Annotated in this window: 59 protein-coding genes and 1 tRNA gene (1 of these 60 only partly in view); 21 read left to right on the top strand and 39 right to left on the bottom strand. The window is 66.5% G+C overall.

The window, feature by feature from the left end:
* The 12 genes from APY03_RS22585 to APY03_RS22535 all read right to left on the bottom strand — a co-directional run.
* On the bottom strand, positions 1-187 hold the beginning of the coding sequence (locus APY03_RS22585; protein WP_162487170.1) for a phage tail protein. The gene continues 3,020 nt to the left of window position 1, outside the view; 187 of the gene's 3,207 nt are visible here — the first part of the coding sequence; it begins with the start codon at positions 185-187; its stop codon lies off the left edge, out of view.
* Positions 188-196: 9 nt separating this feature from the next.
* Complete coding sequence (locus tag APY03_RS22580; RefSeq protein ID WP_068680226.1) at positions 197-556, bottom strand: hypothetical protein; 360 nt, start codon at positions 554-556, stop codon at positions 197-199.
* A gap of 3 nt (positions 557-559) precedes the next feature.
* The gene (locus APY03_RS22575; RefSeq protein WP_102906091.1) at positions 560-1,291 is read right to left on the bottom strand and encodes a hypothetical protein; all 732 of its coding nucleotides are present in this window, start codon (positions 1,289-1,291) and stop codon (positions 560-562) included.
* Positions 1,292-1,294: 3 nt separating this feature from the next.
* Complete coding sequence (locus APY03_RS22570) at positions 1,295-1,540, bottom strand: hypothetical protein (RefSeq protein WP_068680222.1); 246 nt, start codon at positions 1,538-1,540, stop codon at positions 1,295-1,297.
* A 119-nt stretch (positions 1,541-1,659) separates the two neighbouring features.
* A complete protein-coding gene (locus tag APY03_RS22565; protein WP_068680220.1) occupies positions 1,660-2,124 on the bottom strand; it encodes a hypothetical protein in 465 nt (154 codons plus the stop codon).
* Entirely contained in the window at positions 2,125-2,454 is a 330-nt protein-coding gene (locus APY03_RS42625; protein ID WP_162487169.1) for a helix-turn-helix domain-containing protein, read from the bottom strand.
* Positions 2,451-2,714: a hypothetical protein gene (locus tag APY03_RS42620; protein WP_068680218.1), complete on the bottom strand. Its 264-nt coding sequence runs from the start codon at positions 2,712-2,714 to the stop codon at positions 2,451-2,453. The genes APY03_RS42625 and APY03_RS42620 overlap by 4 nt, the downstream gene beginning before the upstream one ends.
* A complete protein-coding gene (locus APY03_RS22550; RefSeq protein WP_068680216.1) occupies positions 2,711-2,914 on the bottom strand; it encodes a hypothetical protein in 204 nt (67 codons plus the stop codon). The genes APY03_RS42620 and APY03_RS22550 overlap by 4 nt, the downstream gene beginning before the upstream one ends.
* 325 nt (positions 2,915-3,239) lie before the next feature.
* The gene (locus APY03_RS41705) at positions 3,240-3,980 is read right to left on the bottom strand and encodes a hypothetical protein (RefSeq protein ID WP_146039660.1); all 741 of its coding nucleotides are present in this window, start codon (positions 3,978-3,980) and stop codon (positions 3,240-3,242) included.
* 441 nt (positions 3,981-4,421) lie between these two features.
* Entirely contained in the window at positions 4,422-4,649 is a 228-nt protein-coding gene (locus APY03_RS44315; RefSeq protein ID WP_232081239.1) for a hypothetical protein, read from the bottom strand.
* Positions 4,650-4,883: 234 nt separating this feature from the next.
* Positions 4,884-5,363, bottom strand: coding sequence for a hypothetical protein (locus APY03_RS42615; protein WP_146039659.1), 480 nt, complete (start codon positions 5,361-5,363; stop codon positions 4,884-4,886).
* A gap of 10 nt (positions 5,364-5,373) precedes the next feature.
* Positions 5,374-5,640, bottom strand: a complete 267-nt coding sequence (locus APY03_RS22535) for a hypothetical protein (RefSeq protein ID WP_068680210.1) — start codon at positions 5,638-5,640, stop codon at positions 5,374-5,376.
* Between the two features lie 334 nt (positions 5,641-5,974).
* Here APY03_RS22535 and APY03_RS22530 point away from each other — a divergent pair, with 334 nt between their 5' ends.
* Entirely contained in the window at positions 5,975-6,469 is a 495-nt protein-coding gene (locus APY03_RS22530; protein ID WP_068680208.1) for a hypothetical protein, read from the top strand.
* Between the two features lie 164 nt (positions 6,470-6,633).
* Positions 6,634-6,891, top strand: a complete 258-nt coding sequence (locus APY03_RS22525; RefSeq protein WP_068680207.1) for a hypothetical protein — start codon at positions 6,634-6,636, stop codon at positions 6,889-6,891.
* A 219-nt stretch (positions 6,892-7,110) separates the two neighbouring features.
* Here APY03_RS22525 and APY03_RS22520 read toward each other — a convergent pair whose 3' ends face one another.
* From APY03_RS22520 to serS, 3 genes are all read right to left on the bottom strand, one after another.
* Positions 7,111-8,331, bottom strand: coding sequence for a tyrosine-type recombinase/integrase (locus tag APY03_RS22520; RefSeq protein WP_068680205.1), 1,221 nt, complete (start codon positions 8,329-8,331; stop codon positions 7,111-7,113).
* 174 nt (positions 8,332-8,505) lie between these two features.
* Positions 8,506-8,596: transfer RNA gene (locus tag APY03_RS22515), tRNA-Ser, on the bottom strand.
* Positions 8,597-8,649: 53 nt separating this feature from the next.
* Positions 8,650-9,981: a serine--tRNA ligase gene (gene serS / locus APY03_RS22510; RefSeq protein ID WP_068680203.1), complete on the bottom strand. Its 1,332-nt coding sequence runs from the start codon at positions 9,979-9,981 to the stop codon at positions 8,650-8,652.
* Between the two features lie 58 nt (positions 9,982-10,039).
* On the opposite strand from serS, the gene APY03_RS22505 reads away from it, so the two are divergent.
* Positions 10,040-10,450: a VOC family protein gene (locus APY03_RS22505; protein ID WP_068680201.1), complete on the top strand. Its 411-nt coding sequence runs from the start codon at positions 10,040-10,042 to the stop codon at positions 10,448-10,450.
* Here the strand turns inward: APY03_RS22505 and APY03_RS22500 are convergent, their stop codons facing one another.
* From APY03_RS22500 to APY03_RS22490, 3 genes are read right to left on the bottom strand one after another with little or no spacing between them, the layout of a single operon-like run.
* A complete protein-coding gene (locus APY03_RS22500) occupies positions 10,451-11,413 on the bottom strand; it encodes a threonine/serine dehydratase (RefSeq protein WP_068680200.1) in 963 nt (320 codons plus the stop codon).
* Positions 11,413-12,375: a 4-hydroxy-3-methylbut-2-enyl diphosphate reductase gene (ispH, locus tag APY03_RS22495; RefSeq protein WP_068680198.1), complete on the bottom strand. Its 963-nt coding sequence runs from the start codon at positions 12,373-12,375 to the stop codon at positions 11,413-11,415. Before ispH ends, APY03_RS22500 begins: the two co-directional genes overlap by 1 nt.
* A gap of 2 nt (positions 12,376-12,377) precedes the next feature.
* Positions 12,378-12,836 carry an FKBP-type peptidyl-prolyl cis-trans isomerase gene (locus tag APY03_RS22490; protein WP_102906099.1) on the bottom strand — a complete coding sequence of 153 codons (459 nt, stop codon included), beginning with the start codon at positions 12,834-12,836 and terminating at the stop codon, positions 12,378-12,380.
* 63 nt (positions 12,837-12,899) lie between these two features.
* Between APY03_RS22490 and radC the strand changes: the two genes are divergently transcribed.
* A complete protein-coding gene (gene radC, locus APY03_RS22485; protein WP_068680196.1) occupies positions 12,900-13,577 on the top strand; it encodes a RadC family protein in 678 nt (225 codons plus the stop codon).
* A 41-nt stretch (positions 13,578-13,618) separates the two neighbouring features.
* Positions 13,619-14,269 carry a Smr/MutS family protein gene (locus tag APY03_RS22480; protein ID WP_068680349.1) on the top strand — a complete coding sequence of 217 codons (651 nt, stop codon included), beginning with the start codon at positions 13,619-13,621 and terminating at the stop codon, positions 14,267-14,269.
* A gap of 96 nt (positions 14,270-14,365) precedes the next feature.
* Here APY03_RS22480 and APY03_RS22475 read toward each other — a convergent pair whose 3' ends face one another.
* Entirely contained in the window at positions 14,366-14,785 is a 420-nt protein-coding gene (locus APY03_RS22475; RefSeq protein WP_068680348.1) for a group II truncated hemoglobin, read from the bottom strand.
* Between the two features lie 256 nt (positions 14,786-15,041).
* Here APY03_RS22475 and APY03_RS22470 point away from each other — a divergent pair, with 256 nt between their 5' ends.
* From APY03_RS22470 to APY03_RS22460, 3 genes are all read left to right on the top strand, one after another.
* Positions 15,042-15,464, top strand: coding sequence for a rubrerythrin family protein (locus tag APY03_RS22470; protein WP_068680194.1), 423 nt, complete (start codon positions 15,042-15,044; stop codon positions 15,462-15,464).
* Between the two features lie 82 nt (positions 15,465-15,546).
* Positions 15,547-16,899: a (Fe-S)-binding protein gene (locus APY03_RS22465; RefSeq protein WP_068680192.1), complete on the top strand. Its 1,353-nt coding sequence runs from the start codon at positions 15,547-15,549 to the stop codon at positions 16,897-16,899.
* A 5-nt stretch (positions 16,900-16,904) separates the two neighbouring features.
* Positions 16,905-17,486, top strand: coding sequence for a DUF3501 family protein (locus APY03_RS22460; protein WP_068680190.1), 582 nt, complete (start codon positions 16,905-16,907; stop codon positions 17,484-17,486).
* Between the two features lie 25 nt (positions 17,487-17,511).
* Here APY03_RS22460 and APY03_RS22455 read toward each other — a convergent pair whose 3' ends face one another.
* From APY03_RS22455 to APY03_RS22420, 8 genes are read right to left on the bottom strand one after another with little or no spacing between them, the layout of a single operon-like run.
* Complete coding sequence (locus APY03_RS22455) at positions 17,512-20,031, bottom strand: ABC transporter permease (RefSeq protein WP_068680188.1); 2,520 nt, start codon at positions 20,029-20,031, stop codon at positions 17,512-17,514.
* A gap of 58 nt (positions 20,032-20,089) precedes the next feature.
* Positions 20,090-20,959 carry a formate dehydrogenase accessory sulfurtransferase FdhD gene (locus tag APY03_RS22450; protein ID WP_068680186.1) on the bottom strand — a complete coding sequence of 290 codons (870 nt, stop codon included), beginning with the start codon at positions 20,957-20,959 and terminating at the stop codon, positions 20,090-20,092.
* Entirely contained in the window at positions 20,956-21,345 is a 390-nt protein-coding gene (locus APY03_RS22445; RefSeq protein ID WP_068680184.1) for a hypothetical protein, read from the bottom strand. Before APY03_RS22445 ends, APY03_RS22450 begins: the two co-directional genes overlap by 4 nt.
* Positions 21,342-22,571, bottom strand: coding sequence for a formate dehydrogenase subunit gamma (locus tag APY03_RS22440; protein ID WP_068680182.1), 1,230 nt, complete (start codon positions 22,569-22,571; stop codon positions 21,342-21,344). The genes APY03_RS22445 and APY03_RS22440 overlap by 4 nt, the downstream gene beginning before the upstream one ends.
* Before the next feature lie 31 nt (positions 22,572-22,602).
* Positions 22,603-22,866, bottom strand: coding sequence for a hypothetical protein (locus APY03_RS22435; protein ID WP_068680179.1), 264 nt, complete (start codon positions 22,864-22,866; stop codon positions 22,603-22,605).
* Positions 22,863-23,483, bottom strand: a complete 621-nt coding sequence (gene fdh3B, locus APY03_RS22430; RefSeq protein ID WP_068680177.1) for a formate dehydrogenase FDH3 subunit beta — start codon at positions 23,481-23,483, stop codon at positions 22,863-22,865. The genes APY03_RS22435 and fdh3B overlap by 4 nt, the downstream gene beginning before the upstream one ends.
* Positions 23,484-23,496: 13 nt before the next feature.
* On the bottom strand, positions 23,497-26,490 hold the full coding sequence (locus tag APY03_RS22425; RefSeq protein ID WP_068680175.1) for a formate dehydrogenase subunit alpha: 2,994 nt from the start codon (positions 26,488-26,490) through the stop codon (positions 23,497-23,499).
* Positions 26,491-26,503: 13 nt separating this feature from the next.
* Positions 26,504-26,728: a formate dehydrogenase gene (locus tag APY03_RS22420; RefSeq protein WP_068680173.1), complete on the bottom strand. Its 225-nt coding sequence runs from the start codon at positions 26,726-26,728 to the stop codon at positions 26,504-26,506.
* Between the two features lie 343 nt (positions 26,729-27,071).
* Between APY03_RS22420 and APY03_RS41700 the strand changes: the two genes are divergently transcribed.
* Entirely contained in the window at positions 27,072-27,332 is a 261-nt protein-coding gene (locus APY03_RS41700) for a hypothetical protein (RefSeq protein ID WP_146039658.1), read from the top strand.
* A gap of 144 nt (positions 27,333-27,476) precedes the next feature.
* On the opposite strand, the gene APY03_RS41695 is transcribed toward APY03_RS41700, so the two are convergent.
* The 8 genes from APY03_RS41695 to APY03_RS22370 all read right to left on the bottom strand — a co-directional run bounded on the left by APY03_RS41695 (position 27,477) and on the right by APY03_RS22370 (position 38,780).
* Positions 27,477-29,159 carry a hypothetical protein gene (locus tag APY03_RS41695; RefSeq protein ID WP_146039657.1) on the bottom strand — a complete coding sequence of 561 codons (1,683 nt, stop codon included), beginning with the start codon at positions 29,157-29,159 and terminating at the stop codon, positions 27,477-27,479.
* Between the two features lie 55 nt (positions 29,160-29,214).
* Positions 29,215-29,682 (bottom strand): type III secretion system chaperone, encoded by a 468-nt coding sequence (locus APY03_RS22400; protein ID WP_068680164.1) that lies wholly within the window; start codon positions 29,680-29,682, stop codon positions 29,215-29,217.
* Positions 29,683-30,066: 384 nt separating this feature from the next.
* Positions 30,067-30,684 (bottom strand): TorD/DmsD family molecular chaperone, encoded by a 618-nt coding sequence (locus tag APY03_RS22395; RefSeq protein ID WP_068680162.1) that lies wholly within the window; start codon positions 30,682-30,684, stop codon positions 30,067-30,069.
* A gap of 55 nt (positions 30,685-30,739) precedes the next feature.
* Positions 30,740-32,854 carry a 4Fe-4S dicluster domain-containing protein gene (locus tag APY03_RS22390; protein WP_232081238.1) on the bottom strand — a complete coding sequence of 705 codons (2,115 nt, stop codon included), beginning with the start codon at positions 32,852-32,854 and terminating at the stop codon, positions 30,740-30,742.
* Positions 32,778-33,374 carry a DUF3306 domain-containing protein gene (locus tag APY03_RS22385; protein ID WP_068680160.1) on the bottom strand — a complete coding sequence of 199 codons (597 nt, stop codon included), beginning with the start codon at positions 33,372-33,374 and terminating at the stop codon, positions 32,778-32,780. Before APY03_RS22385 ends, APY03_RS22390 begins: the two co-directional genes overlap by 77 nt.
* Positions 33,367-33,957, bottom strand: a complete 591-nt coding sequence (locus APY03_RS22380; protein ID WP_068680158.1) for a DUF3305 domain-containing protein — start codon at positions 33,955-33,957, stop codon at positions 33,367-33,369. Before APY03_RS22380 ends, APY03_RS22385 begins: the two co-directional genes overlap by 8 nt.
* Positions 33,958-34,080: 123 nt before the next feature.
* Positions 34,081-36,975, bottom strand: coding sequence for a formate dehydrogenase subunit alpha (gene fdhF, locus APY03_RS22375; protein ID WP_068680156.1), 2,895 nt, complete (start codon positions 36,973-36,975; stop codon positions 34,081-34,083).
* Positions 36,972-38,780: an NADH-ubiquinone oxidoreductase-F iron-sulfur binding region domain-containing protein gene (locus tag APY03_RS22370; RefSeq protein ID WP_068680154.1), complete on the bottom strand. Its 1,809-nt coding sequence runs from the start codon at positions 38,778-38,780 to the stop codon at positions 36,972-36,974. The genes fdhF and APY03_RS22370 overlap by 4 nt, the downstream gene beginning before the upstream one ends.
* Positions 38,781-38,966: 186 nt before the next feature.
* Here APY03_RS22370 and APY03_RS22365 point away from each other — a divergent pair, with 186 nt between their 5' ends.
* Positions 38,967-39,440 carry a DUF2501 domain-containing protein gene (locus APY03_RS22365; RefSeq protein ID WP_068680152.1) on the top strand — a complete coding sequence of 158 codons (474 nt, stop codon included), beginning with the start codon at positions 38,967-38,969 and terminating at the stop codon, positions 39,438-39,440.
* Here APY03_RS22365 and APY03_RS22360 read toward each other — a convergent pair.
* The 3 genes from APY03_RS22360 to APY03_RS22350 all read right to left on the bottom strand — a co-directional run bounded on the left by APY03_RS22360 (position 39,437) and on the right by APY03_RS22350 (position 42,442).
* Positions 39,437-40,420 (bottom strand): LysR family transcriptional regulator, encoded by a 984-nt coding sequence (locus APY03_RS22360; protein ID WP_068680150.1) that lies wholly within the window; start codon positions 40,418-40,420, stop codon positions 39,437-39,439. The two genes, APY03_RS22365 and APY03_RS22360, sit on opposite strands and share 4 nt — an antisense overlap.
* A gap of 10 nt (positions 40,421-40,430) precedes the next feature.
* The gene (apbC, locus tag APY03_RS22355; protein WP_068680148.1) at positions 40,431-41,522 is read right to left on the bottom strand and encodes an iron-sulfur cluster carrier protein ApbC; all 1,092 of its coding nucleotides are present in this window, start codon (positions 41,520-41,522) and stop codon (positions 40,431-40,433) included.
* Between the two features lie 245 nt (positions 41,523-41,767).
* Positions 41,768-42,442: a YceH family protein gene (locus tag APY03_RS22350; RefSeq protein ID WP_068680146.1), complete on the bottom strand. Its 675-nt coding sequence runs from the start codon at positions 42,440-42,442 to the stop codon at positions 41,768-41,770.
* A 114-nt stretch (positions 42,443-42,556) separates the two neighbouring features.
* On the opposite strand from APY03_RS22350, the gene metG reads away from it, so the two are divergent.
* The 5 genes from metG (at position 42,557) to APY03_RS22325 (ending at position 49,337) form a co-directional block, all read left to right on the top strand.
* Entirely contained in the window at positions 42,557-44,635 is a 2,079-nt protein-coding gene (metG, locus tag APY03_RS22345; RefSeq protein WP_068680144.1) for a methionine--tRNA ligase, read from the top strand.
* Between the two features lie 29 nt (positions 44,636-44,664).
* A complete protein-coding gene (locus tag APY03_RS22340) occupies positions 44,665-44,880 on the top strand; it encodes a hypothetical protein (RefSeq protein ID WP_232081237.1) in 216 nt (71 codons plus the stop codon).
* Positions 44,881-44,913: 33 nt separating this feature from the next.
* Positions 44,914-46,590 carry a SulP family inorganic anion transporter gene (locus APY03_RS22335; RefSeq protein WP_068680139.1) on the top strand — a complete coding sequence of 559 codons (1,677 nt, stop codon included), beginning with the start codon at positions 44,914-44,916 and terminating at the stop codon, positions 46,588-46,590.
* 145 nt (positions 46,591-46,735) lie between these two features.
* Positions 46,736-47,230 (top strand): CesT family type III secretion system chaperone, encoded by a 495-nt coding sequence (locus APY03_RS22330; RefSeq protein ID WP_068680137.1) that lies wholly within the window; start codon positions 46,736-46,738, stop codon positions 47,228-47,230.
* A gap of 28 nt (positions 47,231-47,258) precedes the next feature.
* The gene (locus APY03_RS22325) at positions 47,259-49,337 is read left to right on the top strand and encodes a hypothetical protein (protein WP_162487168.1); all 2,079 of its coding nucleotides are present in this window, start codon (positions 47,259-47,261) and stop codon (positions 49,335-49,337) included.
* A 26-nt stretch (positions 49,338-49,363) separates the two neighbouring features.
* Here APY03_RS22325 and APY03_RS22320 read toward each other — a convergent pair whose 3' ends face one another.
* Complete coding sequence (locus APY03_RS22320; RefSeq protein ID WP_068680134.1) at positions 49,364-49,867, bottom strand: hypothetical protein; 504 nt, start codon at positions 49,865-49,867, stop codon at positions 49,364-49,366.
* Positions 49,868-50,024: 157 nt separating this feature from the next.
* On the opposite strand from APY03_RS22320, the gene APY03_RS22315 reads away from it, so the two are divergent.
* The 6 genes from APY03_RS22315 to panC all read left to right on the top strand — a co-directional run.
* A complete protein-coding gene (locus APY03_RS22315) occupies positions 50,025-50,231 on the top strand; it encodes a DUF3460 family protein (RefSeq protein WP_068680131.1) in 207 nt (68 codons plus the stop codon).
* A gap of 111 nt (positions 50,232-50,342) precedes the next feature.
* The gene (locus tag APY03_RS22310; protein ID WP_068680346.1) at positions 50,343-51,140 is read left to right on the top strand and encodes a segregation and condensation protein A; all 798 of its coding nucleotides are present in this window, start codon (positions 50,343-50,345) and stop codon (positions 51,138-51,140) included.
* A 32-nt stretch (positions 51,141-51,172) separates the two neighbouring features.
* Positions 51,173-52,759 (top strand): L-aspartate oxidase, encoded by a 1,587-nt coding sequence (gene nadB / locus APY03_RS22305; protein ID WP_068680129.1) that lies wholly within the window; start codon positions 51,173-51,175, stop codon positions 52,757-52,759.
* A 140-nt stretch (positions 52,760-52,899) separates the two neighbouring features.
* The gene (gene panD, locus APY03_RS22300) at positions 52,900-53,301 is read left to right on the top strand and encodes an aspartate 1-decarboxylase (RefSeq protein WP_068680345.1); all 402 of its coding nucleotides are present in this window, start codon (positions 52,900-52,902) and stop codon (positions 53,299-53,301) included.
* A 73-nt stretch (positions 53,302-53,374) separates the two neighbouring features.
* Entirely contained in the window at positions 53,375-54,259 is an 885-nt protein-coding gene (gene panB / locus APY03_RS22295; RefSeq protein ID WP_068680127.1) for a 3-methyl-2-oxobutanoate hydroxymethyltransferase, read from the top strand.
* A 9-nt stretch (positions 54,260-54,268) separates the two neighbouring features.
* Positions 54,269-55,003 (top strand): pantoate--beta-alanine ligase (gene panC / locus APY03_RS22290; protein WP_232324371.1); only part of this gene is annotated, 735 nt, incomplete at its 3' end.

The raw sequence follows: 55,003 nt of genomic DNA, 5'->3' as shown, positions 1-55,003 counted from the left end.
CGTACAGCACCGGGATGCCGGCGCCGTACGTGCTGACCTGAACCTTGAGGCTGTCCAGGCGCGGCCCTTCGGTCTTTTCTCCCTCCGTGAGCAACCCGCCAACGAGCGAGCCGGCGATGAAGCCCAGCTGCGGCACGCCGAAGAACGAGCCGATGACACCGCCAACCACCCCGAGGACAGATTGCATGCTCATCGGTCAGCCCACCAGCGGCGTCCAGTCGCCATTCGTGCCAGGCACCGCCTTCGTGTCAGCGGTCGCATGCCACAGCCTCCCGCCGTAGGTGACGAAGGCTTGCGCACCGTAGTGGCGCCCCTCCTCCCACACGGCCAGGAAGGCCGGGGGCCGGCGCTGCTCCAGCATGGCGACACGCCGGCTCACGTCGTTGTGCAGCTCGAGCGCGCGCTTGCCGATGCAGTCGGCCAGGAAGACCGCCGCCTTGGCAAGGATGCGATCGCGCAGGCGCGCGGGCGTGGCCTTGATCGGCTGCGTGAGCTCCCGCTCGATGTCGAGCAGATGGGCCTCGATGGCCGGCTTGTTGTCGAAGAATTCGGCCATCGATCAGCCCTCCGATCCGCCCGGGGCGGGTTCCGAGGCCAGGCGCTCAGCCATGGACTCCGCCACACCGGGCAACTTCCAACCTGTGCCGAACATGCGAACCATCTCCCTGGGCGTTTCTTGCGCATCAGGAGAAAGGTCGTGGATCGCGGCTTGAACGACGTTGCGCGCCATTTCCAGCGCCTGCTTCTCATCGCCAAGCTGGACGGCCTTCGCGGGGTCCATCAGGCTACCGAGGACGCGGGCCTGCACGGCGGGCTCGATGCCGGCCAGCTCAGGCGGCGTGCGGGCGATAGCAAGCCGCACACGCTCAGACATGCCTTCCATCTGGAAGGGCTTCGGATTTGCCTGCTTCACGTATGCAGCGATCGCAAGGTCGATCATCACGTCGGCGGGGCTGGCTTCCGGCAGCGGCACCGCGCTTGCCGCGTCCTTCCGGTATTCCGCCTCCATCTCGACGATCTTTTTCGCGAGAGAGGCGAGGTGCCCCATCGTGCCGCTGGCTATCCCCTTGACTCGCGATTGCTTGCCTTCGTCGCTAAGGTCTCGATCGCCCATGACGACCCCGGCCCTTTCATCGCGAGATTTCATGAGCCCCGGCACGCTGGTAATGCGCTCGTGGTCGAGCATGGCCAATGCCTCCGCGACCCGCATGCTGGTCGAGGCTGTCAGTTCGTTCGAGTGCGCGATCGCGCGAGAGACCATGGCGAGGCGGGAAGATTTGTGGTTGCTCATGTTTCAGTTCCCTTCGATCTTGGCCAGCAGGAGATTCAGAGCTTCGGCAGCGCCGACGACCTTGGTCAGTGCAGCCCGGACCGGTGCGGCCTCGCCGGGAGTGAAGCCCACTTGATGGAACAGACTGCCCATCGCAGCGCCGTCGTAGCGCTTGGCAATCAGCTTCGCGGACTCGCTGGGAGTCAGGTCTGCCAGCGACAGAACGAATGCCTCTTCGGCGGCAATTTGGGTGGATGAGGTATGGGACATGGGGAATGACCTTTCGTGTCAGTGGTTGAGGAAGTGGCCGGGCTTCGGCCGGGGGGTGAAGGGCTTTAAAGCCCCTTCGGAGCCCCTTGCGTTGAACGCCCGTTGAACGCTCGTTGCGCTCATGCGGCGGCAGGCGCGCGCCAGCGGTCGTACATCTGGGCGCGGGAGGGCTTGGGAGACGGCAGCGGGTCGGCGTGCTTGTAGGCACCGCGTACGAAGCTCTCCGCGGCTCCGTGGTCGAAACCGTTGAGCCTGTCCAGGCCGAGCCAAGTAACTGCGAACCACGCGGCCTTGTTCGGCCGGTGCCCGACGACTGTCTGATGCAGCAACTTGGCCGCGACGAGTTCGCGCGTGCACTTGGTCAACATGTCGTTCGACGTCCAGCCGAGCGGCGCCATGTGCGCTCGAGAGCAAAGCAATGCTCCGTTGTTGGAGCCTTTGAACTGCCGCGCGACGTCGATCAGGAAGGCGCGTGCGTGGACGCTGAGGCCCCTGTACGCCGCCGAATCGACGACTGCATGGGGTATGGCTATGAACCCGCCCGCGTCGCGTAGCTGGCCCTTGTAGCGAGATGCTTTGGCCATTCATCGCCCCACCCCTTCAGGCTCGGCGATCAGGCTGTACAGCGCGACACCGCGATGCGTGAAGCCGTCCGAATCGACACTGGCTACGCGCGCCGACTCCAGGACGTAGCCGCGCTCCTGCAAGTCGAGCACGCGGCCGGCCGGGTGGCTTATGCCGAGCATGCGAAGCTCATGCGTGTGGCGCGGGCGTTGCCGCAGAAACGCGATCAGCTTTTGAATCTGGACTTCCGTCGCAGTCGACTTAGACGTAGAATTCGGAGGCAACTGATAGCTTTCTTCTGGAACCTCGGACGCGACTGACATCGCTCCGAGGTTTACTTTTTTGGTCATGGCGACGCCTCCCGCGTGGCAACGTTGCCAGCCGGCTTCGCTGTAGGTAGGCGCAGCCACTTCCGGATCTCGTCCAGCGTGTCGGCCTCGAACATCTGCCCACCGTTGGGAGCGAGCAGCCAGTAATCCCCGCCGTGCTGGCAGGCGTCGTAGTAGCTGATGGCAGAGCGCAGGCGCAGGTTGCGCATGCGGTAGATCTGGCCGCTGAGATCCTTGAACTCTGAGTCGCGCGGCGGTTGGTCCCACTCGACCCAGCTCATGCGGCAACCTCCGTAGACGGCTGATAGAGGTGGTCGAGCCAGGCGGAAGCGGCGGCAACGCCATCAAACAGCCACGCACCGCCCAGACGGCTCAGGACGATGTTTCCGACCGTGGTGGCGTAGCAGGTATAGCCATTGATCGCGGCGCGCGCGGCGAGCCCGTCGAATGCCTTCTTGGCCTTGGCTTCGGCGTCGCTCATGCCGGCACCCCCTGCACAGCCTCGATGAAGGCCAGCAAGCGATCCCTGTCGTAGAGCGTCACCCGCGGGGTTGGGCGTGCGGGCTTCGGGAAATCCTCTCGCTGCTTCTCCCAGCGAAGCAGCGTCGCTTTGCTTACGCCGCAAAGAGTGCTCGCGCCGTTCGGGCGAAGCTTCTGATGGGTCGCGACTCGGCTAGAAGTCAGCGCTGTAGTTATCCGTTGCCGTTGGGCTTCACTATGTTGCATCTACTCGCTCCATGTCGCTGCGGGTTGCAGCAATGGGAGCGAGTAGAAACTTGTAGGGCGAAACGAACCAAGACCCCTGGTTAGTTCATTTCTCCGATAGGCGGCTTTAGCTCTCTGAGGATCTGCCCGACTCGGGCTGGTGAGGAGCCCAGACGAACAGCCACGATCTTGTTCACGCCGTGCATTTTTTCGGGCCAGCCCAGGCTTCGCGCTACGCGTTCCACTGCGTCCTTGTTCAGTCCCCTGGCACGTCTTACCTCACCGCTGCGCAGACCTCCCAGTCGAGCGCGGTCACTTGTGGTCATCCTTGTTGCTGCCTGCAGAAAGTCTCCGGCTGCCCATATTGCGAGCATTGCAGCATTGCTGGCAATTCGCTCGCCACGCACTGACGCCTCTTTTTGCCGCATGGCCATCTCGAAGCCAGACTCAATACACAAGTACAACATCGCGGCGACTTGCCGTTCACGCTGCTGTCGAGTCGGCGCTGCATCTCCTGCGTCGTAAGCAATCTCAAAGGGCCCCGCCGATGCCTTCGCGTCTACTTTGTCCCATGCTGCCAGCGAAGCCGATCGAACATCCTGAAGTCGATCGAAGTCCTTCCGTATCAGGCCTCGAGCAACCTTCAGCATCGAGCGAACAGACGCCGCCGTCTCGTAGTTCGGGTGTCCAGGCGAGACGACTGGAAACGCGAAGCCCTCGAAGCCGACTTGCTGAGGCATGACGCCGAACTCTGGGATGCGAAACCAGTTGTCTGGATCTAACTGGTCTGTTGACCACGCGTCGAGCTCTTCTTTAGAAGGACGACGCCTCGTGAATGCCATGTACGCCACCTCTGCGACCGACCTGAAGATAGGTGCTGCGTCGGCTCGCCAGGTTCGCGAGTTTTCGGGGATCAGCCTAGACGCAGCGATTCAAATAGTGCCATACGAGTGGCAACGTTGCCACTTCGGGGTCTTGCCGCCGACTGGCAACGCGCGTGACATTGCGTGACCCATCGTGACCGCCAGGGCCCGGAGCCGTCACCCAAGGGGGGGCTTTGGTGCATCGTTCGGTGCGCTCTATTTCGGTAACGTTTCATCAGCGTTACGGGGGCCGGGCTACTTTGCCGACCTACTCCGCATGCATGAAGACAGAACAGCCGGGGGCAGTAGATGGCATATCTAGATGGTGACCGCCCCACGGGACAGAGAGAGTGCCCAAAATGGCCCTTATAGTCCCGCCCCACGGGACAGTGAGCGATGTCTCTGTCCCGCCCCACGGGACTATAGACGTGCCTCCTGTCCCGCCAGGCGGTCTAAGGGTCGCGTTCTCAAAAGCGGCGCCGGCTTGTACGCGCTGCGCACGAAGCCTTGGGCAGAGCCTTCGTCGAAGCCTTGCAGCTTGTCGAGCGAGTACCAGGTCAACGCGTACCAGCTCGCCTTGTTCGGGCGATGTCCCTGCACCGTCTGGTACAGCAGCTGCGCGCGCAGGAGCTCGTCTCTGGCTTTCATGAGCATGTCGTTTGACTTCCAGCCCCGTGTCGCCATGTACGCCCGCGAGCACAAGAGCATGCCATTGTTGTCGCCCCGCCACTGGCGTGCGATCTCGAGCAGAAGGGCCCGCGCGTGCATGCTGAGGCCCTGATAGGCCGGCGAGTCCAGGACGGACCATGGAAGGGCCACAAAGCCCCCTGCGTCGCGTCCTGAGCCCCGCCTTGAGCGTTGGGTGCGGGACACTCGGCGCGATCAAGAGTCTGCCGTCTCGGGCTTGCGCTGGTCTGGCAATATGGCCGCCTTCAAGAAGGCCTGAAAGCTCCTATCTGTGGCCGCGTGGGCCCACCGCCGAATCATCTGGAGGCCCTCGGGCGATCTCCGCCAGATCTCGTGCTCAAGCTCCTTCTGCTTTTGATAGACGGCGGCGTCGTCCCAGCTGACATGATCTCTCACGCCCTTCTCAAGCCGATGAAGACACCAAAAGTTTCCGGTGCACCAAGCGCGCCCCTTCTCCCATTCCGGTCGCGAGCGGTGCAGACTGAACTTGTGTCCGCCAGCGTTCCATGTCTGTGGCTGGTCGAGCTTGGGCAACTCAATGCCGGGAGGGATTAGGCCCTCAGCGCGGAGTTGCTCAATCGAACCCGCCCAAGTTACGCAAGCGCGAGGTGTGATCGTGATCTGCAGGTCGCTCGCGCCAATCTCGGGCGTCAGCTGAGGCTTTCTCTTTGCCATGTCCAGCCCCTTACAGAGCTGCGCGCGCGGCTTGGCGCACGGCATCACGACGGACGGAGGCAACGATGCTGCCGGTGGTCTTGCCTTGGGCGTAGCCATCGGCAACCGCGGTGCGCATGATGCGCAGCATCTCGGGGTCAAGCTTGGCGGCATACGCCTTCAGCAGCGGGCTTTCAAAAGGGTCGTAGGCCGGCTGTGCAGCGCGCGCAGCTGCGGCGCGCTTGGCGAGGATCTTGCGCTTTGCAGATGCAAAGTCGATAACATTCGAGGTAGCCATGATTCACTCCTACTCAGTGATTGATGGTCAGAAGGTCGGTAGCGGGTCCAAGCGCTACTGGCCTTCGTTTTTGCGGTCAGCCTTTCGGCAACTTCGCTCGATCGATTGCCTTGTTGAGCCAGGCCGTGCCCAGCGTCCTCAGCTTCGTCCATCGATCCGGCGTCAGACGAATGGAACCATTCACTGCCCGCTGCTCTTCAGGGAGTGGCGGGCGACCCATTCGGGCCTGTGCTTCACGTTCTTGCTTCGTCATGGGACTTAATGTAATCCGCAAAGTTGTCGATCGCAAGACTTTTTGTAATCCATAAAGTAGAGAAAAACCCGATAAGCGACCATGGCGAAGACCTACTTCTTGCGATTTCTCCTCGCTGGCCAAGAGGACGACCTCATCTGTGAGGTGCGGAAGCCCGAGTCGGACAGACTGGAAAAAATCTTGGAGGGCGAGTATTGGGCGAACCGTCGTTTTTGGTTCGACACCATTGATGGCCGCAGCGTCCTGGTGAACCTCAAGCATCTTCAGGGCGTGCGATTCCTCTGGAACGCCGCCCCGAGGGCGCCCGATTCCCGCATCGACCCTGAGGAGCCCATGAAGATCGTGTTGGTTGGGAACAAGGTGATCTCCGAACCACCCCCCGAGGATGCGAAGGACCTCTACACGCTGTTCTGGGAACTCGAGCTAGGCAACGATGAGGTAGTAACTTTCATGGACGTCGACGGGGAGTTGTTCTCCCTGGTGCCGGACCAGATCGTCTATCTCTCTGCCCCGAAAGAGGTGGTCGACGAAGGGCGCAGGGAGGCCGACGAAGAAGACGGCGGCCTTGAAGCGTGAGGCGAATACCGGCCACCGATGCCGGTATTCCATGCGGCCGGGGGAATCTGGCCCCCGTCCAGGTGGCAACGTTGCCACCCTGCCTGTACCGTCCCACGGGACAAGGGGACTGGCAACGTTGCCACTTTGGGTACGATGCCGGCCACCAACAACGAGGAGTGAGAATGGTCGGAGCAGCTGGCGGATTGATGATCGTGTGGGTGCTCATCGCACTCCTGATTGCGGTACTTTGGATCTTGATGCCCTTCGCGATCTTTGGAAGCAAGCCGCTTCTGCGGACGCTGATCGAGGAGCAAAAGCGCACTAACAGGCTCTTGGAAGAGCTTGCCGAGGCGACCAAGCCGCCGACTCGATCGCTCGTCAGTGGCACGGTCCGTAGTGAGGGCGGATCGCTGGTGAGCGAGAAGTACCGCGAAAACTGACCAACGGCTTGGTCTAATTCCGCACTCCGTGCGGGATCAGCGGGCTTTCGACGGTGGTGGAACCCGGTTCCACCGGGTCACTCCGACTTCCGCGAGGGTTTGGGCGGTATCGTCGTGTGATCGCCGAAACTCCCCGCCCTCGACCTTGAGGCAGGACGAAGGCGGCACCGGGTGCCGGCTTCTGAGCTTGGGAAAATGTGGCACCCGGTGCCATATTGGTCACGCCGCCTTGAACGGCAGGATCTTCGCGCCCGCGCGCAATTGGTCGAGGTGGTCCGCCCACTGCTGCATCATCTTCCTGCGCTGTGGCAGGTAGGTCGCGAAGTTGTACGCCGCGCTGACATCGTCGCGCTCCTGGTGCGCAAGCTGCAGCTCAATGATGTCGTGCCGGTGTCCGAGCTCGTGCAGGATGGTCGAGGCCACGCCGCGGAAGCCGTGGCCCGTCATGCGGCCGGCGTAGCCCATGCGCCGCAGGGCGCCGAGGATCGTCCCGTTTGACATCGGCTTCTCGTGGTCCCGCTCGCCGGGGAACAGCAATCCGCTGAGGCCGCGCAGTTCGTGGATGGTCTGCAGGACCTCGATGGCCTGCTTCGACAGCGGCACGATGTGCGGCGTTTTCATCTTCATGCGCTCGGCCGGGATGCGCCATTCCTTCGCGCCCTCGAGGTCGAACTCGTCCCAGCGCGCGGCGATCAGCTCGCCGGTACGTACGAACGTGAGCGCCATCAGCTTCATGGCCAGGCGCGTGGCCGGCGTGCCCTGGTACGCCTCGATCTTGCGCAGGAGCTCCGGCATCTCCTTCGCCTCTACGCGCGCATAGTGGGTCTTGGCGCGCGGCTTGAGGGCGTCGGCGGGCTTCACGTCGACGGCAGGGTTGCGCTCGAGGATGCCGTGCGCGACGGCGTACCGGAAGATCTGGCCACACGTCTGCCAGGCACGCTTCGCGATGTCGACCGCTCCCCTGCTCTCGATCTTCTTGGCGACGGCGAGCAGCTGCGGCGCCGTGATGCTGGCGATCGGCCGCGGGCCCAGGTGGGGGAAGACGTCGGCCTCAAGGCGGCGCAGGACGTAGTCGGCGTGCCGGGGCGACTTCGGGCCCTTCCAGTGCTCGAACCACGCGCGGGCGACCGCCTCGAAGTTGTTGTCGAGCTTCACGCGGTGAGCGAGCTTGCTCTCCGCCTTGGCCTGCACGGGGTCGCTGCCGGCCTTCAGGAGGTCTCGGGCATCGTCACGATCGCGGCGGGCCTTGGCCAGCCCCACGCCCGGGTAAGCGCCCAGCGCCAGGCGCTTTTCCTTTCCCCCAAACCGGTACTTCCAGTACCAATGCTTTCCCCCAGCGGCGGAAACCTCGAGGTACAGACCGCCCGTGTCAGCGAAGCGCGTACGGGGCTTGGCGGGGTCGCATTTGGCGTTCTTGCACGCGGTGTCGGTCAGGGCCATGTGGGGGAAAAATCAAGGTCTGCAGGGGGCAAATGCCTCCGCTTCCCCCGACTTTGCCCCCAAACAGCATGCAATGTCAAAGCGCGATGTGAAGCGTTCAGATGTGAAAAAGCCCCGGCTGGCGGGGCTTTCTGGGCTTTTTGATGCACCGTGAAGTGATCTAAAAGCTTACGTTGGCGGAGAGGGTGGGATTCGAACCCACGGTACGGGGATACCGTACGCCTGATTTCGAGTCAGGTACATTCGACCACTCTGCCACCTCTCCGGAGTCTGGTGTTTGTCGAGCCGGCGATTCTAGCAGAGACTTCCAACAGCCTTTCAGGGCCGCAGCACTTCGAGGCCGCCCATGTAGGGCCGCAGCGCCGCCGGCACCACGATCGATCCGTCCGGCCGCTGATGGTTCTCCAGCACAGCGACCAGGGTCCGGCCTACCGCGAGGCCGGAGCCGTTGAGGGTGTGCACCAGCTCGTTCCTGCCCTGTGCGTTCTTGAAGCGCGCCTGCAGGCGCCGCGCCTGGAAGGCCTCGCAGTTCGACACCGAGCTGATCTCGCGGTAGGTGTTCTGCGCCGGCAGCCACACCTCGAGGTCGTAGGTCTTGGCCGCGCCGAAGCCCATGTCGCCGGTGCACAGCAGGACCACGCGGTAAGGCAACTCCAGCGCCTGGAGCACCGCCTCGGCGTGGGTGGTCATGGCCTCGAGCGCCTCATAGCTCTTCTCCGGATGCGTGACCTGGACCATCTCGACCTTGTCGAATTGGTGCTGGCGGATCATGCCGCGCGTGTCGCGCCCTGCACTGCCTGCCTCCGATCGGAAGCAGGGCGTGTGGGCGGTCAGGCGCAGCGGCAGCTGCGCCTCGGCCAGGATCTCGTCGCGCACGAAGTTCGTGAGCGGCACCTCGCTGGTGGGGATGAGGTACAGCGCCGAATGATCCGGCGCAGGCTCCCCTTCCTGCCCGCCCTTCCTGGCAGCAAACAGGTCGCCTTCGAACTTGGGCAACTGGCCGGTGCCGCGCAGCGTGTCGGCGTTGACCACATAGGGCACATAGCACTCGGTGTAGCCGTGCTGCTGGGTCTGGATGTCGAGCATGAATTGCGACAGCGCCCGATGCAGTCGCGCGATCGGCCCCTTCATCACGGTGAAGCGCGAGCCCGCCAGCTTGACGCCAGTCTCGAAGTCGAGTCCCAGCGGCGTGCCCAGGTCCACGTGGTCGCGTGCCTCGAAGCCGAGCGCCGGCGCATCGGCACCGTTGCCGCCCTTGGGGCTCCAGCGCCGCACCTCGAGATTCGCTTTTTCGTCATCTCCCACGGGCACGCTCGCGTGCGGGAGGTTCGGCACCGCAAGCAGCAGCGCCTGCAGCTCGGGCTGGATCGCCTCGAGGCGCGTCGCGGAGGACTCCTGTTCGGCCTTGAGCGCATTGACCTCGGTCATCAGCGCCTCGACCGATTCGCCCTTGGCCTTCAGCGGCCCGATCTGCTTGTTGAGCGCGTTGCGGCGCGCCTGCAGTTCCTCGGTGCGGGTCTGCAGGCTCTTGCGCTCGGCCTCGAGGGCGCTGAAGCTGCCCACGTCGAGGAAGGTCTGGTTCTTCTTTCGGGTTTCGAGGCGGGCAACGACCGACGCGAGGTCCTTGCGTAACAGAGTGATATCGAGCATCGAGCGATTCTAGGCGGGGGCGTAGGATCACTCCCCTCCCAAGAACCAAGGAGATTCGATGGAAGCCTATCTGTCCTTCAACGGAAACGCGGCCGAGGCGCTGGCCTTCTATGCCAAGAGCCTGGGCGGCAAGATCCTCTTCAGCATGACCTTCGGCGAGAGCCCGATGGGCAAGGAAACACCGGACTCGCACAAGAACAAGATCATGCATGCCACGCTGGAAGCGCGCGGCAAGCAGATCATGGCCTCCGACCTGCCGCCCGGCATGCCCTTCGACGGCTACAAGGGCTTTTCGCTCTCGGTCCAGGCGAAGGATGTGAAGGAAGGCGAACAGCTCTTCAGGACGCTGTCCGAGGGCGGGAAGGTCACGATGCCCTATGCCGCCACGTTCTGGTCGCCGGGCTTCGGCATGCTCGAAGACAAGTTCGGCGTGCCGTGGATGGTCAACGTCGACCAGCCGCAGAGCTGATCAGGCCAGGCTCGCCGGGTCCACGTTTGCGCCGCAGACGATCAGGCAGATCTTCTCGCCTTCGCGCGGCGCATAGGCCCCCGTGTGCAGCGCGGCCAGCGGCAGGGCTGCAGCCGGCTCGACGGCCAGCTTGAGCTCCTTCCACAGCCACAGCTGCGCGGCGCGGATCGCCTCGTCGGGCAGCAGCAGGGCGTCGCGCACATGGCGTTGCGTGATGTCCCAGGCAAAGCCGCCGATCCGGCGCGCGCCCAGCGAATCGGCCGCCACGCCGCCCACCTCCACATCCACCGGCTCGCCCGCCTCGCGCGCGCGAAAGAGCGTGGGCGCGCGCTCGGGTTCGAGCGCCACCACGCGGCTGCGCTGCTCGAACCACGCCGCGAGGCCGCCGATCAGGCCGCCGCCGCCCACGCTGACCAACACCGCGTCGGGCAGGCCGCCCTCCTCCTCGATTTCACGGCCCAGCGTACCGGCGCCGGCCACCACTTCGGCCTGGTCGTAGGCGTGGGTCAACAGCGCGCCGCTTTCGCGCTGGCGCTCGAGGCAGGCGGCCAGGGCGTCGGCATATGCCTCGCCGCCCACCACCACCGTGGCTTCGAGCGCGCGCAGCTTCGCGCGCTTGGCTTCCGGCGACACGATGGGCAGGAAGACCTCGCAATGCACACCCAGCGCCTGCGCCGCCGCGGCGGTCGCGATGCCGGCATTGCCGCCGGAGGCCACGATGGCGCCGCTGGCGGGAATCTCGTTGGCGAGCAGCCGGTTCATCATGCCGCGCGCCTTGAAGCTGCCGCCGGCCTGCAGATGCTCGAGCTTGAGCCAGAGCTCGACTCCCGGCACATCGATGCCGAGCGCGCGGCCCGGCAGCTTCCACAGCGGGGTCCTGCGCAGGAAATGCGGGGCGTGTTCGTGGATGCGCAGCGCGGCGGCCTCGATGTCGCGACGCCAGTCGATGGTGGCGCCGCCCATCACGAGATATGGCCCGGTGCGGGCATGTCGTCGAGCTTCAGGCCCTTGGGAAGCGGGAACTTCAGGGTCTCTTGGATGCCATCCATCTTGCGCACCGACACCGCACCGAGCGCCTTGACGCGCTCGATCACCTCGCGCACCAGCACCTCGGGCGCGGAGGCGCCGGCCGTCAGGCCCACGCGGGCCCTGCCCTCGAACCACGCTGGCTGCAGCTCGTCGGCGGAATCGACCATGTAGGCCACGGTGCCCAGACGCTGTGCCAGCTCGCGCAGGCGGTTGCTGTTGGAGCTGGTCGGGCTGCCGACCACGATCACGATGTCGACCTGCGGGCTCAGCAGCTTGACTGCATCCTGCCGGTTCTGCGTGGCATAGCAGATGTCCTGCTGCTTGGGCTCGCGGACCTTCGGGAAGCGCGCCCGTACCGCGGCCGAGATCTCGGCCGCGTCGTCCACCGACAGCGTGGTCTGCGTGACCACGGCCAGCTTCTCGGACTGCGCCGGCTCGACACGCGCAACGTCCGCAACGTCCTCCACCAAGTGGATGCCGCTGGACAGCTGCCCCATCGTGCCCTCGACCTCGGGGTGCCCCTTGTGGCCGATCATGATGAACTCGTAGCCCTCTTTCGCGAGCTTGGCGACCTCCACATGCACCTTGGTCACAAGCGGGCAGGTGGCGTCGAAGACCTCGAAGCCGCGCGCCCGCGCCTCGGCCTGCACGGCCTTGCTCACGCCGTGGGCGCTGAACACCAGCGTCGCGCCGGGAGGCACCTCGGCCAGGTCCTCGATGAAGACCGCGCCCTTCGCCTTGAGCTCGTTCACCACATAGGTGTTGTGCACGATCTCGTGGCGCACGTAGATCGGCGCGCCGAACTTGGCAATGGCGCGCTCGACGATCTCGATCGCGCGGTCGACGCCGGCGCAGAAGCCGCGCGGCTCGGCGAGGATGACTTCCTGCACTGCCATCGTCAAAGCACCCCGATGAGTTGCACTTCGAAGCTCACCGGCTGGCCCGCGAGCGGATGGTTGAAGTCGAAGCGCACGGCCGTCTCGTTGGCCTCGACCACCGCGCCGGCGTAGCTGCCGCTGCCGTCGGGCGTGGGGAACTGCACCACGTCGCCGACCGCGTATTGCTCGTCCGGGTCGCCCATCTGCGCGAGCAGCTTGCGCGCCACCCACTGCTGCATCTCGGGATTGCGCTCGCCGAAGGCCTCGCCGGCCGGGAGCTCGAAGGTCGCGTGCGTGCCCTCGGGCAGGCCGATCAGCCGCTGCTCGACCGCAGGCGAGAGCTCGCCGGTGCCCAGCGAGAGCGTGGCGGGCTTGTCGCCGAAAGTGTTGATGATGTCGCCCGCCGGGCCGGCCAGCCGGTAGTGCAGCGTGAGGAAGGAGCCGGGCGCCACGTTGGCGCCTGTGGGAGTGGAGGACACGGTCGGGATGGCTTTAGACTGGGGCCTGTATTTTAGGGAGGGGGCCAAGAGCCCATGTCAGCCATGTCTTTCACCGATCTGCCTGTCGAAGCGCGACCGCGCGAAAAGCTCATGCTCAAGGGGCCCGGCGCGCTCGCCGACGCCGAGCTGCTGGCGCTGCTGCTGCGCACCGGCATCCGCGGCAAGAACGTGCTGCAGTTCGCGCAGGAGCTCCTCGACAGCTTCGGCGGGCTGAGCGGCCTGCTCCACGCCGGGCTCGACGACTTGAAGCGCATCAAGGGCCTGGGCGGCAGCGCGAAGCGCGGCAACCTGGCAGCCGTGCTCGAGCTGGCGCGGCGCACGATGGCCCAGCGCCTGAAGGAGCGCGAGCTGTTCGAATCGCCAGAGGCCGTCAAGCACTATGTGCAGTTGCACCTGGCGGCCAAGCCGCACGAAGTCTTCGCAGCGCTCTTTCTCGATGCGCAGCTCCGTCTGATTGCCCTGGAAGAGCTTTTCCGCGGCACCCTGACGCAGACCAGCGTGTACCCGCGCGAGGTCGTGATGCGCGCCCTGCACCACCATGCCGCGGCCGTGATCCTCGCGCACAACCATCCGAGCGGCTGCGTCGAGCCCTCGCGCGCCGACGAGGCGCTGACACACACCCTTCGCACCGCGCTGGCGCTGGTCGACGTGCGGGTGCTGGACCACGTGATCGTCGCGCCGGGACAGGCCTTGTCGATGGCCGCGCGCGGCCTGATGTGAGCCCGGCGCTGACGCAGGACGTATCCTCCGGCGACAAGCCGATGCCAAGCAAACCCAAAGCCCTCAAGAGCCTCGCCGAGCTCAAAGGCGTGCAGAAGACACTGGCCGAGCAGCGCGAGCGCGACGCCGCCGAAGCCGCCGCACGCGCGGCGGCCGAGAAGAAGCGCGCCATGGACCAGGACCTGTTCTCGCGCGCCATCGGCGCCACCCAGCCGCTGCGGCGCCAGCCCGCCGTGACGCTGGCGCCCGAGCCGCCGGCGCCGATCCCGGTGCAGCAGCAACTCGACGAGCAGCGCGTGCTGCAGGAAGCGATCAGCGACGAGTTCGACGCCGCGACGCTGCTGGACATCGACGACGCCCTGAGCTTCCGCAGGCCCGGCATCGGCGTGGATGTCACCCGCAAACTGCGCAAGGGCGGCTGGACCCTCCAGGGCGAGATCGACCTGCATGGGCTGCGCCGCGACGAGGCTCGAGAAGCGCTTGGCGCCTTCCTGCGCGATGCGATGCGGCGCGGATGGCGCTGCGTGCGCGTGGTGCACGGCAAGGGCCTGGGCTCGCCCGGCAAGACGCCGGTGCTCAAGGGCAAGGTGCAGAGCTGGCTGATGCAGAAGGACGAGGTGCTCGCCTTCGTGCAGGCGCGCGCCGATGAAGGGGGTGCGGGGGCGGTGGTGGTCTTGCTGCGGCCTGCATGAGTTGCGGCAGCAGGTGCGATTGCGGCGGCCCCTTCCGCCGTTTACCCATGGCACAGCAGTGTCCGACCAGTTCCGAAATGCGAGCTCGGGCTCAGGTCAGCCGGCCGAATTCCTCATCCAGTCCGCCGTCTGGAAGAACGAGGCGCGCAGCCGCTCGCGCAGTTTTTCGTCGACGCCCACTTCACCCATCGCCTGGTCCATGCATGCGAGCCACTGATCGCGCTCCTTGATGCCGATGGTGTGCCCCCCGATGCTCTGCGGCAGGTGACGCGCACGCAGCATGGGATGGCCGAAGCGATCGGTGTAGTGCTGCGGCCCGCCCAGCCAGCCGCAAAGAAACCAGAACAGCCGCTGGCGCGCGTTGTCGAGTGACGGCCCGTGCACCGCCCGCAGCTGCGCATAGGCGGGTTCGAGCTCCATCAGGTCGTAGAAGCGCTCGACCAGCGCATGGACTTTTTCCTCGCCGCCGATCCACTCGAAGGGCGTGTCGAAGGGGGGCTTTTCCTGGATGTGCATGACGGCAGTATGCATACGCAAAAGAGCTATTCCGACCGGCAGGCTTTTATTGCCATGGGATGACCCCCTTCTCCTCTCAGGAGCACAGGGCGCGTTCGCTTCGTCGTGCCGCCGGCTGAAGCTCATTGCCTGCCTCAATGATCCTTATTGAGGCTTTGTATGGCGCTGCCCGCTGCATGGTGTAGATTGCGAGGGCGCCGCTACCGCCGGTAGCGACGGTTCCACTTGCATGCCTAGCCAATCCGAGGAGACAGCCATGGACTTGAAAGGATCGAGAACCGAGCAGAACCTGAAGGACGCCTTTGCAGGCGAATCCCAGGCCAACAGACGCTACCTCTACTTCGCGAACAAGGCCGACGTCGAAGGCCAGAACGATGTCGCAGCGCTGTTCCGCTCCACCGCCGAAGGCGAGACCGGCCATGCGCACGGCCACCTGGAGTTTCTCGAGCATGGGTCGGGCGACCCGGCCACCGGCCTGCCGATCGGCGACAGCCGCCTGAACCTGAAGGCGGCCGTGGCCGGCGAGACCCACGAGTACACCGACATGTACCCGGGCATGGCCAAGCAGGCTCGCGAAGAGGGCTTCGACGAGATCGCCAACTGGTTCGAGACGCTGGCCAAGGCCGAGCGCTCGCACGCCAACCGCTACACCAAGGCGCTCGAGGCGCTGGTCGACTGAGCCCTGCGTGGGTGCTCCGCGGGCGGGGCTCCTTGCAGGGCTCCCTCCCCGCTGACGCCGCGCGCCAGGCCACGGCTATCCCATGACGAGTCGAGAAGGCAATCTCGAGGCGCCGACGCGCCACCCGCTGGACTGGAAGAACCCCGAGTTCTACGACCAGGGCGCCTGCGAGCGCGAGATGACGCGCATCTTCGACATCTGCCACGGATGCCGTCGCTGCGTGAGCCTGTGCCAGGCCTTCCCGAACCTTTTCGACCTGGTCGACGCGACCGGGGACGGCGAGGTCCACGGCGTCGACCCCAGGCACTACGGCAGCGTGGTCGACCAGTGCTACCTGTGCGACCTCTGCTACATGACCAAGTGCCCCTACGTGCCGCCGCATCCGTGGAACGTGGACTTCCCGCACACCATGCTGCGCGCCAAGGCCATCAAGTTCAGGAATGGCGGGGTCCCGGGTGGCGAGAAGCTCCTCGCCTCGACCGACGTGCACGGCCAGTTCGCGGGTATCCCCGTGGTGGTGCAGGCCGTCAATGCACTGAACAGGACGAAGCCGGTGCGCAGGCTGCTCGACAGCACGCTGCATGTGCATCCCGATGCGTGGCTGCCCGATCTCGCCACCAGGCGCTTCCGCTGGAACGCGCCCAAGGACGACGACGCGCAGCCGGTGGTCGACGGCGAGCGCACGCCGGGCAAGGTCGCGATCTTCTCGACCTGCTACGTCAACTACAACGAGCCCGGCATCGGCTTCGACCTGATCAAGCTGCTGCGCCACAACGGCATTCCCTACACCATCGTCTCCAAGGAGAGCTGCTGCGGCATGCCCAAGCTCGAGCTGGGCGACCTGGAAGGCGTGGCGAAGCACAAGGAGGCCAACATCCCCGTGTTGGCGAAGTACGCGAAGGACGGCTTCGCGATCCTCACGGCCATCCCCTCCTGCACGCTGATGTTCAAGCAGGAGCTGCCGCTGCTGTTCCCGGACGATGCCGACGTGAAGCTGGTGCAGCAGGCCATGTTCGATCCCTTCGAGTACCTGATGGCGCGCCACAAGGACGGCTTGCTCAAGACCGACTTCAAGACCCCGCTGGGCAAGCTCAGCTACCACATCCCCTGTCATGGCCGGGTGCAGAAGATCGGCCGCAAGACCGAGGAGATGTTCAAGCTCATCGGCCAGACGGTCCCGGTGCAGCTCAACACGGTGGAGCGCTGCTCCGGCCACGCCGGCACCTACGGCGTGAAGACGCCCTATCACCCGGTGGCAATGAAGATCGGCAAGCCGGTGTTCAAGGCCATGGGCAAGAACGAGCCGGACTACATCAGCTCCGACTGCGCGCTGGCCGGCCACCACATCGCGCAGGGCATGGCGCAGGACGGGCTGCCGACCGCGAAGCTGCAGCACCCGCTGAGCCTGGTGCGCATGGCCTACGGTCTGGAGTAGCGACGATGACGATCACGCCCGACACGCTGATGACGCTGGAGGCCTACGCGAAGATCCGCAAGAGCAGCGCGCCCGAATTCATTGCGCACCGAAAGCTGCGCACCGTCCGCCTGGGGGAGCACATGAACGTGCAGTTCGAGGACGAGGTCACCATCCGCCGCCAGATCCAGGAGATGCTGCACATCGAGAAGATCTTCGAGGAGGAAGGCATTCGCAGCGAGATCGAGGCCTACGTGCCGCTGGTGCCCGACGGCAGCAATTGGAAGGCGACCATGCTGATCGAGTACACCGACGTGCACGAGCGAAAGCGCGAGCTGGCACGGCTGATCGGCGTGGCGGACCGCATGTTCGTCGAGGTCGAGGGCCATGCGCGCGTCTACGCCATCGCCGACGAGGACCTGGACCGCGAGACCGGAGAGAAGACCTCGGCGGTGCACTTCCTGCGCTTCGAGCTCGACGATGCGGCGCGTGCGGCGGTGCGCGCGGGAGCTCAGGTGAAGCTGGGCTGCGACCACACGAACTACCCTGCGATGACTGTCATCGCGCCTGAGACGCTGGCGAGCCTCGCGGGCGACCTGGGGGCCTGACGGAAAGAAGCCCCGTTTCCTACTTCTATTCCGCCGCGCGCCTGAGCGTCTCCACCACGGGTCTGCGCAGCACCTCGCGCAGCCCCCACCAGCCGGCCGCCAGCGCCAGCACGGCACCCGCCAGCGAGCCGGCGATCGGGACCAGCGGCGAAGCGGTCCAGCTGAAGTCGAACACGTAGCGCGCCAGGCCCCAGCCGATGAGCGAGGCCACGATGCTGGCGAGGAAGCCGGCCAGCAGGCCCACGCCGATAAGCTCCGCGCGCTGCACCTGCCGCAGCAGGCTGCCGCGCGCGCCCACCGCGCGCATCACCGCGAACTCGCGCGCCCGCTCCTCGCGCGTGGCGGTCACTGCCGCGAACAGCACCACCAGGCCCGCCGCGAGGGTGAAGCCGAACAGGAACTCCACCGCGCGGATCACCTGGTCCAGCACGCGCTGCACCTGGCCGATGGTGGCGCTCATGTCCACGTTGGTGACGTTGGGGAAGGTGCGCACCAGGGCGTTGTCGAAGCCCGGGCGTTCGGGCGCGCGGAAGGCGCTCATGTAGGTGACGGGGACATCGCCGCCGAGCGAGCTCACGGTGTACATCACGAAGAAGTTGGCGTGCATCGAGCTCCAGTCGACCTTGCGCACGGAGGTGATGCGCGCCTCGTTCTGCTGGCCGCCGATGTCGAAGCGCAGCCGGTCGCCGAGCTTGAGGCCCAGCGTCTCCATCAGGCCCTGCTCCACGCTGACCTCGCCCTGCTTCCCGGGTTCCCAGCGCCCGGCCACCACCTCGTTGTGCGGCGGCCGCTCGGCGGCGTTGCTGAGGTTGAATTCGCGATCGACCAGGCGCTTGGCGCGGTCGTCCGCATAGTCGTCGGGCGAGACCGGCTTGTCGTTGATCGAGGTCAGCCGCCCGCGGATCATCGGATACCAGTCGTACTTCGTGACGCCGCCGGCCTGCAGCGCCTGCCGGAAGGCCTCGCTCTGGTCGGGCATCACGTTGATCACGAAGCGGTTGGGCGCATCGGGCGGCGAGGCGGCGCGCCAGCTCGCGACCAGGTCGGTGCGCAGCAGCACGAGCAGCACCAGCGCGAGCAGACCCACGGCGAGTGCGCTGACCTGCACCACCGCGTAGGCCGGCCGTGCCGAGATCTGGCGCGTGGCCAGCACCAGCCATCGCGGCGCGGTCGTCTCGTTGACGCTGCGGCGCAGCAACAGCACCGCCAGCCAGCTCAGCAAGGCGAAGACCGCCACCGCGGCCGCGAAGCCGCCGACCGCGATCAGCCCCAGCTTGAGATCGCTGCTGGCCGCCAGCAGCAGCGCCGCGAAGCCAGCCACGCCGAGTCCGAGCACCGCGATCGAGGCCGGCTTGAGGCCGCCCACGTCGCGCCGGATGACGCGCAGCGGCGGCACCTGGGCGAGCTGCAGCACCGGCGGCAGCCCGAAGGCGAAGAGCAGCGTGAGCCCCATGCCCAGGCCGAAGGCCACGGGCCACAGGCTGGGCGCGGGCAGCGAGGTCTCCACCAGCCCGGCCAGCAGCAGCACGAAGACGTAGTGCACGGCGAAGCCGATCGCGACGCCGATGGCGCTGGCCGCCAGGCCGATGGCGGCGAACTCGAAGGCATAGGCGTGCGCGATGGTGCGCTGGCTCTGGCCCAGCACGCGCAGCATGGCGCAGTCGTCGAGGTGGTTGGCCGCGAAGCCGCGCGCCGCCAGTGCCACCGCCACGGCCGACAGCAGCGCAGCCAGCAGCGCGACCAGGTTGAGGAATTTCTCGGCCCGCTCCAGGGTCTGGCGCATCTCGGGGCGGCCGCTCTCGAAGGAGTCGAGCCGGATTCCGCGCAGCTCGCCCTTCTTGAGGGTTGCGTCGGCCCAGTCGCTGAATCGCTTGACCGCGAGGGTGTCCCCGGCCACCGCGAAGCGATAGCTGACGCGGCTGGCCGGCTGCACGAGCCCGGTGCGCGGCACATCGGCCTGGTTGAGCATCACGCGCGGCGCGAAGCTCATGAAGCCGGCGCCGCGGTCGGGCTCCAGCGTGATCACGCGCGCGATGCGCAGGCCGGCATCGCCCAGCAGCAGCGTGTCGCCCATCTTGAGGCCCAGAGCTTCCAGCAGCGAGGCATCGACCCATACCTCGCCAGGCGCGGGCACCTCGCGCGTGGGTTGCCCCGGCACGTCGGGCGCGGCGCTGACCTGCAGGCTGCCGCGCAGCGGATAGCCGGCCTCCACCGCCTTGAGCGCCACCAGCTTGGTCGCACCGCCCTGCTCCTCGCTGGCACGCGCCATGGTCGGAAAGCCGTAGGTCCCTGCGGTCTGAAGGCCGAGCGAGCGGGCGCGCTCGATGAAGGGCGCTGGCGTCGGGTTGTCGCTCGCGAGCACGGCATCGCCGCCGATCAGCTGGCGCGCATCGCGCTGCAGGCCGCCCTTGAGCCGGTCGGCAAAGAAGCCGACGGCGGTGAGGGCGGCCACGGCGAGCAGCACGGCGACGATCAGAAGGCGCAGCTCGCCGGCGCGCAGATCGCGCCAGAGCGTGCGCCAGCCCAGGCGGAAGGAGGCGTTCATGGGACGACGATAGCCGATGCCTGGACGGGATGCTGGAACATCCCGGCTTTCGAGCGGCCTAACGCGACGCCAGTTCGGGTTGCAGCGACAGCCGTTCGACGCCCGCGTAGCAGACGAAGCGCCGGTTGGTCGCGCGTCCGATGGCGCACAGGCCCACGCGCGTGGCGACCTCGTGGCCCATCTGCGTGATGCCGCTGCGCGAGACCACGATGGCCACGCCCATCTGGGCCGACTTGATCACCATCTCGCTGGTGAGGCGTCCGGTGGTGTAGAACGCGCGCCCGCCTTCGAGCCGCCCGGCCGGCTGCATCGCGATCCAGCCGGCGATGGTGTCGATGGCGTTGTGGCGGCCGACGTCCTCGACGAAGCACTGCATGTGCGCATCGTCGTCGCCCTCGCCCAGCGTGAACAGCGCGCAGCCATGCACCGAGCCGGCCGACTTGTAGGTGCTCTCCTGGAGGCGGATCGCGTTGACCAGCGCATAGAGCTGCGACTGGCGCAGCCGCGTCGCAGGCAGCTCCAGGCGATCGATGCCGGCCATCAGCTCCCCGAACACGCTGCCCTGGCCGCAGCCGGTGGTGACCACCTTCTTGGCGGTGCGCTCCTCGATGCGGTCGATGCCCGCATGGGTCTTCACGGCCGCAGCTCCCACCTCCCAGTCGACCGTGATCGATTCGACGTCCGCCGCCGACTCGATGAGCCGCTGGTTCAGGAGATAGCCGAGCACCAGCAGTTCCGGCTGGGCGCCGAGTGTCATCAGGGTGACGAGCTCGCGCCGGTCGACGTAGACCGTCAGGTCGCGTTCGGCCGGGATCGAGACCAAGCCGTGCTCGCCATGCTCGTCGACAACGTGCACTTCGCGCGTGAGCTCGGCGCGCGCCGAGGTCAGGCGCGGAAGCGGCGGGGCACGCGTCACTGCATGCGTCACTGCTTCGGCGTGGGATTGAGGACCGCGGCGGGCTGGTTGATGCTCGGCGGCGAGGAGGCATTGCCGGGCGGCGAGTGGGCGCCCGATGCCTCGATCGGCTTCTGCTCCGGCGGCGTGAAGGCGAAGGGGCCCGGGTCGGCGCAGGCCGGGAGGGGAATCGGCGGCGGCAATTGCTTGCCGGCCGCTGCCGCGTCCGCGCGGTACTTGGCGGCCACCTTGTCCTGCGACATGCATAGCTGGTAGGCCTCCACCTTCCCGGTCCATGCGGTCCTGGCGGCGGTTTCGGCGGCCTTGGCCTTGGCTTCGGGCGTGTCGGGCGGCGGCGGCAGCTTGGCGAATGCGGTGCCGGCCAGTGCCAGGCCGCAGGCGATCACGATCTTCTTCATGAGGGGTTTCCTTCGACACGGGCGGTGTTCACCGGCATGGCGGGGGCGGGCTCGGCGCTGCGCTTAGCCGGGATCTTGCCGGCGGCAATGTCGTCGTACCAGTATTCGTGGTGCTCGCGCGCCCAGGTTTCGTCCACGTAGCCGTGGCGCATCGCGGCGTAGGCGCCCGTCATGCCCAGCGTGCCGATGTAGATGTGGCCCAGGATCATCGCCATCATCAGCATCGTCGCGACGCCATGGATCATGTGCGCCACCTGCATCTCGCCGCGCGTGTAGACGAAGCCGGGCAGCAGCTTGTCCAGGAACAGGCCAGAACCGGCGACGATGGTGCCCAGCACCAGGACACCGCCCCAGAACACGAGCTTTTCCCCGGCATTGAAGCGGTGCGACGGCACCTCCTTGCCGCCGAACAGGCCGCCGAACTTGGCCAGCCATTTGAAGTCCGCCATGCGCGGCAGGTTGTCTCGCACGAAGGTGATGAACATCAGCACCAGCGTGACAACGAACAGCGGGCCGACGAAGTTGTGGATGGTCTTGAGCGCGTAGGTCAGGCCGCCGAAAAGCGTCGCGCCGATGATCGGAAGCAGGAAGAACTGGCCGAACGCCATCACCAGCCCGGAGACCGCCAGCACCACGAAGGCGGTCGCGTTCGACCAGTGGGTGGCGCGCTCGAACGGGGTGAAACGCTCGATCTTGCGACCTGTGGGCGCACCGTGCAGGCGAATCGGCCCGTGCGTGAAGTAGTAGATCGCGATGGCCAGCAGCACCACGAAGAGCAGCGCGGCACCGTAGGGAATGATCCAGTCGTTGCGCACCTGGCGCCAGGCCTCGCCGGCGTTGGTGAAGCGCGAGCCCGGGTACTTCACGAAAGGCTGGATCAGGTTGCCGGCCTCGGGCGCCTGCGAAGCGGGCAGGCTGCTGTAGCCGGTCACGCCCTGCCCCACCTGCCGCCACATCGGCGCGTTGTTGCCAGGCTGCACCTTCATGCGCTCGCCGTTGCTTTGCTGAAAGTAGTTCGGATCGGCGCTGGCCTCCGGCTTGACCTCGAAGATGTTCTGGCTGCGGATGCCACCGGGCTGCTGCGCCGCAGGTGCCTCGACGGAAGGCGCCTGCGGCGCGGGCGTACCGCTGACCGCACCGCCGGCAGCGGGGTTCTGCGCCTGCGCCACGGCCAGGCCGGAGGCCAGAGCGGCGGTCAGCGCCAGGGCGTTCAGCAGCTTGTTCATGCAACTCATGCAGCAGACTCCTTGCGCTTCGTCAGTTGTCGCGGGTGTAGTCGTTCTGGCCGTTTTGCGTCCGGACCTTGAGCTGCTGCTGCCAGGCGTTCTTGTCGCCCACCTTCCAGCCCGAGGCGGTGAACGCGGTGCCGGCGGTCGCCTGCGTGCCGGAGTTCGCGCCGGTGCTGGTGCCGGTCCAGGGCGCGGCGTCGTACTTCACGCCCTGGGCGTTGGTCTGCGGCTTCTCGCCGCAGGCCGCGAGCAGCGCCGCGGCCGCCGCCGCAATGAGGGCCGCGCGCCTCACTTGGTGCCTCCGTTGGTCGGCGTGCCGGCCTGCTGCGAGCCGTAGGCCGTGCCCCAGCCCCAGACCTCGGCGCCCTTGCCGCGATGCAGCACACGGGTGCGGAAGATGTCGGCCACCACGTCGCCGTCGCCGGCCAGCAGCGCCTTGGTCGAGCACATCTCGGCGCAGGCCGGAAGCTTCCCCTCGGCCAGGCGGTTGCGGCCGTACTTCTCGAACTCGGCCTGCGAGCCGTTGGCCTCGGGGCCGCCGGCGCAGAAGGTGCACTTGTCCATCTTGCCGCGTGCGCCGAAGGTGCCCTGGGCCGGGAACTGGGGTGCGCCGAACGGGCAGGCGTAGGAGCAGTAGCCGCAGCCTATGCATACGTCCTTGTCGTGCAGCACCACGCCCTCTTCCGTGCGGTAGAAGCATTGCACCGGACACACCGCCATGCAGGGGGCGTCGGAGCAATGCATGCAGGCCACCGAGATCGACTTCTCGCCCGGCACCCCGTCGTTGAGCGTGACCACCCGGCGGCGGTTCACGCCCCAGGGCACCTCGTTCTCGTTCTTGCAGGCGGTGACGCAGCCGTTGCACTCGATGCAGCGCTCGGCGTCGCAGACAAACTTCATTCGTGCCATTGCGGTGTTCCCTTTAAGCCTTTTCGATGTTGCAGACCGTGGTCTTGGTCTCTTGCATCATGGTCACGCTGTCGTAGCCATAGGTGGTCGAGGTGTTGATCGCCTCGCCGCGCACCACGGGCGCCGCGCCAGCCGGGTAGTAGGCCAGCATGTCCGCCCCCTGCCAGTGGCCCGAGAAATGGAAGGGCATGAACACGGTGTCAGGCCCCACCCGCTCGGTGACCAGCGCCTGCACGTTGAGCTTGGCGCCGGTGGGGGTGTGCACCCAGGCGCGCTCGCCGTTGCGGATGTTCTTCTCGGCCGCGACCTTCGGGTTGATCTCGATGAACATCTCCTGCTGCAGCTCGGCGAGCCACGGGTTGGAGCGGGTTTCCTCGCCGCCGCCCTCGTACTCGACCAGCCGGCCGGAGGTCATGATGTAGGGGAACTTCTCGGCCACCTTGTCCGCGATGTTCTTCTGCTGCACGCTCTTGTAGAGGGTGGGCAGGCGCCAGAAGGCCATCTTGTCGTCGTGCGTCGGGTACTTGGCCATCAGGTCCGGCCGCGTGCCGTAGAGCGGCTCGCGGTGCTGCGGGATCGCGTCGGGGAAGTTCCACACCAGCGCGCGCGCCTTGGCATTGCCGAAGGGGTGGCAGCCGTGGTTCTTCATGGCCACGCGGATGATGCCGCCGGAAGAGTCGGTCTTCCAGTTCTTGCCCTCGGCCTTGGGCTTCTCGGCCTCGGTGAGCTCGTCCCACCAGCCGAGCTTCTTGAGCAGCAGGTGGTCGAATTCCGGGTAGCCGGTGGTGATCTCGGCGCCCGCGGAATGCGAGCCGTCCTCGGCCAGCAGGTTCTTGCCGCTGCGCTCCACGCCGAAGTTGGCGCGGAAGTTGCCGCCGCCGTCCATCACGTGCCGGCTGGTGTCGTACAGGTTGGCGCTGCCCGGGTGCTTGAGCTCGGGCGTGCCGTAGCAGGGCCAGGGGAGGCCGAAGTAGTCGCCCGTGAGGTCGTAGCCGTTGACCTTGTCCTTGCCGGACTTCGCGCGCAGCGTGCGCACGTCGAAGGCGCCCATGTTGCGCATGTGGGCCTGCAGGCGCTCGGGACTCTGGCCGGTGTAGCCGATGGTCCAGGTGCACTTGTTGATCTCGCGCAGGATGTCGTCGGGGATGGGCTCGTCCATGCCCTTGACCTTCTGCATGCGGTAGTTCTTGCTGAGCTCCTTGCCGAAGCCCAGCCGGTCGGCGAACTGCTGCATGATCATGTGGTCGCTGCGGCTCTCCCACAGCGGCTCGATGACCTTCTCGCGCCATTGCAGCGAGCGGTTCGAGGCGGTGACCGAGCCGCTGGTCTCGAACTGGGTGCAGGCCGGCAGCAAATAGACCGCGCGCTTGGGGTTCAGGTCCTCGGGCCGTCCCGGCATGGCGGCCATGGCCGCGGTTGCCGATGGGTACGGGTCGACCACCACCAGCAGGTCCAGCTTGTCCATCGCGCGCTTCATCTCGAGGCCGCGGGTCTGCGAGTTGGGCGCGTGGCCCCAGTAGAAGACCCCGCGCAGGTTGGAGTCCTGGTCGATCAGCTCGTTCTTCTCGAGCACGCCGTCGATCCAGCGCGAGACCGTGATGCCTGGCTTGCTCATCATCGCGGGCGATGCGAACTGCTTCTTGATCCACTCGAAGTCCACTCCCCATGTGGAAGCGAAGTGCTTCCAGGCGCCCTCGGCGATGCCGTAGTAGCCGGGCAGCGAGTCGGGGTTGGGGCCGACGTCGGTGGCGCCCTGCACGTTGTCGTGGCCGCGGAAGATGTTGGTGCCGCCGCCCGACTTGCCGACGTTGCCCAGCGCCAGCTGCAGGATGCAGGAGGCGCGCACCATGGCGTTGCCGATGCTGTGCTGCGTCTGGCCCATGCACCAGACGATGGTGCCCGGGCGGTTCTCGTGGAGCCAGGTCGCGACCTTCAGCATCTGGGCCTCCTTGACGCCGCAGGCCTCCTCGACCTTGTCTGGCGTCCACTTGGCCATCACGTCGGCGCGCACCTCTTCCATGCCGAAGACGCGGTCGTTGATGTATTTCTTGTCTTCCCAGCCGTTCTTGAAGATGTGGTGCAGCAGGCCGAACAGGAACGGAATGTCCGATCCGGAGCGGATGCGCACGTACTCGTCGGCCTTCGCCGCGGTGCGGGTGAAGCGCGGGTCGACCACGATCATCTTGCAGCCGTTTTCCTTGGCATGCAGCATGTGCAGCATGCTCACCGGGTGCGCCTCGGCCGCGTTCGAGCCGATGTACAGCGCCACCTTCGAATTGCGCATGTCGTTGTACGAATTGGTCATGGCGCCGTAGCCCCATGTGTTCGCCACGCCCGCGACGGTGGTCGAGTGGCAGATCCGCGCCTGGTGGTCGCAGTTGTTGCTGCCGAAGAAGCTCACGAACTTGCGCATCAGGTACGCCTGCTCGTTGCTGTGTTTGCTGGAGCCGATCCAGTAGACCGAATCGGGCCCGCTGGCCTGGCGCAGCTCCTTGAGCCTGGCGGTGATCTCGTCGAGCGCCTGGTCCCAGCCGATGCGCTGGTACTTGCCGTCGACCAGCTTCATCGGGTAGCGCAGCCGGTACTCGCCGTGGCCGTGCTCGCGCAGCGCGGCACCCTTGGCGCAGTGGGCACCCAGGTTGAGCGGCGAGTCGAAGACCGGCTCCTGCCGGACCCAGACGCCGTTCTCGACCACGGCGTCGGAGGCGCAGCCGACCGAGCAGTGGGTGCAGACGGTGCGCCGGACCTCGATCTTGCCCGCGCCGACGGCTGCGGGCCTGCCCTCGACGGCCTGCGCCTTGCGCATCAGCGTGAGCTGGCCGGCGGCCAGGCCGACGCCGACCCCGAGGCCCGAGCGCCGCAGGAAGGCGCGCCGGTCCATGGTCGGCAGGGCGTTGGAGAGGCCACGTCGCAGGCTGTGGACGAAAGGCGAGGCGGACGAAGGCGAAGAGGCGTGAATCGATTCGCCGTCACGCACGGTGACGGTCGACTTGCGGGTCAGCAGCATGGTGTGTCGTTCCTCAGGCCGAAGTGGACTGGTAGTAGCGCTTGACGTGTTCGCTCAGGCTGTAGCCGCCGCCCTTGTCGGGCGCGGGTTTGGGGGCGGGAGTAGCGGCGGAGGCTGGCGCCTCGACAACCTTGGGCAGCACCGTGACGGCAGCTGCGGCTGCGCCGACCGAGGCGGCGCCCAGGAAAAAACCCCGGCGGGACGCCGGCTTGGTGCCGGCGGCTTGGCTGTCCTGCATATCTTCTCCAGGAGTGGCTCATCAAAACTGGATATGAAACCAGTTACATATGTTTGGATACTAGTCCAGACCCTAATACCACGGCAATGGAAAGGCCCTTGGGTTGGCGTTGGCCTCACTCCGGCGTGTCGGAGGCCTGGGCCTCGACCTCGCCAAAGGGGCGGGTCAATGAGGCCAAGAGCGGTATAGAAACGCGCCTCCGGATGCTGCGCCTCCGCATCGCACAAGGCAGGCATCCAGGGCTGCGCATGGGTGGTAAAGAAGGCCCTGCTGCCGGGTCAGGTCGCGACAGCGACGTCTCGCCCGCGATCAGGTAGCGCGTTACCTTGAACATGCAGACCAAGTGGTCGTCGGTCTCGGACCGCGCCTGCTCGCGCATCAGGCCCAGCCGCAGGTCGCCGCGCGGGCGCGCAAGCGCCTTGGCGTTGAGGAAGTCGCTCCGAATGAGCTACCGCCAGATGCGTCAATGACTCAAATCTGCGGGCAGGAAATCAATATTGCCCATGTCATCGCTGCTGTCGTGTCGACTGCCTCGGCGATGACAGTTTCAATAATAGCGGCGAACTTTCTTGGACTTGTCGTAAGCACCAGGCAAAAGCCTTGAAGAGCCTTGCTATCGACGCCAGCCAACGCCTTACCCCCGGATGTTGCTCGGGGGTAGAAAGGTCAATATGTTTAAAGAATGCCGTCCACTGGGCTGGTAGACCTGCCACTCGCTTTCGTAGTCGGCCCGCGGGCTATTATCGGTTCAACTCTCCAATGCCTTATTGCCCGGTTCAAAGGACGACACCCCTTTGAGCATTTGATCCAAGAGGCCATCGATCGCCCGTTCCCTTTTTTCCTTCGCCCCTTCGATGAAACGATCTTTCATCTGACGATCGAGACGTCTTGCGCCAATTTTCTCGGGAATATTCGCTTTCCGAAGTTGTTCGTTTCTCATCAAATCATCCACACTCAAGCCACCTGGCTTGCCATTGCGTTTGGCGGGCTCGATCGTCATTTTACCAAACGCTGCGGGAACATATTCTTCTCGGTCCAAAAGCGCGCGCTCTTCCTCGCTCATAGGGTTCATCCTGTCGGCAGGAGGCAATTCGATATGCTCCGACGGTTCGGCGTCGTTGAGCTTTGCGGTCTTCGTAAAGAGTCCGAGAACTTCGCTGGCGTCGAGAAGGGAGTTCATGCCTTTTTTGGACAGCAGGTAGATCTCACCGCAAAGATTTTCCTCAGACGTCAGTTCCTCGATCAATGACAAAATTGCAAAGCCATATCTTCGCATTTCTCCATATTCGCTTGGTCGCAATTGTTCGGACAGGGCGCTGCCTTGCGTGAGCTGCTTTCCAAGGGAAAACAAGGCGTCTACGCAGCGATCGTATGTTTCCACGAAGGTGGCAAATTCTTGACGAAATTGCTGCGTGGCACGAAGCTCAAGGTTGTCAGGCTTGCTTTGAAGATTTTTTTTCTGAATTTGATCACCGCTCTGTTTTATTTTCCCTTCGAGCTCGGTACGTTCTTGCTGGAGGTCGGCGTAGAAAGCATCCATTTCCGCTACTAGATTCTTGGCACTCTTCTCAAGATCGTTCACAAATTGAAGCGGGGCCTCCTGCAGGTGCCTAAGCTTCACCTCGCCTTTGTTCAAGGTTTCTTCGACACCAGAAGCCTCGGGAAGATGTTGGAGTCGGTATTTTGCCGGAATCAGCTGCATGCCTTCCAGCGGAGCCAGATTCCCCATCGCATTCAAGAAGCGCTGAGCCTCGCGCTGCTTTATCTTCTTCTGTAGGTTCAAGCGCCGAGCGTTGTTCCGTTCCAGCTTTTTATCTGTTTTACCTTGTGGGTTGCTCGGCGACGTCGATTTGTCTCGTGCCGCTTCTACTTTCCGGTCCCAGCCTTCCTTAAGTAAGCTGACAGATTTTTCAAATCGAGTGAATTTGCTTTGACCTTGCCCGTCAAGATTGACTTCCATCAGGTCCTGGCGAATTCGCTGAACCGATGGAAGTACCCCATTATGTACTCGGTTATTTTGGGTCCCCCGGGCGCGCCCGGCTTCTTTTACGGCGGTTTTGCATTCTTGAATTTCAATAAGCGCAATGGCTTTTTTCACAACTTCCACATGCGGCATGTACTTCGATTTTTCCAGCGGTGTCTTGCTGTCATCGATGTAGTTTTTCAATGCGTGGAGAGATGTCTGCACGTCGTCAACATCAACGAGCAGGGCGTTGTTTTGCGCCTTTGCAAGAAGACCTTTGAGATTGTTTCTCACGGTCTCGTCGAAAGCCTTCTTTGGATTCATCAGCTCATTCCAGCGTCTCCTGAAAGAAACCTTTTCTTTGACGACTCTGTTTAAAGATTTCTCGCTTGGCCCGGTTTTCTGGGCGGGCTGACGCAGGGATGTCGCGCCGAGAGCGATCTTGGAGGCAGAAATTCGAGGGGTCATATGCAAAAAATGAATGATAGAGATTAGGGAAAATCGTGGTGAGATTTGCGGTGAGTCAAATGCGCAACCCTGCGGCATCGATGCCTGAGGGCTCGTCCGGTTCACTGTGCCTTATGCCTTGGAGCGCTGCCTCCCAAAGCACGCGGGAGGCTTCTAAACGCATCAACTCTTGCGCTAGCCCAGATACGGCTGAATCGGTCGGGTACATATCGGCCATGAGCAGCAGATCGCCGTCTTCGTGGTCGCGCCCCAAACGCAGTGTGCCGTTGTGATGCCCCTGGGCGTTGTAGGTCAACGCAAGCTTGTAGGCCAGCAATTCATGCTCGGGTTCGAGCCGGCCGAGAGCGGTGGTAAATACCAGGCGCGGCGGACTGGTGACCCATTCGGCCAGGATGTCGTCCCCGCTAGCCAGTTCAATCAGCCAGCTTGAGTTGTCCAGCGACGTGACTGTGCCCAGTTCCGGCTCGGCATTGGTTGCCTCGTTGAAGGCGACTTCGATGTCGTGGGGGGTGAGCCAGGGCATGGGGCTCGCTCCGGGTTGTGCGACGTCATGAGGGTCAGGTTCCATTTATCCACCTCGGCGATTGAAGGCAGCCTCGAATGACAAATCACGCTCGATGGAGAACAAGGCATCCCCAGCTGCTTCCCGGATTCGGACTCGCGCGACGATACATGCCTCATCTCTGGTGAGGCTGCTGCAGCGAACAAACTTCAGAATCGCCCGGCGGAGCAAGACCGAAGTCGGAGGCCTCCGCAAGAAGTGCAGCGGTAACCCAGCGAGCCTCTGCAATGCCGCAACGCGCCCGTATCGGGCGGACAGCATCGATCCCATGTCAGACAGGGCACACAGGGCAGACAGGGCGGGCTTACGACACAGCTCACCAGCTGCGCTGAGCTTCAGGGCAGGCTAATCCAGCATGTCGAAACCCTGAGCCTCTACCTCGGCAAAGGCCCGCGTCAACGCAGACAAGGCGCCATAGAAATGCGCCTTCGGATGCTGCGCCACCGCATCGCACATGGCGGGCATCCACGGCTGCACATGCGTGGCGAAGAAGGCCTGCTGCTGCGTGAGGTTGGCCACCGCGACGTCCTCGCCCGCGATCAGGTAGCGCATCACCTCGAACAGGCAGGCCACGTGATCCTCGGTCTCCGACACCGCCTGCTCGCGCGCGAGGCCCAGCCGGTCCAGGTCGCCGCGCAGGCGCGCAAGCGGCTTGTCGTTGAGGAAACCGCTGAGATAGTGCGAGCCGAACAGGTACACATCGGGCTTGCCGATGCCGCCGAAGAGCGCGTCGTACTCGTCACGCACCGCTGCCGCGTCGAGGCCGCGCGCCACGCCCACCAGCTGGCGCCAGGGCTCCTCCAGAAAGGCGCCGGCGGCCGGCGCCTCGGTGGGCGCGACCTGGAAGGCGGCGAGCAGCTCGGCGTCGGGGGCGGCATACCAGAGCCGCGCGAGCAGCCCGTAGAGCTCCGCGCGCGCGAGTTCCTCGTCGAGCGCTGAAGTGGCAGGGAAGCTCTCGCTCATCAAAAAACCTCCGCGCAAAGCGCCGCGGTATTCGCCTTGGGAACGGCCCTGCGGCTCATAGCTGCGTGATCTTGAGTTCGTTGGAGGCGCTGTACAGGTCGATGACCCGGCAGTCGCTGCACATCTTGAGGCGCTCCAGCGCCTCGCCCTGGAACATCGCGTGGCCGGCCAGCTTGCCGAGCATGGCCTCGATGGCCTTCTGGGTGCCGAAGGGCTTGTCGCAGCGGATGCAGCGCCAGGGCTTCGCTTCGTTGAGGACCACCGGCTGGCTGCGCTCGGGCGCCACGAGCAGCCGCGGCACGAGCGAGATCGCATCCTCGGGGCAGGTGCTTGCGCACAGGCCGCACTGCACGCAGTTCTTCTCGACGAAGCGCAGCTGCGGCGCGTTGGGGTTGTCCTGCAGGGCGCTCGCCGGGCAGGCGCTCACGCAGGCCAGGCACATCGTGCACTTGTTCTTGTCGACGTCGATGGCGCCGTAGGGCGAGGCCGCTGGCAGCGCGATGGCGAGCGGCGAGTCGCGGCCGGTCTTCATGGCCGGGGCGGCATCCACGAGGTGGTCCAGCGCGAGTTCGAGGGTGCTGCGCTTCTCGGCGCCGACCGCGAAGCGCGCCGGCGCCGCCGGGCGTTGCGGTTGCGCCTCGCGCAGTTGCGCCAGCGCCTGGTCCAGCGCGGCGGGCTCGCCCGCCTCGATCAGCCGGAAATGCGTGCCGGCGTAGCCCAGGCCCGCGAGCACGGCCTGCGCGATGTTCATCTGCGCGCGCAGCGCATCGATGTACGCGGGCGCCTCCTCGCCGGTGGCCAGCACCGCCACTTGCGAGGCGCCGAAGGCAATGGCGCTCAGCCACAGGTCGATGCCGGTGCTCGCCGCGTGCCAGAGCCCGACCGGAATCACCTGTGCCGGGACGCCCTGCGCGCGGCCGAGGCGCGCCTCGCGGCCCAACTTCTCGATCAGGGCCTGGCCGCCTTCGCGGCCGTGCAGCAGCAGGACCGCATCGCGCCCGCCCGCCACCGCATAGGTGGAGAGCAGCGTGCGCAGCCGCGTCCCCTGGTCGGGCGCATGCGGATAGGCGTAGGCCAGCGCGCCGGTCGGACACACGGTGGTGCAGGCGCCGCAGCCGACGCAGAGGTTCGGGTTGACGACGATGCGCTGGCGCCCCTTGTCGCTGCTCACCGCATGGGCCGAGCAGACCTCGATGCAGGCGTTGCAGCCCACCTGCTCGTTGCGGCTGTGGGCGCAGAGCTTCTGGCGGTAGTCGAAGAACTTCGGTTTCTCGAACTCGCCCACCAGCTCGCGCAGCTGCAGCAGGGTCGAAGGCGCGAGCGCATTCGCCAGGCCGCCGCGCAGGTGGAAGTAGCCCTGCGGCGGCGCGTGCCAGTCGATCAGCGGCGCCTCGCCGAGGTCGAGCACCAGGTCGAAGCCGGCCTCGAGGGCCTCGGCCGGGCGGCTGAAGTCGATGGCGCCGGCCACGGTGCAGGCGCGCTCGCAGTCGCGGTGCGACTGGCACTTCGCGTTGTCGATCTGGTAGTCCAGGCCGATCGCCTGTTCGGGGCAGGCCACCAGGCAGGCATTGCAGCGGGTGCAGAGGTCGAGGTCGATCGCGTTGTCGCGCGTCCAGCGCAGTTGGAAGGCGCCGAGCCAGCCGGCGAGCGCATCGATGCGGCCGGCGACCACGGGCCAGCGGCGTTCCTGCGCGCCGCCTGTGCTGCCGGGGCCGCGCGAGAAGATCGTGACCTCCAGCGTATCGGCCAGCAGCGCAGCCACGCGCTCCGCCTCGTCGAGCGCGCCGACCACCAGCACCCGGCCCTGGCTCTTGTAGCTGACGATGCCGACCGGCTCGGGCTCCGGCAGCCGGGCCTGCGCGAGCAGCGCCGCGATCTTGGGGCTGGCGCCCGCCGCATCGCGGCTCCAGCCGCCGGTTTCGCGGATGTTGACGAAGCGGATCGGCGACTCGGCGCCGGGCGTCTGCTGCGCGAGCTCGCCGAACAGGCGTTTCTCCTGCGTGCAGGCGACCACCACGTCGTCGCCGGACTGGATCGCGCGCTGGAAAGCCGGCGCCTCACGGCGGCACAGCGTGGAATGCAGGGGCAGTGTTTCAGCCAGCGCCGCGCCGAGGGTCTTCGGCTCGAGCGGCATCGTCTTGTTGCAGTCGCAGATCAGCGTGGTGGTCATCGGCTTCTTGGCGTGTCGGCTGCACATCGGCGGCAACCGGCTGGCTGGGAACGGGATCCGTGGGGGTCGACTGTGCCACGTCCGGCATTGCGTCGCCCTCAGGGTTTTTGTCGGGCTGTTCCTCGAACAGCTTCATGAACTTCGCGCTGGCCATCTGGCGCAGGACGCTCTCGGGCACCGGGGTCGAAACGGAATAGTCGTCGATGTAGGTGTCGAGGCCATCCATGACATTGAAGTGCGGATCGGCGAACAGCTTCTTGAGTGCGGCGTTCTTGACCTCGGGCGCGACGTTGCCGGCAAGGAAGGGCTTGAAGTCGGATTCGGGGGTCAGGCCTTCGATATCTGCAAGCGTCGGCGCCACCGGAGTTTCTGTCTCCGCTTCCGGAACGGGGGTGGGTTGGGGGCGCGCAGCCTGCGCAACCGGCGCAGGCTCCGAAGGCACCACCGCCTCCTCCGGCACCTCCCCTTCCCTCACCTGCTGCTTGCGCCGCGACCACCGCTCGAAGAACCCTTCAGACATCGCCCGCTCCCCGCCCGCGCTTCTTCTCGGTCGAAATACTGGCCGCATTGCCGAAGCGGTCGACCAGCGGCCTGAAGCTCTGCGGCCGCTGTCGGCGCCTGGGTTCGGCCACGTGATGCTCGTCGACCCAGGTGCGCAGCCATTCGACCACCTCCGGCGGCGCCGGCACCTGCTCGACGTTCTCCTGCGCATCCAGCCAGCGGCCGGCCTCGTTGTAGCTGAGCGTCACCACCAACGGGCGCGCGATCGGCTCCGGCGCCACGGTCGCCTCCTCTTCAAGGCGCCACAGCACAAACCAGCCCGGCATGGGTGTGGTCGCGTTCAGTTGGTAGCCGTCGGTGTCGTCGCGAAACAATTCGACCTTGAAGCCCGGATGCAGCCAGCGCTGCAATTCGTCGTCCTGCTCCAGCAGGCGCGGCGCGCTGCCGAAGCCGGGCTCGTCGGGCACGACGCCCTCGAGCGTCCAGCGCCAGGGCTGCCAATGGCTCGAGGGTCCGTGCAACCGTTCACGTCGCATCACGACCGCGACTTCGAGCGAGGGGCGCGCGCCAGCGTCGATGGGGGGACCGGAAGGCGGGTTCATGCGCCCGACGATAGCCGATGCGCCAGATGTGGACACGGCGCCGCGGCTATTGCGCGGCGTGCTGCCGGCAATCCTGTTCAGGGCAGCAGGACACGCGCATCGGGCTCATGCCCCCTGCCTTCCTCAATGCGCGGCAGCCTCCACCGCCCCGGTCCCGTAGCCCGCCGCCGCTATGGGCGTTCCGCCCGCCAGGACCTGCACCGCGCAGTACTTGAACTCGGGAATCTTTCCCATCGGGTCGAGCGCTGCGTTGGTCATCAGGTTGGCAGCAGCTTCGTAGTACGCGAAGGGCACGAAGACCGCGCCATTCGGTGTGCCGTCGTCGCGCCGCACGTGGATCGCCACCTCGCCACGGCGCGAGCGGATGGTGATCACGTCGCCCGCCTTCAAGCCCAGCGCATCGATATCGCCCTGGTTCATCGACGCCGTGGCCATGGGCTCCAGCGCGTCGAGCACCGTCGCGCGGCGCGTCATGCTGCCGGTGTGCCAGTGCTCCAGCTGGCGGCCGGTGATCAGCACGAAGGGGTACTGCGCGTCGGGCCGCTCGTCGGCCGGGATGATGTCGGCCGGCACCAGCTTCACGCGGCCGTCCGCAGTCGGGAAGCTGTCGATGAAGACGGTCGGCTGGCCCGGATCGTCGGCGCTCAGGCAGGGGTAGGTCACGCTGGACTCGCGCTGCAGCCGCTCCCAGCTGATGCCGCTGATGGCGGCGTGCATGGCCTGGCGCATTTCCTCATAGACCGCGGCGACGCCGCATTCCTCGCCTTCGTAGTTCCACGACAGGCCCATGCGCTGCGCGATCTGCTGAACGATCCACAAGTCGGGCTTGGCGTCGCCCGGCGGATCCAGCGCCCGTTTGCCCAGCTGCACCATGCGATCGGTGTTGCTCACCGTGCCGGTCTTCTCGGGCCAGGCGCTGGCGGGCAGCACCACGTCGGCCAGCCACGCGGTCTCGGTCATGAAGATGTCCTGCACCACCAGGTGCTCCAGGCTCGCGAGTGCGTGGCGCGCATGGTTGAGGTCCGGGTCGCTCATCGCGGGGTTCTCGCCCATGATGTACATGCCGCGGATCTTGTGCGGGTCGTCCTCCGGCGCCAGCGCCTTGTGCATGATCTCGACCACCGTGTAGCCGGGCTTCTCGTCCAGCGGCACGCCCCAGAAGTCCTCGAACCACGCATGCGCCTCGGCGTTGTCCACGCGCTGGTAATTGGGGAACATCATCGGGATCAGCCCGGCGTCGCTCGCCCCCTGCACGTTGTTCTGGCCGCGCAGCGGATGCAGGCCCGAGCCGGGCTTGCCGATCTGGCCGGTGACGGTGACCAGCGCGATCAGGCAGCGTGCGTTGTCGGTGCCATGCACGTGCTGGCTGATGCCCATGCCCCACAGCACCATCGCGCCCTTGGCCGTGGCAATGGCGCGCGCCACCTCGCGCAGCGTCTCGGCGGGAATGCCGCAGATCGGCGCCATGGCCTCGGGGCTGTAGCCCTTGACGTTCTCGCGCAGCGCCTCGAAGTTGCTGGCGCGATCGCGCACGAAGGTCTCGTCGACCAGGCCCTCGTCGATGACCGTGTGGATCAGCGCGTTGAGCATGGCCACGTCGGTGTCGGCCTTGAACTGCAGGGTGCGCCAGGCGTGCCTGCCGATGTCGGTGACGCGCGGATCGGCGAGCACGATCTTCGCGCCGCGCTTGGCGGCGTTCTTCATCCAGGTCGCGGCGACCGGGTGGTTGGCGGTCGGGTTGGAGCCGATGATGAAGATCAGGTCCGCGTGCTCCACGTCGTTGACCTGGTTGCTCACCGCGCCCGAGCCCACGCCTTCGAGCAGGGCCGCCACGCTGGAGGCATGGCACAGGCGCGTGCAGTGGTCGACGTTGTTGCTGCGAAAGCCGGTGCGCACCAGCTTCTGGAACAGGTAGGCCTCTTCGTTGCTGCCCTTGGCGGAGCCGAAGCCGGCGAGCGCCTTGTTGCCATGCGTGTCGCGCAGATCCTTGAGCTTGCCGGCCGCGAGTTCGAGCGCCTCTTCCCAGCTGGCCTCGCGGAAGGTGTCGCGCCAGTCGCCGGGGCGCGGTGCGTCGCTGAAGCCCTTGGGCACGCCGGCCTTGCGGATCAGCGGCTTGGTGAGGCGCTGCGGATGGTGCGCGTAGTCGAAGCCGAAGCGGCCCTTGACGCAGAGCCGGCCATGGTTGGCCGGGCCGTCGCGGCCGTCGACGCTGACGATCTTCTCGTCCTTGACGTTGTAGGTGATCAGGCAGCCCACGCCGCAGAAGGGGCAGACGGAGTCGACCTTGCGGTCGACCTGCTGCGAGCCGATGTGGCTCTTGGGCATCAGGGCGCCGGTGGGGCAGGCCTGCACGCATTCGCCGCAGGCCACGCAGGTGCTGTCGCCCATCGGGTCGTCGAGGTCGAAGACGATCCTGGATGCGGCCCCGCGCAGGGCGTAGCCGATGACGTCGTTGACCTGCTCTTCGCGGCAGGCGCGCACGCAGCGGTTGCACTGGATGCAGGCGTCGAGGTTGACGGCCATGGCGGGGTGGGAGATGTCGGCGGCCGGCTGTTCGCGCCGCAGTGCCTTGAGCGCGGGGCGGACGTTCACTTCGAGGCGCTCGGCCCATTCGCTGAGTTCGCCATGCTGGCCAACCGCTTCGCCGACGGCTGCCTCTCCAACACCTTCATCGTTCCACTTGTACCCCGCGTCGGGCATGTCGGACAGCAGCATCTCGACCACCATCCGCTGGCTCTTGCGCGCCCGCTCGCTCGTGGCCTGCACCTCCATCCCGGCGGTCACGTTGCGGCAGCAGCTCGGCGCCAGCACGCGCTCTCCTTTCAGCTCCACCACGCAGGACCGGCAATTGCCGTCGGGCCGCAGCCCTTCCTTGTAGCAAAGCCGCGGGATCTCGACCCCATGCCGCTGCGCGGCCTGCAGGATGCTCTCGCCCTCGAAGGCCTGGACCGCCCGCCCGTCGAGCGTGAACTCGACGGTCTGCGGCATCAGTTCGTTCAGCTTGGCGGGCGCGTTCATTCGATCTCCTGCGGAAAGTACTTCTGGATGCAGCGGATCGGATTGGGCGCCGCCTGGCCGAGCCCGCAGATCGATGCATCGCCCATGACCTGCGCCAGGTCCTCCAGCGTGGCCTGGTCCCACACCGGCGCCTCCATCAGCGCCGCGGCCTTGGCCGTGCCCACGCGGCAGGGCGTGCACTGGCCGCAGCTCTCGTGCTCGAAGAAGCGCATCACGTTGCGCGCCGCATCGCGCGCCTTGTCGTGCTGGCTCAGCACCATCACGGCGGCGGAGCCGATGAAGCAGCCGTGGGGCTGCAGGGTGTCGAAGTCCAGCGGGATGTCGTTCATGCGGGCCGGCAGGATGCCGCCCGAGGCGCCGCCGGGCAGGTAGGCGTAGAGCTGGTGGCCGTCCATCATGCCGCCGCAGTACTCGTCGATCAGCTCCTGCACCGTGATGCCCGCAGGTGCGAGCTTGACGCCGGGCTGCTTCACCCGCCCGCTCACGCTGAAGCTGCGCAGCCCCTTGCGCCCGTGGCGGCCGAAGCCGCTGAACCACTGGGGGCCCCGCTGGACGATGTCGCGGACCCAGTAGAGGGTCTCGAAGTTGTGCTCCAGCGTGGGCCGGCCGAACAGGCCGACCTGCGCGATGTAGGGCGGGCGCATGCGGGGCTCGCCGCGCTTGCCCTCGATGCTCTCGATCATCGCGGACTCCTCGCCGCAGATGTAGGCGCCGGCGCCGCGCCTGAGCTCGATGCGCGGCAACTCGCAGGGCGGATCGGCCCGAAGCCTGGCCAACTCGGCCTCCAGCAGCGCGCGGCAGTCGTGGTATTCGTCCCGCAGGTAGATGTAGCAGGCCTCGGTGCCCACGACCTGCGCCGCGATCAGCAGGCCTTCGAGGAAGCGGTGTGGATCGCGCTCGAGGTAGGCGCGGTCCTTGAAGGTGCCGGGCTCGCCCTCGTCGATGTTGACTGCCATGAGCCGGGGCGCCGGCTGCTCGCGCACGATGCGCCACTTGCGCCCCGCCGGGAAGCCCGCGCCGCCGAGGCCGCGCAGGCCGGAGTCTTCCATGGCCTGGACCACGGCCTGCGCGTCCTGCTCGCCGTTGACCAGCGCCGCGGCAAGGGCGTAGCCGCCGTTGGCGCGGTAGGTGGCGTAGTCGGTGAAGGGAGGCAGCGTCTGCACCGCGTCGAGCGGCGGCGTCACGCTTTTTTCGGCGAAGTCCGAGGGCTCGAAATGCCCGGTCTCGCGTGGCGGCAGCGCAGATTCCAGCGCCAGCAGGATCTTGTCCGCGTTCGCCATCGGCACGGCGCGCTGGTGGACAGCCGCGGCGGGCGCCTGCTCGCAGCGGCCGATGCAGGGCGCGGAGATCACGCGCACGTCCTGGCGGCCCGCCGCACCGAGCAGCGCAGGCAGCCGCGCCAGCAGGTCCCGGGCGCCCGCCAGCTCGCAGGCCAGTCCGTCGCACACGCGCACGGTGAGGCCGGGCGCCTGCTCGTCGCCGCGCAGGATCTCGAAGTGGTGATAGAAGGTCGCGACCTCGTAGACCTCGGCCATCGGGATGTTCGTGAGCGAGGCCAGCGCCACCAGGTGCCGGTCGTGCAGGCCGAGGCTGGCGTCGTTGAGCCGGTGCAGGTGCTCGATGAGAAGGTCGCGGGGCCAGCCGCCGTCGGGCTTCGGGCCGAGGAGCTCGCGCACTTCCCGCAGCGCCTCCGCCTCGGGCTGGCGCCCCTTGAGCTTGCTCTTGCGCCGGATGCGCTCACGCAACTGGTCGGGGGTGGCGAGTGGAATCGCCTGGATCTCGTTCTGGGTGCCTGGGTGGTTCATTGCCTCGGCCGTCGACGGCGGGATGCCTCGGCTGCACTGTGGAGCGCCCGGCGGCGCTTGGCAAATTGAATCCGCACATGGAGTGATTCAATTCGAAAATGAAGGCCGCCAGCGGCGCGCAGCCCTGCGCAGACCTTTCGCGCTATCCTGACCCGGACGGGGCATCAGGCTCCGCTGGAGACGATCATGCACTTTCCATCGATAGTGGCCACCGCCGCGCTGCTGGCCCTTGCGCAGGCGGGCTTTGCCCAGAACCAGATGCTCGATGCGCTCAAGGACAACCTGGGCGGCGCGAAGGCAGGAACCGAGTCGGGCACCGCCGGCAATGCCGGAACGACGGGGGCCGCGGGCGCCGCGCTCGCCAAGAGCCTCGGCATTTCGATGCCCGCCATCGGAGCGAGCAGCATGGGCAATGCAGCCGGCGTGCTCCAGTACTGCATCAAGAACAACTACCTGAGCAACAACGCGGCCGGCGGCGTCAAGGACAAGCTGCTGGGCATGGTCACCGGCAACAAGGCGCAGCAGACGGGGTTCGCCAATGGGAGCAAGGGCCTGCTGCAAGGCAGCGACGGCGCTTCGCTCAACCTCAAGAGCCTGGGTGCCAAGCTCAAGACCCAGGCCTGCGACTACGTGCTCACCAACGCGAAATCGCTCGTCTAGCCGCCGACCCGGGCCATCGCCGAGGAGGCGCCGCTGGAGGCGCCGAGCGAGCCGCTGTGGGCCGCCACCTCGGCGCGCCAGCCGGGCTCCTGCAGCATCGCCAGCGCGGCATCGAGCGCGCGGGAGGGTCGCACGGCCGTCTGGGTCATGAAGCCGATCGGCGTGCGCACCTCCGGCGCCACCAGGGGCAGCGCCTCGAGGGCGCCCTGGCCGCGCACCGCGTCCACCATGGCACCGGGCAGCACTGCGCAGACCTCGCCCGACATAACGCTGAGCGCGAGCGTCAGCACCGAGTTGGTTTCTATGGCCGGCGCGACGGTGGCGCCCGCCGACGCGAAGGCCTGGTCCACGATGGCGCGGTTGTGCATCTCGGGCGTCAGCAGGCACAGCGGCAGGCGCGCCGCCTCGGCCCAGCCCACGGGGGCGCCGATGCGCAGGGCCGCCGCCTCGGCTTCCTTGCCGCGGCGCAGCAAGAAATAGTGTTCGATGCTCTGCGGCCAGGCCGTGAGCTTGACCTCGCGCAGGTGCATGCGCTCCGTGTAGCCGAGCGCGATGTCCAGCGACAGGTTCTCCAGCCCGGTCTCGAGCTCCAGCGAGCTCATCGACAGCACGGTCGGCGCGATGCCCGGATGCCGCGCCTGCAGCCGTGCCGCAAAACGCGCCAGCATGGGAATCGCGGTCGGCACGGCGGCCATGCGCAGGCCGCCGCGCGGATGCGCCTCCTCGCTCTTGAGCAGCTGTTGCAGCACCTCGTTCTCGTGCAGCATGCGGTGCGCCGCGGCCAGCACCGCCTCGCCCTCGTGCGTGAGACCGGCGTAGGTGCGCCCGCGCTTGACGATCACCACGCCGAACTCGGACTCCAGCGCGCGCAGCGCATTCGACAGCGCCGGCTGCGTGATGTAGCAGGCCTGCGCGGCGCGGCCGAAATGGCGGTGCTCGCTCAGCGCGACCAGGTAGCGCATCGACGCGAGCAGGTTCATGCAGCCGGGGTCACGTGTTCTTGCTGACCGTGATGGTGGGGAACTTGGCCGAGAAGTCCTTGGCCTTCTCGGCGATGCCCACTGCGACCCGCCGCGCGACCGCCTTGTAGATGCCCGCCACTTCGCCATCGGGATCGGCCACCACCGTCGGCTTGCCGCTGTCGGCCTGCAGCCGGATGTTGATGTCCAGCGGCAGCGCGCCCAGGTAGGCCATGTCGTATTGCTCGGCCATCTTCTTGCCGCCCTCGGCACCGAAGATGTGCTCGACGTGGCCGCAGTTGGAGCACACGTGCACCGCCATGTTCTCCACGATGCCGAGGATGGGCACGCCCACCTTCTCGAACATCTTGATGCCCTTCCTGGCGTCGAGCAGCGCGATGTCCTGCGGCGTGGTGACGATCACCGCGCCGGTCATCGGCACGCGCTGCGACAGCGTGAGCTGGATGTCGCCGGTGCCCGGAGGCATGTCGACGATCAGGTAGTCGAGGTCCTTCCAGTTGGTCTGGCGCAGGAGCTGCTCCAGCGCCTGCGTGGCCATGGGGCCGCGCCAGATCATGGCCTCGTCCTGGTCGACCAGGAAGCCGATGGACATCACCTGCACGCCGTGGTTCTCCAGCGGCTCCATGGTCTTGCCGTCCTCGCTCTCCGGCCGGCGCGAGATGCCCAGCATCATCGGCTGGCTGGGGCCGTAGATGTCGGCATCGAGCAGGCCGACGCTGGCCCCTTCGGCCGCTAGCGCGAGCGCGAGGTTGGCGGCAGTGGTGCTCTTGCCCACCCCGCCCTTGCCCGAGGCCACGGCGATGATGTTCTTGACGTTGGGCATCAGCTGCACGCCACGCTGCACCGCATGGCTGATCACCTTGGTGGCGATGTTGGCCGAGACGTTCTCGACGCCGGGCACGGTCTTCGCCGCCGCGACCAGCGCCTTGCGCAGCGCCGGGGCCTGGCTCTTGGCGGGGTAGCCGAGCTCGATGTCGAACGAGACGTCGCCCTCGTGGATCTGGAGGTTCTTCAGCGACTTGGTGCTGACGAAGTCCTTGCCCGTGTTGGGGTCGAGGACGGACTTGAGCGCTTCGGTGAGCGCCTGGGGTGTAACGGTCATGGGGGCTCCTGATGGCGGGTAGTCTAGTGCGGTGCCGAGGGGGCGCCCGCCGGCCGCCGGTTGACCCTACAGGGCAGCGCGGGCACCCAGGCGGCCTGCGCCTGGCCCACCAGGCGGGCAAGCCGAGGACATACGGGGACTCGTCCCTGCAACAAGACCTTGGCCCGGGGCAGGCCCAGCGTCTGCTACAGGCTGTCCTTGCTGACGGCCATGGCCTCGACCACGAGCGCGTCCACGCGCCGGGCTCAGGCCTGGTCCGCGATGCCCAGTTCCGAACAGATGCGCGCGGTCAACGCCTTGAGGGCCGCGACCTCGGCCTCGAGGCGGGCGACGTTGGCCTTCAGCGCGGCCACCTCGCCCAGCGAAGCATCGCCGCGGCCCGCCGGCGCTCCCGCAGTCTCCAACATATGTTCCAACGGCGGACCGGCCAGCAGGTGCATCCAGCGGCTCTCGCGTGCCCCCGGCAGCCGCCCCAGCTTCACGACCAGCGCGCCGGCCGGCCGCTCGGCCAGCTCGTCCAGGAAGGCTTCGACCGAGGAGATGTCGGCGAAGTTGTGCATCCGCTCGCTGGCGATGCGCAGTTCGCCGGCGGTCTGCGGGCCGCGCAGCATCAGCACTGTCAGCAGGATGGTCGACTGGGAGGGCACGCGCAGCACGCGCTCGATGTTGTGCTCGTAGCGCGCGACGCGTCCGCCGCTCGATTCCATGACGAGGCTGTAGCCCTTGAGGCTGTCCAGCGCGGCCTGGGCCTCGGTCTCGGACAGCTCCATCAGCGGGTTGCGGCTGGTCTTCTGGTTGCAGCCGGACACCAGGGTGTTGAGCGTCAGCGGGTAGCTGTCGGGCACGGTGCGCTGCTTCTCGGCCAGCACGCCGAGGACGCGTGTTTCGACGGCGGACAGGATCGGCAGGGCAGAGGTCATGGCAGCGGCTCGGAAAGGGGGCCAAAGTGTAAGCGCCGTGCGCCGCCTAAAATGCCCCTCCCGCCGGCCGCACGGCCGCCGGCTCCCGTCCGTTCCCGCAGAAAGCGCCCCTCGATGCCCCAGCGCAAGCTCTTCGTCACCACCGCCCTGCCGTATGCCAATGGCAAGTTCCACGTCGGCCACATCATGGAATACATCCAGGCCGACATCTGGGTGCGGTTCCAGCGCATGCAGGGCCATATGGTGCACTTCGTGGGCGCAGACGATGCGCACGGCGCGCCGATCATGATCGCGGCCGAGAAGGCCGGCAAGACGCCCCAGGAATTCGTCGGCGAGATTGCGGCCGGCCGCAAGGAATACCTCGACGGCTTCCACATCCGCTTCGACAACTGGCACTCCACCGACAGCCCGGAGAACACCGAACTGGCCCAGGGCATCTACAGGAAGCTCAAGGCGGCGGACATGATTGCCGCGCGCACCATCGAGCAGTTCTACGATCCGGTGAAGGGCATGTTCCTGCCCGACCGCTACATCAAGGGCGAATGCCCGGTGTGCCACGCCAAGGACCAGTACGGCGACTCCTGCGAGGTGTGCAGCAGCGTGTATGCGCCCACCGAGCTCATCAACCCCTATTCGACGCTGACCGGCGCGGCCCCCGAGCTGCGAAGCTCCGAGCACTTCTTCTTCAAGCTTTCCGACCCGAAGGTGGTCGACTTCCTCAAGGCCTGGACCCAGGACGGCAAGCTGCAACCCGAGATGGCCAAGAAGGCCAGCGAGTGGTTCGAGGCCGGCATGGCCGACTGGGACATCTCGCGCGAGGCGCCCTACTTCGGCATCGAGATCCCGGATGCGCCGGGCAAGTACTTCTATGTCTGGCTGGACGCGCCCGTCGGCTACCTGGCCAGCCTGAAGAACCATTTCGACAAGGGACAGGCTGCGGCCCACTGGCACGAGCCCTCGCGCACCACGCAGAGCTTCGACGACTTCGTGGCCGATCCGGCGGTGGAGCAGGTGCACTTCATCGGCAAGGACATCGTCTACTTCCACACGCTTTTCTGGCCCGCGATGCTGCAGTTCAGCGGCCGCAAGACGCCCGGCCAGGTGAACGTGCACGGCTTCATCACCGTCTCGGGCGAGAAGATGAGCAAGAGCCGCGGCACCGGCATCGACCCGCTCAAGTACCTCTCGATCGGCATGAACCCCGAGTGGCTGCGCTACTACATCGCGGCCAAGCTCAACGCCAAGGTGGAGGATGTCGACTTCAACCCCGACGACTTCATCGCCCGCGTGAACGCCGACCTGATCGGCAAGTACATCAACATCGCGAGCCGCGCGGCCGGCTTCGTCGCCAAGCGCTTCGGGGGCAAGCTGGGCATCGTGAGCACCGACGGCGCGGCGCTGCTGGCAACGCTGCAGGAAGCCGCCCGGCCGCTCGCCGCGCTTTACGACGGGCGCGACTTCGCGCGCGCACTCCGCGAGATCATGGCGCTGGCCGACAAGGTCAACGAGTACGTGGACCAGAACAAGCCCTGGGAACTGGCCAAGCAGGCCGGCATGGAGACGCGGCTGCACGACGTATGCACCACCTGCATCGAGGCCTTCCGCTTGATGACCATCTACCTGAAGCCGGTATTGCCGGCACTGGCGGCGCAGGTCGAGGGCTTCCTGCGAAGCGAGCCGCTGGTGTTCGCCGATGCGGCGCGGCTGCTCGGCGAAGGCCATGCGATCGCCGAATACAAGCACCTCATGCAGCGCGTGGACGTCAAGCAGATCGACCAGCTGTTCGAAGCGCCCGAGCCGGCGGCAGAAGCAACCGCAGCCACTGCCCTGCCCGGCGGCGAAGGCATCGCGCCGACCATCACCATCGACGACTTCGCGAAGATCGATCTGCGCATCGCCAGGATCGTGACCTGCCAGAAGGTCGAGGGCTCCACCAAGCTGCTGCACCTGACGCTCGATGCCGGTGAAGGGCGCACCCGCAACGTGTTCTCCGGCATCGCCTCCGCCTACCAGCCCGAGCAGCTGGTAGGCAAGCTCACCGTGCTGGTCGCGAACCTGGCGCCGCGCAAGATGAAGTTCGGCGTTTCCGAAGGCATGGTGCTGGCCGCCAGCCATGCCGACGAAAAGGCGCAGCCGGGGATCTACGTGCTCGAGCCCTCGACTGGCGCTCAGCCGGGGATGCGGGTACGCTGACGCGCCTCCCACCAGAGCGCAGCCTGCCCGTGAAGCACATTGCCCTGTCCGCCATCCTCATCCTCGCATGCAGCCTGCCGCTGGGCGGCTGTGCCGTCGTCACCGTGGCCAGCACCGCGGTGAGCGTGACCGCCGGCGCCGTGGGCCTGGCGGCCGATGCGGCCATCGGCACCGCGCGCATCACCGGCAAGGCAGTGGGCGCCGCGGCCGACGCCGTGCTGCCCGGCGAGGACGAATCCCGCTGAGGCCGGGCAGGAAGGCGCGTCCACAATAGCGCCATGAGTTCGCCCCCACCGATCGCACGCTTCCGTCCCCGGCTGATCGACGCGCTGGCGGGCTACAACCAACAGCGCTTTCTCAAGGACCTTGGCGCCGGCCTCACGGTGGGTATCGTGGCACTGCCGCTGGCCATGGCCTTCGCCATCGCCTCCGGGCTCAAGCCGGAGGCCGGCATCTGGACCGCGATCATCGCCGGTTTCCTGGTCGCGGCCCTGGGCGGATCGGCGGTGCAGATCGGCGGGCCGGCCGGCGCCTTCATCGTGATCGTCTACGGCATCGTCGAGCGCTACGGCGTGGCCAATCTGCTGATCGCCACCGCCGGCGCCGGCGTGCTGCTGTTCCTGATGGGGCTGTTCCGGCTCGGCACGCTGGTGCGCTACGTGCCGGTGTCGATCGTGATCGGCTTCACCAACGGCATCGCAGCGCTCATCCTGATCTCGCAGCTCAAGGACTGGCTGGGGCTGACCATCCCGAAGATGCCAGCCGACATGTTCTCGCAGTTGCACACGCTGGCCATCCACATCGGCTCCTTCAATCCGTACGCCTTCGGGCTCGGCTCGGCCTGCCTCGTCGGGCTGTTCCTATGGCCCACGCTGTTGCACGACAAGACGCGTTTCGGCTACGGGGTGCGCCTCGTGCTGGGCCGGATCGCCGAGCTGCGCGCCGTGCGCGCCGGTTCGCGCGTACCGGGGCCGATCGTCGCGCTCGTCACGCTCACCCTGGTGTCCTGGGGCTTCAGCCTGCCGGTGGAGACCATCGGCACCCGATTCGGAGGCATTCCGCAAGGCATGGCGAGCTTTGCACTCCCCGAGTTCACCTGGGAAACCGTCAAGCAGCTGGTGACACCCACTCTCACCATCGCGCTGCTGGGCGCGATCGAATCGCTGCTGTGCGCGCGTGTCGCCGACCAGGTGAGCGGGCTGCCGCGCCACGACCCGAACCAGGAGCTGATGGCGCAAGGCGTGGCGAACCTGGTCACGCCCTTCTTCGGCGGCATGCCGGCCACCGGCACCATCGCCCGCACGGTGACCAACGTGCGCGCGGGTGCGAACTCGCCCATTGCCGGCATCGTGCATGCGATCACGCTGCTGGTGGTGGTGCTGCTGGCCGCGCCGCTCGCCCAGCACGTGCCGCTGTCGGTGCTGGCCGGCATCCTGCTCTTCGTCGGCTGGAACATGGGGGAGTGGCGGGAGTTGTCGCCCTACGTCCTGCGTCGCGCCAGCCGCGACTACCGCGTGCTGATGCTGGGGACCTTCTTCCTCACCGTCGTGTTCGACCTCACGGTGGCGGTGCAGGCTGGCATCGTGCTGGCATGTGCGCTGTTCGTGCGCCGCATGAGCAAGCTGTTCAGCGTCGAGATGGTGGCGCTGGAGCCGCCGGTACTGACCTTCAGGCTCTACGGGGCCCTTTTCTTCGGCGCCGCCGCCAAGCTCGACCCGACGGTGCAAGCGATCGAGAGGGCGCCACGCGGCCTGACGGTGGTGCTCGACGCGATGCACCTGATCCTGCTCGACACGACCGGGCTCGACGCGCTGCGCCAGGTGCACAAGGCCGTGCTGGCGCGCGGCGGCGTGCTGCGCATCGACTCGGTGCAGGCGCAACCGCTCGAGGTGATGGAGCGCTCCGGCTTCGCGGACGAGCTCCGCTCGGCTACGCCGGGACCGGCAGCACACTGAAGCCACCGCGGCTGCCTTTCGGCCGCACACACACTGGAACCGGGTGAACCCGCCCGTTACCAATGAACGACCACCGATGTCTCTCAGCACATCGTGACGATCGCGCCGCTTCGCGCGTCGAGAGAAAAGCAACCCGGAGAATGCAATGCAAGACAGGAAAGAGGCGCACCGGCGTTTCGTCGAGTTCACGTGCGCGTTCTATCGCAGCGCCGGATGGGAAGCCCCTGTGTTCGAATCGAATCCAGACACAGCGGTGGCCTTCATGGCGCATGTCGACGATATCGCCTTCAGCATCGGCTACGACCCGCTGGGCGGCGAAAGCTGCCTGTTCGTCTACTGTGTGTTCGGGGCCGTGTCGCCGAACATCGGAGCGCAACCGCTGCGCCGGCTGCTCGAACGAAATGGGTCGAGCGCGCATGAATACGGGACGTATTGCATAGACGCCAGCACCCAGGAGCTTGCCTGCCACATGCGCAGGACGACGGACGTCGATATCGGCACGCTCAAGGCGGACATGGCGGCGCTTGCAGCACAAGCCCATCAGTGGCGGCGGAATGGTGATCTGGCAGATGACGCGCAGGTCGGGACTGCTGGTGGCAAAGCCAATGAGCTGTCCGTGTGGACAGCCCGATTCGCATGAGCCAGTCCAAGATGCAAAGGAGCAGCAAGTGAGAGGCACGTCAAGCCGCCAGGAGCACCGCCGGATCGACTTTCGCAGCAGAGACACGGACTCTTCTCAAAGGAAGCGCCCGCATCGCGATCCGAGCCCAGAGTACGTGCCCGCGCGATGGCGCGATCGCGACCAGCGACAACGAGACATTCAGTCGAAGGACGTCACGGTAGAGCTCGGCGCACTGCTCGAGACGCACGGTTCCCCGAGCCGCATCGCCTGGCAACAGGCGCCAAACGCGGGGGCTTGCCGTGCCTATCGGCGCGGCAGCGCGCGCGAGGCAAACGTTCTGGACCAGACCGCCCGGCATGTTCGCGACATCAGATACTCGTTGGACGACGCTCGAGCATGCCTATTGGCGCTGAGAAAGGTCGGCCTCGCGCCCGACGTCAAGGTCTACGGGGCCTTGGTTGCGCGCTGCGTAGCGCGCGGCGAGATCAATGAAGCCCTCGAAGTACTTGCAGAAATGCTCACCTTCCGTGTCGTTCCCGACGCAAGGCTGTACAACCTTCTCGTACAGGCATGCGACAAGGCTGGCATGGACGATCAGGTCCAACAGCTTTATGCGGCCATGCACCAGGCAGGGATTGCCCGCAATGCATCCATCTGCGGTCTACATAGGAACAAGCCGAAAGAAGGGGCTGAGGACGTCAGGCGTGTCACCGCAGCGTGCCTGTTCGACCATCGGCATCGAGCGTCGTGGCTGGAGGCCCTGGCATGCCTGGGGGAGATGAAGAAGATGGGCGTCGAGCCCGATGACCTGATCTTCAGGGGCGCAGTCCTCGCCTATCCGAAGGAGTGCCTGGCCAAGGACGTGAGTCAAATCCTTGACGAACTCAAGCACGCCGGCATTCCGGTGGGTATTGCTGTTCTGGCCCAGCTCATCGACATGTGCGAACAGGAGGACCAGAAGGACAGGGCGATGGAACTGCTCAAGGAGGGGATGCGGCTGGAACCCCCTCTTTTCAAACCCGAACTCGGCCTCGGTCCCGGGGGCACCCTCATCTCCTTCTACTCACACGGCGTCCTCAACGGAGCCACGAGAGAATTCGACACCACTCTCTCCAACCTTGCCCGGACATTGATCAGGTTTCATTATTCGAACAAGGCAATCGGCGCTGGTACGCAGTTCGACGTCGGAATGAGAAATGCACGCTTGAAGAGCATCGTCGCCCAATGCATGCGGGACATGGGCTTTTTTCCGGTGACGGGCATCAAGACCGATGGGACGCAAAACCCGGCCCGGTTGGAATCTGGTCAGACAGTGCTTTCCAGGTGCCTGCATTACGGCGACCTGAACAACGCCCTGGCGGTGCTTCGCGAGATCATGGACCAAGGCTTCCTGCCCGACGCGGCCGCGTGCAGCAAGCTGATCTCTGCATGCCACGAACATGGACGAACGAATGACAGTGCCGACGTGTGCAGTGCCTTGATCGTTGCCTGTGCAAAGCCAGAGCGGCCAGAACGCCTCGACGACGCGCTCCACTACTTCCGCCAGATGGTCGACCTCGGCGGCTATCCGGATGCGGCCGCCTGCAAGGCACTGATCCACGCGTGCGGCAGTGCCGGACGGCGCGACGACGCATTGGCGGTCTTCGGAAAGTGCCTCGCTTTCCCGTTGAAATTCAAGCTTGCCTTCTGCAATGCAATGATCTCGATGTGCGAACAGCTTGAATGGACCCACGAGGCTCGCCTGGCCTTCAACGGGATGCTTGGCGCTGGAGTGCAACCGAACGCAGGCACCTACTTCTCTCTCATTGCCGCCTATCAACGCGACGGTCAACCGAAGGAGAAGGTCGAACGGCTCATCTCCGATGCAGTTCGCGAGGGTCACTTCGATCCGGGGTTGGGTTACGTCGTCGCGCAATCAGAATGGGAAACAGTGCCCATCCTGGAGTTCAGCGTCGACGCGATCGTCGCGAAGCCAGTGAAAGGTGCTGCTCCACGCACCGTGCCGCCGCATCTGGCGCTGGCGCTGTTCAGGCATCACCGGTCACACGGCCGCATCGATGCGAACACGCAATGGATCGCGGACGACACCATCAAGGCCAAGGTCGCGGAGCTGATATCCGGGTGATGCCCGGAACAGGCCCTCACCGGCGGTCATTGCGCCTCGGTGCTTCGATCGGGCGACGAGCCCGCGCTCACCACGCGCTGGTCGTCGTTCAGCGTGGCGGTGAACACCATCGGCGAGTTCGGCGGCTGCACCCAGCGCCATTCCCACGCGGTCTCGTTCTTCAGCGGATAGGGCGTGCGCCGCGCCGGCTTGCCGAGCAGCTTGCGCAGGTCCTCCATGGCCATGCCGGGCTGCACCCGGGCGAAGTTCTCGGGCGTGAGCACCTGGCGCAGCGCCGCCATCTTGCCGTCTGGGCCGATCGTGATCATGTAGTTCTTCTGGCCCTGCGGCTGGCGGTTGTATTCGAAGACGCGGCCTGCCGGCGAGTCCCAGACGTTCTCGGGCTCGCCGAAGCGCGCACGCACGTCGGCCTCGGTCGAAACGCCCTCTTCCAGCTCGCTGATGCGCCGCGGATCGCAGCCCGCGAGGCAGAGTGCGGCGGCCAGCAGGGCGGCTGCCGCGGCCCTGCGCCCGATTCGTCGTTGCACCATTCGACCCCCTTCGGTTCATCAGGGGCAAGAGTCTATGCGGTCGACGAGCCCCCATCGATTCCCCGGCGCATGGGCAGGCCTCATGGGATAGTTGGCCACCTCCCAGGCTCCCTGGATACGCCCCCCCGGTAAAATCCGCCTCCAAAGGTCCAACCCCATGTCCATCTTCGCCCGCCCCCACTACACCTCCGAGATCACGAACTTCATCGAGGAAATGAAGCAGAAGAAGCCCACGCTCGAAGCCGAGCAGCGCGCCGGCCGCGGCCTGCTGTGGGACAAGCACCTGGACCGCGGCGCGCTCGAGGAGTACCGGGAAGCCCGGGTGCCGCAGCAGCCCTACGTCTACCAGACCCGAGTGAAGTAAGCAGTGCCGATCCGGCCCGTAGCGAGCCACCGCGGCGCGAGCGGCAGCGAGCAGGCTCGCACCGAAGGCGCCGAGATCGTCGCGGACGACGACGCGCCGCCGATCGCCGCGATGCCCGAGGTGATCGACCAGGTCGCGCTGGCCCGGCTCTATGGCGAGCCGCTGTTCGCGCTGCCGAGCGACCTCTACATCCCCCCCGAGGCGCTGCAGGTCTTCCTCGAGGCTTTCGAGGGGCCGCTGGACCTGCTGCTCTACCTGATCCGCAAGCAGAACTTCAACATTCTCGACATCCCGATGGCGGGGCTGACGCGCCAGTACCTGGCCTATGTCGACCAGGTGCGCCAAACCAACCTCGAACTCGCAGCCGAGTACCTGCTGATGGCGGCGATGCTGATCGAGATCAAGTCGCGCATGCTGCTGCCGCCGAAGAAGACAGCCGAGGGCGAGGAGGTCGAGGACCCGCGGGCCGAGCTGGTGCGCCGCCTGCTCGAATACGAGCAGGCCAAGCTGCAGGCTGCCTCGCTCAGCGCGATGCCGCAGGCGGGCCGCGATTTCTGGAAGGCGCAGGTCTACATCGAGCAATCGCTCAAGCCGCGCTTTCCCGACGTGAACGTGGTCGACCTGCGCGACGCCTGGGCCGACATCCTGCGCCGCGCCAAGCTCGTGCAGCACCACAAGATCTCCCGCGAGGAGCTCAGCGTGCGCGAGCACATGAGCATCGTGCTGCGCCATCTGCAGGGCCGGCAGTTCGTCGAGTTCGAGAAGCTGTTCGACATCGACCGCGGCACGCCGGTGATGATCGTCACCTTCATCGCCATGCTGGAGCTGGCGAAGGAGACGCTGATCGACATCACGCAGGCCGAGGCCTTCGCGCCCATCTACGTGCGGCTGGCCTATTCGCCCGCCTGACTCTCTCCACAGCCAACGCGCCTTCCTCCTCCATGGCATCGAACGATTTCGACGTTCTCATCGTCGGCAGCGGGCTCGCGGGCCTCAGCGCCGCGCTGCACCTCGCGCCCACGCACCGCGTGGCGGTGATCACCAAGCGGGCGCTGGCCGATGGCGCCAGCCAGTGGGCGCAGGGTGGGATCGCCGCGGTGCTGGGCGAGGACGACAGCCTGCAGTCCCATGTGGACGACACGCTGGTCGCCGGCGCCGGCCTCTGCGACCTGGCGGCCACGCGCTTCGTGGTGGAGCACGCACCCGAGGCCATCTCCTGGCTGCGCGGCCTCGGCGTGCCCTTCTCGCTGGAGAACGGCGAGCTGCACCTGACGCGCGAGGGCGGGCACAGCCAGCGCCGCATCGTCCACGCCACCGATGCGACCGGCGCCGCGGTGCAGCGCACGCTGATCGACACCGTGCGCCGCACGCAGAACGTGACGCTGTTCGAGCAGCACACGCTGGTGGACCTGATCACCGGCCACAAGCTGGGCTTGAAGGACGCGGCCTGCCTGGGCCTCTATGCACTGGACGAGGCCACCGACGAGGTGCTCACCTTCCGCGCGCCCCATACCATCCTGGCCACCGGCGGCGCGGGCAAGGTCTATCTCTACACCACCAATCCCGACACCGCCACCGGCGACGGCATCGCCGCGGCGTGGCGTGCGGGCTGCCGGGTGGCGAACATGGAGTTCATCCAGTTCCACCCGACATGCCTGTACCACCCGCATGCCAAGTCCTTCCTGATCAGCGAGGCGGTGCGGGGCGAAGGCGGGCTGCTGAAGCTGCCTGAATCAGCCGGGGGCACCCGCTTCATGCCTGCGCACGATGCGCGCGCCGAACTCGCGCCGCGCGACGTGGTGGCGCGTGCCATCGACTTCGAGATGAAGAAGCACGGGCTGGATTGCGTGCACCTGGACATCTCGCACCAGAGCCCCGGCTTCCTGCGCGAACATTTCCCCAACATCCTCGCGCGCTGCGCCGAGCTGGGCATCGACATCACGCGCGAACCGATCCCGGTGGTGCCGGCTGCGCACTACACCTGCGGCGGGGTGCTCACCGACCTCGCAGGCCGCACCGACGTGCCGGGCCTGCACGTGATCGGCGAGACCGCCTGCACCGGGCTGCATGGCGCCAACCGGCTGGCCAGCAACTCGCTGCTCGAATGCATGGTGTTCGCCCGCGCCGCGGCGCAGGCGATCGCCGAGGCGCCGGCGCGTGCCGGCGTCGCGCTGCCGGCCTGGGACGACAGCCGCGTCACCGACGCCGACGAGACGGTGGTCATCTCGCACAACTGGGATGAGCTGCGCCGATTCATGTGGGACTACGTGGGCATCGTGCGCACGAACAAGCGGCTGGAGCGCGCGGCCCATCGCATCGCGCTGCTGGATCGCGAGATCCAGGAGTTCTACGCCCATTTCCACGTCACGCGCGACCTGCTCGAGCTGCGCAACCTGGTGCAGGTGGCCGCGCTCATCGTGCGCTCGGCGCAGGCCCGGCGCGAGAGCCGCGGGCTGCACTTCAGCCGCGACTATCCTTCGCTCGCCGCGCCTGCAGCGCCGACCATCCTGGTGCCGCCGGCCATCTGAAGATCGAGCCGCAGGCGCGCAAAGTTCCTGACCGGAATTTTTCTTTGAAGGGTTCTCCACTAGCATTCGACGCCTTGCTCTGCGCGGCCCGGATCCAGGCCATCGGCAAGATTCCCCACCCACCCTTCGCCTCGCATCCCATGTTCCGTACCCTGCTCAAGTCCAAGATCCATCGCGCGACCGTCACCGACTGCGAGCTGCACTACGAGGGCTCCTGCGCCATCGACGAAGACCTGCTGGAGGCCGCCAACCTGGCCGAGAACGAGCAGATCCACGTCTGGAACATCAACAACGGCGAGCGCTTCGTGACCTACGCGATCCGCGGCCAGCGCGGCAGCGGCATCATCTCGCTCAACGGCTCGGCCGCGCGCCGGGCCTCGCTGGGCGACCTGGTCATCATCGCCGCCTTCGGCCTGGTGCCCGAGGATCAGGTGCGCAGCCACCAGCCGAAGCTGGTGTTCGTGGACGGCGCCAACCGCGTCAAGGAAGAGCGCGCGCATATCCCGGTGCAGCCTGCATCGGGCGAAGCCGTCCCCGCCTGAGCGCGCAGCCCCGGAGCGCCTTGCGCGCCCGACCCCGACCCGGCCTCGGCCGATCCCCGGAGAAGTCCCGACCATGCCATCCACGCCTGCCGCCAGCGCGGCCACGCCCTACGGCACCCTGCCGCCCGCCTCGGCGCCTGCGCAGCGCAAGCCACTGAGCCTGCCACGCCTGGCCGACATGCACGCGCGCGGCGAAAAGATCGTCATGCTGACCGCCTACGACGCCACCTTCGCGGCCATCGCCGATGCGGCCGGCGTCGAATGCATCCTGGTGGGCGACTCGCTGGGCATGGTCTGCCAGGGCCTGCACAGCACGGTGGGCGTGACGCTGGAGACCATGCGCTACCACACCGAAAGCGTGTTTCGCGGACTTCACCGCGTGCAGGGCACCGCCTGGCTGATTGCAGACCTGCCGTTCGGCAGCTACCACGAGTCGCGCGAGCAGGCGCTGCGCAGCGCCACGGTGCTGATGCAGGCCGGCGCACACATGGTCAAGCTCGAGGGCGGCGGCTGGACCAGCGACACCGTGCGTTTCCTGGTCGAGCGCGGCATCCCGGTCTGCGCCCACCTGGGCCTCACGCCGCAGACGGTGCACGCCCTGGGCGGCTACCGTGTCCAAGGCAAGGGCGACGAAGCCGCGGCCCGGCTCAAGCGCGAGGCCCAGGCGCTGCAGGACGCGGGCGCCGCGATGCTGGTGCTGGAGATGGTGCCGGCCGCGCTGGCCGCAGAGCTGACGGGCGAGCTGAAGCACTGCGCCACCATCGGCATCGGTGCCGGCCGCGGCACCGCGGGCCAGGTGCTGGTGCTGCACGACATGCTGGGCATGAACCTCGGAAAAATGGCGAAGTTCGTGCGCAACTTCATGCAGGGCGCCGACGGCATCGCCCCGGCCATCGAGGCCTATGTGCGCGCGGTGAAGGACGGCAGCTTTCCCGACGATCGGCTCCACGCCTGGTAGGAACACCCCATGCATATTGCACGCACCCTTCCCGAACTGCGCGAATTCCTGGGCCGCTACCAGCGCCCCGCCCTGGTCGCCACCATGGGCAACCTGCACGAAGGGCACATGGCGCTGGTGCGCGAGGCCAAGCCGCTGGGCGACGTCACGGTGGCCAGCATCTTCGTCAACCGGCTGCAGTTCCTGCCGCACGAGGACTTCGACAGCTACCCGCGCACCTGGGACAGCGACTGCGAGAAGCTGCGCTCGGTCGGCTGCGACCTGCTGTTCGCGCCCGACGAAAAGGCGCTTTATCCCGAGCCCCAGACCTGCAAGGTGCATCCCGACCCGGTGCTGGCCGACCTCCTCGAAGGGCATTTCCGGCCCGGCTTCTTCGTCGGCGTCTGCACGGTGGTGATGAAGCTCTTCGCCTGCGTGCAGCCGCGCTTCACGGTGTTCGGCAAGAAGGACTACCAGCAGCTCATGATCATCCGCCACATGGTGCGGCAATTCGCGTTGCCCATCGAGGTCGTGGGCAGCGAGACGCGGCGCGCCGAGGACGGACTGGCGCTGTCCTCGCGCAACGGTTACCTGAGCGAGGCAGAGCGGGCCGAGGCGGTGCAGTTGTCGAAGGCCCTGCGCGCGATGGCCGATGCGGTGCGCTCGGGTGAGCGCGATCTCGCGGCGATCGAGGCGCGCGCGATGCATTCGCTGGAAGCGCGGGGCTGGAAGCCCGACTACCTGGTGCTGCGCCGCCGCGCCGAT

This window comes from Variovorax sp. WDL1 (genome assembly GCF_001541225.1).
Taxonomy (GTDB): domain Bacteria; phylum Pseudomonadota; class Gammaproteobacteria; order Burkholderiales; family Burkholderiaceae_C; genus Variovorax.
Note: the sequence above shows the minus strand (reverse complement) of the source record. Positions and strands in the feature narration are given on the sequence as shown.

Coding starts and splice junctions, on each gene's coding strand:
- APY03_RS22580 (WP_068680226.1), bottom strand. CDS start 556: ATGGCCGAATTCTTCGACAACAAGCCGGCCATCGAGGCCCATCTGCTC.
- APY03_RS22575 (WP_102906091.1), bottom strand. CDS start 1,291: ATGAGCAACCACAAATCTTCCCGCCTCGCCATGGTCTCTCGCGCGATC.
- APY03_RS22570 (WP_068680222.1), bottom strand. CDS start 1,540: ATGTCCCATACCTCATCCACCCAAATTGCCGCCGAAGAGGCATTCGTT.
- APY03_RS22565 (WP_068680220.1), bottom strand. CDS start 2,124: ATGGCCAAAGCATCTCGCTACAAGGGCCAGCTACGCGACGCGGGCGGG.
- APY03_RS42625 (WP_162487169.1), bottom strand. CDS start 2,454: ATGACCAAAAAAGTAAACCTCGGAGCGATGTCAGTCGCGTCCGAGGTT.
- APY03_RS42620 (WP_068680218.1), bottom strand. CDS start 2,714: ATGAGCTGGGTCGAGTGGGACCAACCGCCGCGCGACTCAGAGTTCAAG.
- APY03_RS22550 (WP_068680216.1), bottom strand. CDS start 2,914: ATGAGCGACGCCGAAGCCAAGGCCAAGAAGGCATTCGACGGGCTCGCC.
- APY03_RS41705 (WP_146039660.1), bottom strand. CDS start 3,980: ATGGCATTCACGAGGCGTCGTCCTTCTAAAGAAGAGCTCGACGCGTGG.
- APY03_RS44315 (WP_232081239.1), bottom strand. CDS start 4,649: ATGAAAGCCAGAGACGAGCTCCTGCGCGCGCAGCTGCTGTACCAGACG.
- APY03_RS42615 (WP_146039659.1), bottom strand. CDS start 5,363: ATGGCAAAGAGAAAGCCTCAGCTGACGCCCGAGATTGGCGCGAGCGAC.
- APY03_RS22535 (WP_068680210.1), bottom strand. CDS start 5,640: ATGGCTACCTCGAATGTTATCGACTTTGCATCTGCAAAGCGCAAGATC.
- APY03_RS22530 (WP_068680208.1), top strand. CDS start 5,975: ATGGCGAAGACCTACTTCTTGCGATTTCTCCTCGCTGGCCAAGAGGAC.
- APY03_RS22525 (WP_068680207.1), top strand. CDS start 6,634: ATGGTCGGAGCAGCTGGCGGATTGATGATCGTGTGGGTGCTCATCGCA.
- APY03_RS22520 (WP_068680205.1), bottom strand. CDS start 8,331: ATGGCCCTGACCGACACCGCGTGCAAGAACGCCAAATGCGACCCCGCC.
- serS (WP_068680203.1), bottom strand. CDS start 9,981: ATGCTCGATATCACTCTGTTACGCAAGGACCTCGCGTCGGTCGTTGCC.
- APY03_RS22505 (WP_068680201.1), top strand. CDS start 10,040: ATGGAAGCCTATCTGTCCTTCAACGGAAACGCGGCCGAGGCGCTGGCC.
- APY03_RS22500 (WP_068680200.1), bottom strand. CDS start 11,413: ATGGGCGGCGCCACCATCGACTGGCGTCGCGACATCGAGGCCGCCGCG.
- ispH (WP_068680198.1), bottom strand. CDS start 12,375: ATGGCAGTGCAGGAAGTCATCCTCGCCGAGCCGCGCGGCTTCTGCGCC.
- radC (WP_068680196.1), top strand. CDS start 12,900: ATGTCTTTCACCGATCTGCCTGTCGAAGCGCGACCGCGCGAAAAGCTC.
- APY03_RS22480 (WP_068680349.1), top strand. CDS start 13,619: ATGCCAAGCAAACCCAAAGCCCTCAAGAGCCTCGCCGAGCTCAAAGGC.
- APY03_RS22475 (WP_068680348.1), bottom strand. CDS start 14,785: ATGCACATCCAGGAAAAGCCCCCCTTCGACACGCCCTTCGAGTGGATC.
- APY03_RS22470 (WP_068680194.1), top strand. CDS start 15,042: ATGGACTTGAAAGGATCGAGAACCGAGCAGAACCTGAAGGACGCCTTT.
- APY03_RS22465 (WP_068680192.1), top strand. CDS start 15,547: ATGACGAGTCGAGAAGGCAATCTCGAGGCGCCGACGCGCCACCCGCTG.
- APY03_RS22460 (WP_068680190.1), top strand. CDS start 16,905: ATGACGATCACGCCCGACACGCTGATGACGCTGGAGGCCTACGCGAAG.
- APY03_RS22455 (WP_068680188.1), bottom strand. CDS start 20,031: ATGAACGCCTCCTTCCGCCTGGGCTGGCGCACGCTCTGGCGCGATCTG.
- APY03_RS22445 (WP_068680184.1), bottom strand. CDS start 21,345: ATGAAGAAGATCGTGATCGCCTGCGGCCTGGCACTGGCCGGCACCGCA.
- APY03_RS22440 (WP_068680182.1), bottom strand. CDS start 22,571: ATGAACAAGCTGCTGAACGCCCTGGCGCTGACCGCCGCTCTGGCCTCC.
- fdh3B (WP_068680177.1), bottom strand. CDS start 23,483: ATGGCACGAATGAAGTTTGTCTGCGACGCCGAGCGCTGCATCGAGTGC.
- APY03_RS22425 (WP_068680175.1), bottom strand. CDS start 26,490: ATGCTGCTGACCCGCAAGTCGACCGTCACCGTGCGTGACGGCGAATCG.
- APY03_RS22420 (WP_068680173.1), bottom strand. CDS start 26,728: ATGCAGGACAGCCAAGCCGCCGGCACCAAGCCGGCGTCCCGCCGGGGT.
- APY03_RS41695 (WP_146039657.1), bottom strand. CDS start 29,159: ATGACCCCTCGAATTTCTGCCTCCAAGATCGCTCTCGGCGCGACATCC.
- APY03_RS22400 (WP_068680164.1), bottom strand. CDS start 29,682: ATGCCCTGGCTCACCCCCCACGACATCGAAGTCGCCTTCAACGAGGCA.
- APY03_RS22395 (WP_068680162.1), bottom strand. CDS start 30,684: ATGAGCGAGAGCTTCCCTGCCACTTCAGCGCTCGACGAGGAACTCGCG.
- APY03_RS22390 (WP_232081238.1), bottom strand. CDS start 32,854: ATGACCACCACGCTGATCTGCGACTGCAACAAGACGATGCCGCTCGAG.
- APY03_RS22385 (WP_068680160.1), bottom strand. CDS start 33,374: ATGTCTGAAGGGTTCTTCGAGCGGTGGTCGCGGCGCAAGCAGCAGGTG.
- APY03_RS22380 (WP_068680158.1), bottom strand. CDS start 33,957: ATGAACCCGCCTTCCGGTCCCCCCATCGACGCTGGCGCGCGCCCCTCG.
- fdhF (WP_068680156.1), bottom strand. CDS start 36,975: ATGAACGCGCCCGCCAAGCTGAACGAACTGATGCCGCAGACCGTCGAG.
- APY03_RS22370 (WP_068680154.1), bottom strand. CDS start 38,780: ATGAACCACCCAGGCACCCAGAACGAGATCCAGGCGATTCCACTCGCC.
- APY03_RS22365 (WP_068680152.1), top strand. CDS start 38,967: ATGCACTTTCCATCGATAGTGGCCACCGCCGCGCTGCTGGCCCTTGCG.
- APY03_RS22360 (WP_068680150.1), bottom strand. CDS start 40,420: ATGAACCTGCTCGCGTCGATGCGCTACCTGGTCGCGCTGAGCGAGCAC.
- apbC (WP_068680148.1), bottom strand. CDS start 41,522: ATGACCGTTACACCCCAGGCGCTCACCGAAGCGCTCAAGTCCGTCCTC.
- APY03_RS22350 (WP_068680146.1), bottom strand. CDS start 42,442: ATGACCTCTGCCCTGCCGATCCTGTCCGCCGTCGAAACACGCGTCCTC.
- metG (WP_068680144.1), top strand. CDS start 42,557: ATGCCCCAGCGCAAGCTCTTCGTCACCACCGCCCTGCCGTATGCCAAT.
- APY03_RS22335 (WP_068680139.1), top strand. CDS start 44,914: ATGAGTTCGCCCCCACCGATCGCACGCTTCCGTCCCCGGCTGATCGAC.
- APY03_RS22330 (WP_068680137.1), top strand. CDS start 46,736: ATGCAAGACAGGAAAGAGGCGCACCGGCGTTTCGTCGAGTTCACGTGC.
- APY03_RS22320 (WP_068680134.1), bottom strand. CDS start 49,867: ATGGTGCAACGACGAATCGGGCGCAGGGCCGCGGCAGCCGCCCTGCTG.
- APY03_RS22315 (WP_068680131.1), top strand. CDS start 50,025: ATGTCCATCTTCGCCCGCCCCCACTACACCTCCGAGATCACGAACTTC.
- APY03_RS22310 (WP_068680346.1), top strand. CDS start 50,343: ATGCCCGAGGTGATCGACCAGGTCGCGCTGGCCCGGCTCTATGGCGAG.
- nadB (WP_068680129.1), top strand. CDS start 51,173: ATGGCATCGAACGATTTCGACGTTCTCATCGTCGGCAGCGGGCTCGCG.
- panD (WP_068680345.1), top strand. CDS start 52,900: ATGTTCCGTACCCTGCTCAAGTCCAAGATCCATCGCGCGACCGTCACC.
- panB (WP_068680127.1), top strand. CDS start 53,375: ATGCCATCCACGCCTGCCGCCAGCGCGGCCACGCCCTACGGCACCCTG.